Source organism: Alloalcanivorax xenomutans, assembly GCF_900217905.1.
Classification (GTDB): Bacteria; Pseudomonadota; Gammaproteobacteria; order Pseudomonadales; family Alcanivoracaceae; genus Alloalcanivorax; species Alloalcanivorax xenomutans.
Genome location: NZ_OBMO01000018.1, coordinates 1 through 56085 on the forward strand (window position 1 = coordinate 1; position 56085 = coordinate 56085).

The 56085-nt window shown below is 60.9% G+C and carries 56 protein-coding genes (1 of these 56 only partly in view); 18 read left to right on the plus strand and 38 right to left on the minus strand.

The window, feature by feature from the left end:
• Positions 1-399: 399 nt before the first annotated feature.
• Positions 400-1188: a CDP-diacylglycerol--serine O-phosphatidyltransferase gene (gene pssA / locus CRO06_RS14455; RefSeq protein ID WP_014996012.1), complete on the minus strand. Its 789-nt coding sequence runs from the start codon at positions 1186-1188 to the stop codon at positions 400-402.
• Positions 1189-1363: 175 nt separating this feature from the next.
• Positions 1364-2389, minus strand: a complete 1026-nt coding sequence (gene ilvC, locus CRO06_RS14460) for a ketol-acid reductoisomerase (RefSeq protein ID WP_342352132.1) — start codon at positions 2387-2389, stop codon at positions 1364-1366.
• A 154-nt stretch (positions 2390-2543) separates the two neighbouring features.
• On the opposite strand from ilvC, the gene ilvY reads away from it, so the two are divergent.
• Positions 2544-3431: an HTH-type transcriptional activator IlvY gene (gene ilvY, locus CRO06_RS14465; protein ID WP_022996644.1), complete on the plus strand. Its 888-nt coding sequence runs from the start codon at positions 2544-2546 to the stop codon at positions 3429-3431.
• Between the two features lie 17 nt (positions 3432-3448).
• On the opposite strand, the gene CRO06_RS14470 is transcribed toward ilvY, so the two are convergent.
• From CRO06_RS14470 to CRO06_RS14495, 6 genes are all read right to left on the minus strand, one after another.
• On the minus strand, positions 3449-4591 hold the full coding sequence (locus tag CRO06_RS14470) for a C4-dicarboxylate TRAP transporter substrate-binding protein (protein ID WP_244902838.1): 1143 nt from the start codon (positions 4589-4591) through the stop codon (positions 3449-3451).
• 34 nt (positions 4592-4625) lie between these two features.
• On the minus strand, positions 4626-6263 hold the full coding sequence (locus CRO06_RS14475; RefSeq protein ID WP_097058752.1) for a long-chain-fatty-acid--CoA ligase: 1638 nt from the start codon (positions 6261-6263) through the stop codon (positions 4626-4628).
• Positions 6264-6421: 158 nt separating this feature from the next.
• The gene (locus CRO06_RS14480; RefSeq protein ID WP_097058753.1) at positions 6422-6952 is read right to left on the minus strand and encodes a M23 family metallopeptidase; all 531 of its coding nucleotides are present in this window, start codon (positions 6950-6952) and stop codon (positions 6422-6424) included.
• 58 nt (positions 6953-7010) lie between these two features.
• Complete coding sequence (locus tag CRO06_RS14485; protein ID WP_097058754.1) at positions 7011-7625, minus strand: LysE family translocator; 615 nt, start codon at positions 7623-7625, stop codon at positions 7011-7013.
• 166 nt (positions 7626-7791) lie between these two features.
• A complete protein-coding gene (gene ilvN, locus CRO06_RS14490) occupies positions 7792-8283 on the minus strand; it encodes an acetolactate synthase small subunit (protein ID WP_014996018.1) in 492 nt (163 codons plus the stop codon).
• Positions 8283-10004, minus strand: a complete 1722-nt coding sequence (locus CRO06_RS14495) for an acetolactate synthase 3 large subunit (protein ID WP_097058755.1) — start codon at positions 10002-10004, stop codon at positions 8283-8285. The genes ilvN and CRO06_RS14495 overlap by 1 nt, the downstream gene beginning before the upstream one ends.
• A 449-nt stretch (positions 10005-10453) precedes the next feature.
• Between CRO06_RS14495 and CRO06_RS14500 the strand changes: the two genes are divergently transcribed.
• Together CRO06_RS14500 and CRO06_RS14505 are read left to right on the plus strand one after the other, a co-directional pair.
• Positions 10454-10900, plus strand: a complete 447-nt coding sequence (locus tag CRO06_RS14500; RefSeq protein WP_063139871.1) for a DUF4124 domain-containing protein — start codon at positions 10454-10456, stop codon at positions 10898-10900.
• A 179-nt stretch (positions 10901-11079) separates the two neighbouring features.
• The gene (locus tag CRO06_RS14505) at positions 11080-12201 is read left to right on the plus strand and encodes a sterol desaturase family protein (protein WP_022996653.1); all 1122 of its coding nucleotides are present in this window, start codon (positions 11080-11082) and stop codon (positions 12199-12201) included.
• A 328-nt stretch (positions 12202-12529) separates the two neighbouring features.
• Here the strand turns inward: CRO06_RS14505 and clpB are convergent, their stop codons facing one another.
• From clpB to rluD, 3 genes are all read right to left on the minus strand, one after another.
• Entirely contained in the window at positions 12530-15115 is a 2586-nt protein-coding gene (gene clpB, locus CRO06_RS14510) for an ATP-dependent chaperone ClpB (protein ID WP_097058756.1), read from the minus strand.
• Between the two features lie 193 nt (positions 15116-15308).
• Positions 15309-16055, minus strand: coding sequence for a peptidoglycan editing factor PgeF (gene pgeF, locus CRO06_RS14515; protein ID WP_097058757.1), 747 nt, complete (start codon positions 16053-16055; stop codon positions 15309-15311).
• Positions 16052-17023, minus strand: coding sequence for a 23S rRNA pseudouridine(1911/1915/1917) synthase RluD (rluD, locus tag CRO06_RS14520; protein WP_022996656.1), 972 nt, complete (start codon positions 17021-17023; stop codon positions 16052-16054). The genes pgeF and rluD overlap by 4 nt, the downstream gene beginning before the upstream one ends.
• 55 nt (positions 17024-17078) lie before the next feature.
• On the opposite strand from rluD, the gene CRO06_RS14525 reads away from it, so the two are divergent.
• On the plus strand, positions 17079-17894 hold the full coding sequence (locus CRO06_RS14525) for an outer membrane protein assembly factor BamD (RefSeq protein WP_022996657.1): 816 nt from the start codon (positions 17079-17081) through the stop codon (positions 17892-17894).
• Positions 17895-17946: 52 nt separating this feature from the next.
• Here CRO06_RS14525 and CRO06_RS14530 read toward each other — a convergent pair whose 3' ends face one another.
• Positions 17947-19572 carry an NAD+ synthase gene (locus CRO06_RS14530; RefSeq protein WP_026949554.1) on the minus strand — a complete coding sequence of 542 codons (1626 nt, stop codon included), beginning with the start codon at positions 19570-19572 and terminating at the stop codon, positions 17947-17949.
• Between the two features lie 365 nt (positions 19573-19937).
• On the opposite strand from CRO06_RS14530, the gene CRO06_RS14535 reads away from it, so the two are divergent.
• From CRO06_RS14535 to CRO06_RS14545, 3 genes are read left to right on the plus strand one after another with little or no spacing between them, the layout of a single operon-like run.
• Positions 19938-20198 (plus strand): PP0621 family protein, encoded by a 261-nt coding sequence (locus CRO06_RS14535; RefSeq protein ID WP_097058758.1) that lies wholly within the window; start codon positions 19938-19940, stop codon positions 20196-20198.
• Between the two features lie 19 nt (positions 20199-20217).
• Positions 20218-21801 carry an ATP-binding protein gene (locus CRO06_RS14540; protein ID WP_097058759.1) on the plus strand — a complete coding sequence of 528 codons (1584 nt, stop codon included), beginning with the start codon at positions 20218-20220 and terminating at the stop codon, positions 21799-21801.
• Between the two features lie 2 nt (positions 21802-21803).
• Entirely contained in the window at positions 21804-23174 is a 1371-nt protein-coding gene (locus tag CRO06_RS14545; protein WP_097058760.1) for a sigma-54-dependent transcriptional regulator, read from the plus strand.
• Here the strand turns inward: CRO06_RS14545 and CRO06_RS14550 are convergent.
• Positions 23147-24232 (minus strand): NAD(P)/FAD-dependent oxidoreductase, encoded by a 1086-nt coding sequence (locus tag CRO06_RS14550; protein ID WP_097058761.1) that lies wholly within the window; start codon positions 24230-24232, stop codon positions 23147-23149. The genes CRO06_RS14545 and CRO06_RS14550 overlap by 28 nt on opposite strands.
• A 128-nt stretch (positions 24233-24360) precedes the next feature.
• Between CRO06_RS14550 and CRO06_RS14555 the strand changes: the two genes are divergently transcribed.
• Positions 24361-24849 carry a GspH/FimT family protein gene (locus tag CRO06_RS14555; RefSeq protein ID WP_022996663.1) on the plus strand — a complete coding sequence of 163 codons (489 nt, stop codon included), beginning with the start codon at positions 24361-24363 and terminating at the stop codon, positions 24847-24849.
• Positions 24850-24878: 29 nt separating this feature from the next.
• On the opposite strand, the gene CRO06_RS20295 is transcribed toward CRO06_RS14555, so the two are convergent.
• The 12 genes from CRO06_RS20295 to murJ form a co-directional block, all read right to left on the minus strand.
• Entirely contained in the window at positions 24879-25298 is a 420-nt protein-coding gene (locus CRO06_RS20295; RefSeq protein WP_026949552.1) for a type IV pilin protein, read from the minus strand.
• On the minus strand, positions 25295-28261 hold the full coding sequence (locus CRO06_RS14565) for a PilC/PilY family type IV pilus protein (protein ID WP_179746614.1): 2967 nt from the start codon (positions 28259-28261) through the stop codon (positions 25295-25297). The genes CRO06_RS20295 and CRO06_RS14565 overlap by 4 nt, the downstream gene beginning before the upstream one ends.
• A 19-nt stretch (positions 28262-28280) precedes the next feature.
• The gene (locus CRO06_RS14570) at positions 28281-28832 is read right to left on the minus strand and encodes a pilus assembly PilX family protein (protein ID WP_022996666.1); all 552 of its coding nucleotides are present in this window, start codon (positions 28830-28832) and stop codon (positions 28281-28283) included.
• On the minus strand, positions 28832-29620 hold the full coding sequence (locus CRO06_RS14575; protein ID WP_097058763.1) for a PilW family protein: 789 nt from the start codon (positions 29618-29620) through the stop codon (positions 28832-28834). The genes CRO06_RS14570 and CRO06_RS14575 overlap by 1 nt, the downstream gene beginning before the upstream one ends.
• A complete protein-coding gene (gene pilV / locus CRO06_RS14580; RefSeq protein ID WP_026949550.1) occupies positions 29617-30138 on the minus strand; it encodes a type IV pilus modification protein PilV in 522 nt (173 codons plus the stop codon). The genes CRO06_RS14575 and pilV overlap by 4 nt, the downstream gene beginning before the upstream one ends.
• Positions 30139-30146: 8 nt before the next feature.
• Positions 30147-30626, minus strand: coding sequence for a GspH/FimT family pseudopilin (locus tag CRO06_RS14585; protein WP_080531527.1), 480 nt, complete (start codon positions 30624-30626; stop codon positions 30147-30149).
• Positions 30627-30853: 227 nt separating this feature from the next.
• Complete coding sequence (ispH, locus tag CRO06_RS14590; RefSeq protein ID WP_022996670.1) at positions 30854-31789, minus strand: 4-hydroxy-3-methylbut-2-enyl diphosphate reductase; 936 nt, start codon at positions 31787-31789, stop codon at positions 30854-30856.
• Between the two features lie 181 nt (positions 31790-31970).
• Complete coding sequence (gene fkpB, locus CRO06_RS14595) at positions 31971-32441, minus strand: FKBP-type peptidyl-prolyl cis-trans isomerase (protein WP_022996671.1); 471 nt, start codon at positions 32439-32441, stop codon at positions 31971-31973.
• A complete protein-coding gene (gene lspA / locus CRO06_RS14600) occupies positions 32431-32976 on the minus strand; it encodes a signal peptidase II (RefSeq protein ID WP_022996672.1) in 546 nt (181 codons plus the stop codon). Before lspA ends, fkpB begins: the two co-directional genes overlap by 11 nt.
• Positions 32969-35785 carry an isoleucine--tRNA ligase gene (ileS, locus tag CRO06_RS14605; RefSeq protein ID WP_097058764.1) on the minus strand — a complete coding sequence of 939 codons (2817 nt, stop codon included), beginning with the start codon at positions 35783-35785 and terminating at the stop codon, positions 32969-32971. Before ileS ends, lspA begins: the two co-directional genes overlap by 8 nt.
• On the minus strand, positions 35782-36714 hold the full coding sequence (ribF, locus tag CRO06_RS14610) for a bifunctional riboflavin kinase/FAD synthetase (RefSeq protein WP_097058765.1): 933 nt from the start codon (positions 36712-36714) through the stop codon (positions 35782-35784). Before ribF ends, ileS begins: the two co-directional genes overlap by 4 nt.
• 75 nt (positions 36715-36789) lie before the next feature.
• Positions 36790-38376 (minus strand): murein biosynthesis integral membrane protein MurJ, encoded by a 1587-nt coding sequence (gene murJ / locus CRO06_RS14615; protein WP_097058766.1) that lies wholly within the window; start codon positions 38374-38376, stop codon positions 36790-36792.
• Between the two features lie 295 nt (positions 38377-38671).
• On the opposite strand from murJ, the gene rpsT reads away from it, so the two are divergent.
• Positions 38672-38941, plus strand: coding sequence for a 30S ribosomal protein S20 (gene rpsT, locus CRO06_RS14620; protein WP_026949548.1), 270 nt, complete (start codon positions 38672-38674; stop codon positions 38939-38941).
• 123 nt (positions 38942-39064) lie between these two features.
• Here rpsT and proB read toward each other — a convergent pair whose 3' ends face one another.
• The 4 genes from proB to rplU form a co-directional block, all read right to left on the minus strand.
• On the minus strand, positions 39065-40174 hold the full coding sequence (gene proB / locus CRO06_RS14625; RefSeq protein WP_097058767.1) for a glutamate 5-kinase: 1110 nt from the start codon (positions 40172-40174) through the stop codon (positions 39065-39067).
• 34 nt (positions 40175-40208) lie between these two features.
• Positions 40209-41393 carry an Obg family GTPase CgtA gene (gene cgtA / locus CRO06_RS14630; RefSeq protein WP_097058768.1) on the minus strand — a complete coding sequence of 395 codons (1185 nt, stop codon included), beginning with the start codon at positions 41391-41393 and terminating at the stop codon, positions 40209-40211.
• A 156-nt stretch (positions 41394-41549) separates the two neighbouring features.
• Complete coding sequence (rpmA, locus tag CRO06_RS14635) at positions 41550-41810, minus strand: 50S ribosomal protein L27 (RefSeq protein WP_014996047.1); 261 nt, start codon at positions 41808-41810, stop codon at positions 41550-41552.
• 27 nt (positions 41811-41837) lie between these two features.
• Positions 41838-42149 (minus strand): 50S ribosomal protein L21, encoded by a 312-nt coding sequence (gene rplU, locus CRO06_RS14640; protein ID WP_014996048.1) that lies wholly within the window; start codon positions 42147-42149, stop codon positions 41838-41840.
• Between the two features lie 250 nt (positions 42150-42399).
• Here rplU and CRO06_RS14645 point away from each other — a divergent pair, with 250 nt between their 5' ends.
• From CRO06_RS14645 to CRO06_RS14655, 3 genes are read left to right on the plus strand one after another with little or no spacing between them, the layout of a single operon-like run.
• Positions 42400-43371: a polyprenyl synthetase family protein gene (locus tag CRO06_RS14645; protein WP_097058769.1), complete on the plus strand. Its 972-nt coding sequence runs from the start codon at positions 42400-42402 to the stop codon at positions 43369-43371.
• Positions 43372-43416: 45 nt separating this feature from the next.
• Positions 43417-44010, plus strand: a complete 594-nt coding sequence (locus tag CRO06_RS14650) for a YajG family lipoprotein (protein WP_055099451.1) — start codon at positions 43417-43419, stop codon at positions 44008-44010.
• 8 nt (positions 44011-44018) lie between these two features.
• Positions 44019-44291: an Rdx family protein gene (locus CRO06_RS14655; protein ID WP_022996680.1), complete on the plus strand. Its 273-nt coding sequence runs from the start codon at positions 44019-44021 to the stop codon at positions 44289-44291.
• A gap of 455 nt (positions 44292-44746) precedes the next feature.
• On the opposite strand, the gene CRO06_RS14660 is transcribed toward CRO06_RS14655, so the two are convergent.
• Together CRO06_RS14660 and CRO06_RS14665 are read right to left on the minus strand one after the other, a co-directional pair.
• Positions 44747-44938 carry a CPXCG motif-containing cysteine-rich protein gene (locus tag CRO06_RS14660; RefSeq protein ID WP_014996052.1) on the minus strand — a complete coding sequence of 64 codons (192 nt, stop codon included), beginning with the start codon at positions 44936-44938 and terminating at the stop codon, positions 44747-44749.
• A complete protein-coding gene (locus CRO06_RS14665; protein ID WP_055099452.1) occupies positions 44926-45339 on the minus strand; it encodes an HIT family protein in 414 nt (137 codons plus the stop codon). The genes CRO06_RS14660 and CRO06_RS14665 overlap by 13 nt, the downstream gene beginning before the upstream one ends.
• Before the next feature lie 137 nt (positions 45340-45476).
• On the opposite strand from CRO06_RS14665, the gene CRO06_RS14670 reads away from it, so the two are divergent.
• On the plus strand, positions 45477-45866 hold the full coding sequence (locus CRO06_RS14670) for an MAPEG family protein (RefSeq protein ID WP_022996682.1): 390 nt from the start codon (positions 45477-45479) through the stop codon (positions 45864-45866).
• 40 nt (positions 45867-45906) lie between these two features.
• Here CRO06_RS14670 and CRO06_RS14675 read toward each other — a convergent pair whose 3' ends face one another.
• Entirely contained in the window at positions 45907-46923 is a 1017-nt protein-coding gene (locus CRO06_RS14675) for an AraC family transcriptional regulator (protein ID WP_026949547.1), read from the minus strand.
• 200 nt (positions 46924-47123) lie between these two features.
• On the opposite strand from CRO06_RS14675, the gene CRO06_RS14680 reads away from it, so the two are divergent.
• Positions 47124-47954 carry an SDR family oxidoreductase gene (locus CRO06_RS14680; protein WP_097058770.1) on the plus strand — a complete coding sequence of 277 codons (831 nt, stop codon included), beginning with the start codon at positions 47124-47126 and terminating at the stop codon, positions 47952-47954.
• A 191-nt stretch (positions 47955-48145) separates the two neighbouring features.
• Positions 48146-48331 (plus strand): hypothetical protein, encoded by a 186-nt coding sequence (locus CRO06_RS14685; protein WP_014996057.1) that lies wholly within the window; start codon positions 48146-48148, stop codon positions 48329-48331.
• On the opposite strand, the gene CRO06_RS14690 is transcribed toward CRO06_RS14685, so the two are convergent.
• A complete protein-coding gene (locus CRO06_RS14690) occupies positions 48328-48708 on the minus strand; it encodes a hypothetical protein (RefSeq protein ID WP_014996058.1) in 381 nt (126 codons plus the stop codon). The genes CRO06_RS14685 and CRO06_RS14690 overlap by 4 nt on opposite strands.
• Positions 48709-48975: 267 nt before the next feature.
• Here CRO06_RS14690 and CRO06_RS14695 point away from each other — a divergent pair, with 267 nt between their 5' ends.
• Positions 48976-49407: a hypothetical protein gene (locus tag CRO06_RS14695; protein WP_022996686.1), complete on the plus strand. Its 432-nt coding sequence runs from the start codon at positions 48976-48978 to the stop codon at positions 49405-49407.
• A gap of 161 nt (positions 49408-49568) precedes the next feature.
• The gene (locus CRO06_RS14700; protein WP_097058782.1) at positions 49569-50894 is read left to right on the plus strand and encodes an ABC1 kinase family protein; all 1326 of its coding nucleotides are present in this window, start codon (positions 49569-49571) and stop codon (positions 50892-50894) included.
• A gap of 39 nt (positions 50895-50933) precedes the next feature.
• Here CRO06_RS14700 and CRO06_RS14705 read toward each other — a convergent pair whose 3' ends face one another.
• The 5 genes from CRO06_RS14705 to CRO06_RS14725 form a co-directional block, all read right to left on the minus strand.
• Positions 50934-51485 (minus strand): porin family protein, encoded by a 552-nt coding sequence (locus tag CRO06_RS14705; RefSeq protein WP_022995764.1) that lies wholly within the window; start codon positions 51483-51485, stop codon positions 50934-50936.
• A 135-nt stretch (positions 51486-51620) separates the two neighbouring features.
• Positions 51621-52976: a VWA domain-containing protein gene (locus CRO06_RS14710; RefSeq protein ID WP_022995765.1), complete on the minus strand. Its 1356-nt coding sequence runs from the start codon at positions 52974-52976 to the stop codon at positions 51621-51623.
• Positions 52977-52985: 9 nt separating this feature from the next.
• A complete protein-coding gene (locus CRO06_RS14715; RefSeq protein ID WP_014996063.1) occupies positions 52986-53915 on the minus strand; it encodes an AAA family ATPase in 930 nt (309 codons plus the stop codon).
• 107 nt (positions 53916-54022) lie between these two features.
• The gene (locus CRO06_RS14720; RefSeq protein ID WP_022995766.1) at positions 54023-54382 is read right to left on the minus strand and encodes a putative quinol monooxygenase; all 360 of its coding nucleotides are present in this window, start codon (positions 54380-54382) and stop codon (positions 54023-54025) included.
• A 115-nt stretch (positions 54383-54497) separates the two neighbouring features.
• Positions 54498-55130 (minus strand): TetR family transcriptional regulator, encoded by a 633-nt coding sequence (locus CRO06_RS14725; RefSeq protein ID WP_026949544.1) that lies wholly within the window; start codon positions 55128-55130, stop codon positions 54498-54500.
• Positions 55131-55382: 252 nt separating this feature from the next.
• Here CRO06_RS14725 and CRO06_RS14730 point away from each other — a divergent pair, with 252 nt between their 5' ends.
• A protein-coding gene (locus tag CRO06_RS14730) for an SDR family oxidoreductase (RefSeq protein WP_022995768.1) crosses the window boundary here: on the plus strand, positions 55383-56085 show its beginning. It continues 1304 nt past the right edge of the window; only the first 703 of its 2007 coding nucleotides appear in the window; it begins with the start codon at positions 55383-55385; its stop codon lies off the right edge, out of view.

Sequence of the window (56085 nt, forward strand, 5' to 3'; positions counted from 1 at the left end):
AATCATGCTCAACTCATTACAACTCAACTGGGTTGACTTGTTCAGAGTCGATATCTAGTCAAGAACTCGACCCCAAACAGGTCCCACACGTTTGCTTGCCTGATTGTTAAAGAGCGTTGGAAGCCTTGCTTCCCGACGACTTCCTGGCGTTGCCTGGTTTGGCGTTGCGCCGTGTCCGCCGTCGTTGTGGGGGCGCATTCTAGGGATTTCCGTCAGGGCGTCAACACCTTTTTCATCTCTTTTTTATCAAACGGTCACCTTTTAAGCGAACACCCTCTCAAACGTCTATTTTTTACTCCATGGCGCTGGTTTTTCAACCATTTTCGCCCTCCCCAGCTCATCCTGGGAAGAACAAGGGGCGCCCATGGCGCCCCTGCGGAAATCCGGATTCGAGCCCGATCAGCTATCCGATCGCTTACGCAGTTGCCAGAGATTGAGCAGCAGCCCCACCACCACATAGATCACTGCCACGCTCAACAGCACCAGTGGCGGATCCAGGAAGACAATGGCAAAAGCAACAATGACCCCCAGCAGGACCTTGAATGGCACCCTTCCGATATGAAACTCCTTGAAAGAGTGGTAGCGCACGGAAGACACCATCAGCAGACCAGCGCCCGCCACGGCCAGCGCGACGATCCAGGAGATGTCATTACCGTCCACGCCACGGCTGGCCCCGAGCCACACCAGGGTCGCCACCAGCCCGGCGCCCGTGGGGCTAGGCAGGCCGATAAAGAAACGTTTGTCGGTGGTCTCCGCTTGCACATTGAAGCGCGCCAGACGCAACGCCGCACAGGCCACATAGATGAACGCCGCCATCCAGCCGAACTTGCCCAGCTCCGACAGACCCCAGGAGTACGCCACCAGCCCCGGCGCCACGCCAAAGGCCACACAGTCGGACAGAGAGTCGTATTCCGCCCCGAACTTGCTCTGGGTATTGGTCAGCCGCGCCACGCCGCCATCCATGCCATCCAGGATGCCGGCGACGATAATGCCGATGGCCGCGTTCTCGAACAGACCGTTCATGGCGGCGACGATGGCGTAGAAGCCGGCGAACAGGGCCCCGGTGGTAAACAGGTTAGGGAGCAGGTACACCCCCTTGTAGCGCGCCCCGGTGCGCTGCTCCGCCTCCACTACCTCGAAGGTTTCCGGTGTCCCGCTTTGCGGGGCTTCCTCTTGCTGCTTGGTCATGATGTATCGCCGACTGAAAAGGTGCGCCTAGTCTAACGCAGCCAACCCCAACAAAAAATTTCCTGGCGCCACCTCGCCCCGGCGCCCGGGATGACCAGGATGCCCGCGACGGACGGCGGCCAAAAAAAACGCGCCCGGAGGCGCGTTTTGGTCGATCACGGACACAGAGCCGCTATCAGTTCTTGCTCTTGTCGACGATCTGGTTGGCCTGGATCCACGGCATCATGCTGCGCAGCTTCTCACCCACCTGCTCGATGGGGTGCTCCGCATTCAGACGACGACGAGCGGTCATGCTCGGATAGTTCAGATCGCCTTCCGAAATAAACATTTTTGCGTATTCGCCATTCTGGATGCGCTTCAGGGCATTGCGCATGGCTTCACGGGACTGGTCGTTGATCACTTCCTGACCGGTGGTGTACTCACCAAACTCCGCATTGTTGGAGATGGAGTAGTTCATGTTGGCGATGCCGCCTTCGTACATCAGATCGACGATCAGCTTCAGTTCGTGCAGACACTCGAAGTACGCCATTTCCGGCGCGTACCCGGCTTCCACCAGGGTCTCGAAGCCCGCTTTCACCAGCTCCACGCAGCCACCGCAGAGTACCGCCTGCTCGCCGAACAAGTCGGTTTCGGTTTCGTCCTTGAAGGTGGTCTCGATGATACCGGTGCGGCCGCCGCCGATACCGCAAGCGTAGGACAGTGCCAGGTCCTTGGCCTGACCGGACGCGTCCTGGAAGATCGCGATCAGATCAGGGATACCACCGCCTTTGGTGAACTCGGTGCGCACCGTGTGGCCCGGGGCTTTCGGCGCGATCATGATCACGTCCAGATCCTTACGCGGCACGATCTGGTTGTAATGGATGCAGAAACCGTGGGCGAAAGCCAGGGTCGCGCCCTGCTTCAGGTTCGGTTCGATTTCGTTCTGGTAGATCGCCGCCTGGTACTCGTCCGGCGCCAGTACCATTACTACATCCGCCTGCTTCACCGCTTCCGGAACGCTGGTGACCTTGAGGCCGGCTGCTTCCGCTTTGGCGGCGGAGGCCGAACCTGGACGCAGCGCCACGGTTACGTCCACACCGGAGTCCTTCAGGTTGTTGGCATGGGCATGGCCCTGGGAGCCGTAACCAACGATGGCCACTTTCTTGCCCTGGACCAGAGAGAGGTCACAGTCTTTGTCGTAATAGACTTGCATGGTCGTAATCCTGTTATGCAGTGAATGTGTGGAGTGAATGCGAAGCGGCCCGGCAGGCCAGCACTGGCTGGTCACGATAGGCTATCAAGGGCATTGCGTAAAATGATATATTTGCAATGCTGCATGCCGAAATTCGCAACAAACCCTGCCTATGGACCCCGCGATGGATATCCGCGCTCTGGAACATTTCCTGACCCTGGCCGAAACCCTGCACTTCGGCCGCACCAGCCGTTTATGCCACATCAGCCCCTCCGCGCTGAGCCGCAGCATCCGGCAGTTGGAGCAGGAGGTCGGCACCACTTTGCTGTATCGGGACAATCGCCGGGTCAGCCTCACCCGCGAAGGGGAGCGCTTCCGCGACTATGCGCGCCAGGCGGTGAGCGACTGGAATACGGTACGCCTGGCACTGCAGGATGACCAGCGGGTGCTCCGCGGCGAACTAAGCCTGTATTGTTCGGTCACCGCCAGCTACAGCTTTCTCCACGACATGCTCAGCAGCTTCCGCGCCAACTTCCCTCGCATCGAGATCAAGTTACACACCGGCGATCCGGCCCAGGCCGAGGAACGGGTTCTGTCCGGCACCGAGGACATCGCCGTCGGCGCCCGTCCGGTGCAAATGCCCAATGGTATCGCCTTTCACCCGGTAACCCGCTCGGCCCTGCTGTTCATCGCCCCCGCCAGTCAACCGCAGCTGGCCGAACGGCTGTCCGGCAAGGCCGCCGGCAACGCCTGGCGGGACGTCCCCATGATTCTGTCCGAGGAGGGGCTGGCCCGGGAGCGTACCGACCGCTGGTTTCGGGATCTGGGCCTGCGCCCGCAGATCTACGCCCAGGTCAGCGGCAACGAGGCCATCGTCAGCATGGTCAGTCTGGGGTTTGGCGTCGGCGTGGTGCCGCAGATCGTGCTCGATAACAGCCCGCTTGCCAGCCGCATCCGCATTCTCGATGTGCAGCCACGGCTGGAAGCTTACGAGGTAGGATTGTTTGCTCTGGAGAAGAGACTGGGGGAACCGCTGATCGACGCCTTCTGGAACCAGCAGAATCCAGGCTGACGGCTCTTCCCATCCGATCACATTCCGTAACGGGCCGGATCGACTTTCGAGAACACCTCGCGCCAATACAGCTGTGCCAACTGCTCCGGACTCTCAACGCCGCCCACCAGATCTTGCCAGCGCTGCAACAAAGGCCGGAAGGCATCGATCAGCTCAGCGGCGTTCTCCACGCCGTAGCGCTTGCGGTAGTTTTCCGCGATGGTTTTCACATCCTTATCGATGAAGGCCTGGGTAGCGGCCCGGAAAGCGTCACCAGCCCGATGCACATTGATGCCATTTTCTTTCGCGGCGGCCAGATTCTCCGCACCCAGCGCGTCATAGCCCCAGGAGGCCTCCGCTGAAAACACCGCCGAGGCTTTCAATACCGCGCGACGCTCGGCCTCACTCAACCCCCGCCAGGTATCACGGTTCATATTGTTCACACCGGAACCACCGAACACGCCACCAGGAACGCCCAGAGTGATATCCGTCACCACCTCATCCAGTTTGAAGATCGACAGCTCCGTGGTGGTCTGCACGGTGCAATCCACCACCCCTTGATTCAGCCCTTCGTAGATCTCGTTCACCGACATGGTGATCGGCGTGGCGCCCATTTCCTCCACCCAGCGGGCCCACTGGGCACCGGAGGTGCGCACCCGCTTGCCCGTCAGATCCTTTGCTTCCCGGATCGGCGTGGTACACAGCAGCGGCAGCGTCGGAGTGGAGCCGGATCCGAGAAAGACCTGATTTTGCGCGGCCAGCTCTTTCTGACAACCCGGGCAGGACTGGAACAGAAACTCGGAGAAAGCACCAGTGAAAATCAGCCCCGCGTGGGCAGGATCTTCACCACCGGCGTTGAGCAACATGGAGATCTCCGCCAGCATGTTGATACGCGGATACTCCCCCGGGAAGTACGGGAACAATATCACGGCCGCGTCCGCCATACCGTCACGCACACCGGCGGAGCTTTCCAGCAGATTAAGCAGCGTCAGCGAAAAGACCCGGGCGGAAAGCGCGCCATCCGTCTCATCCTTCAATACTTGCGTATACTTCTGAGCGGCCTGTTCCGCCACCGAGTTGGGCGGGTAACCGGAAGCGAAACGCAGGGACTTGGCGTACCCCGGCCCCGACATGAAAACAGCGGCAAACGCCAGCAACGCCAGGCATCTTCGTAGCTTCATCATTATTCTCCTGATTCAGGATCACGTGACATCTTCACAATGAGAAAGACGCCGTCTCGTCATAGAGTTCTTTCTTAGACAGCTTGCCCACCGGTGTCTTCGGTAATTCGTCGCGCAACGCCAATGCACGCACCATCTCGTGCTTGCCAAGACGATCAGCGAGAAAGTCCTGCAGACTTTCCAATGTCAAAGAGGCGCCGGATTGGCGCAAACGAACGAAAGCCATCGGAGACTGCCCGCGGTAACTGTCCTTTACGCCGATCACCGACACTTCCTCCACGTCCGGGTGCTCGTAGATGGCTTCCTCGATCACTCTCGGATAAACGTTGTAGCCGCTGCACAGGATCATGTCCTTGGTACGATCGACGATGTACACATAGCCGCGCTGGTCCATGTAACCCACATCGCCGGTGCGGAAGTAACCGTCCTCGGTGAACGAGGCCGTGGTGGCATCAGGGTTGTTCCAGTAACGCGGCATGACATTGGGGCCGGCAACACAAATCTCACCACGCTCACCGGCGGCCAGCGAGCCTTCCGCGTCCATGGGGGCGATCTTCATCGACACACCGGGCACCAGACAGCCACAGGAACCTTGCGGCGGGCGTTCTCCGGTGAGCGGCGTGTAGGTACCCACCGCGGTGGTCTCCGTCATGCCCCAGCCTTCACCGAGACGGCACCCGGTCAGCTCCTGAAAGCGCTGCTGCACTTCCACCGGTAAAGGGGCGCCACCGGAATTACACAGCCGCAGAGAAGTAAGATCGTACTCCCCCACCTGAGGGTGATGGATCAGCGCGATGAACATGGTGGGTACCGCCGGCAATACCGACAGGCGGTGTTCATGCACCGCTTTCAGCACCGCATCGGGATCAAAACGGCTGTGCAAATAGAGTTCGGCCGCCAGCCGGATACCGAACAGCAGGTTCACCGTCATCGAGTAAATATGGAACGGCGGCAGCACCGCCAGCACCCGTTCCTGACCGGTTTGCAAATCACCGGCCAAAGCCGCCATCAGTTGCTGGCAGCCACAGGTGAGATTGCCGTGGGTCAGCTCCGCCCCTTTCGGCACGCCGGTGGTGCCACCGGTGTATTGCAGCACCGCCAGCGTGTTTTCCGGGTCCGCCACCGGGTAGGGCTGAAAGTCCCCGTCATTATTGAGCAGGTCAGCGAAGCTGAGAATTACCGCCTCCATTGTGTCACTGGTAGCGCCAGCGCCGGCGAAGTCCGTGGGCGAGCCTACCACCAGAGTCCGCAGACGGGAGGTCTCCAGAAACCCCCGGATCCGTGGCAACAGTTCCGGCACATCCAGCGTCACCATGATGTCGCTGTGGCTGTCTTCAATCTTGTGCGCCAGAGTGCGTTCCGCATCCAGAGGGGAATAGTTGACGACGGTGCCACCGGCTCTCAGCACACCAAGAAAAGCGATGGCGTAGTGAGGTGTGTTGCCGAGAAACAGACCGACATGAACGCCAGGCTTCACTCCCAGGTCCTGAAACCCCCGGGCTGCCCGGTTCACCAAACGATGAAAATCGGCATAGGAAAGCCGTACACCTTCAAAATACAGAGCGGGATGTTGCGGAAAACGGGCCGCGGTTTCTTCCAGTGCCTGATACACCGGCTCCGCCGCGAACGCCGCCGCGTCCCTGACCTGGCCCGGGGCCTGGCTTGCAGTCATGGCAGCTCCTTGTTGTTGTCATGGGCTGAACAGAGTCGACCCTAGCCTAGGTGGGGCTGGCCCGACATGACCAATGAATGGTTTTCATGGAGCGCTATAAACAAGGAGAGGGGAGGCGCGGGCGGCGCCAGGACGGCCACAGCGGAACATGGGGGTTTTCAGTGTCCCCGCGGGGTAAATACATCGACAGGGTCGAGAAAGAACATCTTCTTCCAGCCCTGCGTCTCCGTTGTCATCCGCCAGGGCAACGGAATCAGGGACAGTACCGAATAATGCAAATGAGGAGGCTTCCCCCTGGCATTGCCGGAATCTCCGACCCCGCCTATTTGGCGCCCTTTCGCCACCCATAGGGGCATCGGAGTGGCCGGCTCATTCAGATGCGCGTAGTAGTGAAGGCGCCATTTCGGCCCCAGTACGATCACCACTTTCCCGCCCAGGCTGAGTTCCCCCTGATACAATCGGATACCAGGAACGGCGGAAACCACCGGCGTCCCCCGGACGGCAAAGATATCGATGCCTTTATGCACGCCGGAAGCGCCCCAGGGTTCAAACCAGAAGGATTTCGGGTGCCAATCACTGGCCGTGGCGCCTTGCACTGGAATGCGAGCATGTTCCGGGAGCAGTAAACCGGCCGCCACAACAACAAGCAAAGCCCATAGCCCCCTTTTGAGGCGAAATCCTTTCACCATGCCCTCTCGCACCTCCGCAGTATCGCCCTGGCACTCTACCTATCGGCAACCACCCGCTTCAACGTCCACTGATCGCCAGCTGCACGCCCAAACCGGCAAAGGCGGCGGCGAACCCTCTGCGCAAACCGTTCCGCACTCGCGGCGACGCCATGATCATCCGCCGGAAACCATGGGCCAGTTGCCCATAGCAGACAAACACGGCGAACGTCATCGCCATCAAAACACCGCTTAACAATAACAGCTGCGCAAAGGGAGACGGGCTGCCCGGCGGAATAAACTGAGGCAGGAACGCCAGGAAGAACAGACTGAGTTTCGGGTTAAGAACATTGACCAGAAAGGCACGGCCGATAACCGCCAGAGGACGAATTCCGGCGGCGTCTCCGGACACCTGGAGCTGTAGCCCGTTTTTCCAGGTCATCCAGGCCAGATAGAGCAGATAAGCCACCCCGGCGAACTTCACCAGTTGAAACACCACCGCACTGGTGTGCATGATCGCCGCCAGCCCCAGCACTGTCGCCAGTAGATGAGGAATAATACCCAACGTGCAACCCAGCGCGGCGTAAAAGCCGGCCGCTCGGCCCTGGGCCAGCGCCGCCGCCACCGTGCACAGCACCCCAGCCCCGGGCATCAGCACCACGATCAGCGTGGTCAGCAAGAATTCGACGGTGATCATCAGGGTTACCTTTCTCGGGTTGCACTCAGACAGGTTCGTATTCCGCTGTTTACCACAGGGACGTTCCTTTTACCCGGAACTTGATACACCGTTCCAGGGTCCCGCGCAAAAACAACAAACCCCGCACCAGGCGGGGTTCGTTGTTTCCGGTCGATAGCGCGAACCGTCACAGGCTCAACACTTTCTCCCCACGGGCAATGCCGGACACGCCGGAGCGCACCACTTCCAGCACCTGGGTTTCACCGATGGCGTTGATGAACGCCTCCAGCTTATCGGTGGTCCCGGTGAGCTGAACGGTGTAAACGGTAGCGGTCACATCCACGATCTGGCCACGGAAGATGTCCACGGTGCGCTTCACTTCCGCGCGCTGGGCACCGGTGGCCTTGATCTTCATGAGCATGATCTCACGTTCGATGTGAGCCCCTTCGGTGAGATCCACCAGCTTGACCACCTCGATCAGCTTGTTGAGGTGCTTGGTGATCTGCTCGATCTTGTACTCGTCACCGGTGGTGGTCATGGTCAGGCGCGACAGAGTCGGATCTTCCGTGGGCGCCACGGTGAGCGTCTCGATGTTGTAGCCTCGCTGGGAGAACAGAGCCACCACCCGGGACAGGGCGCCGGGTTCGTTTTCCATCAGAATCGAAATGATACGTCTCATCAGGTGCGCTCCGTCTTGCTCAGCCACATATCACGCATGGCGCCATCGGCGATGTGCATCGGGTACACGTGCTCGGTGGGATCCACGTAGATGTCCATGAAGACCAGCCGGTCCTTGAGCGCGAACGCTTCGTTCATGGCGCCCTCCAGGTCCTCGAATTTCTCCACCTTGATGCCCACATGACCGTAAGACTCGGCCAGTTTGACGAAGTCCGGCAGGGATTCCATATAGGACTGGCTGTGGCGGCCGCCATACTGCATGTCCTGCCACTGGCGCACCATGCCGAGGGCCTGGTTGTTGATGTTGATGATCTTCACCGGCAGACCATACTGCAGACAGGTGGACAGCTCCTGGATGTTCATCTGGATCGAGCCTTCACCAGTGACACAGGCAACCACCGCGTCCGGGAAGGCGAACTGCACGCCCATGGCCGCTGGCAGTCCGAAGCCCATGGTGCCGAGGCCGCCGGAGTTGATCCATTGGCGCGGGCTGTCGAACTTGTAGAACTGGGCGGCGAACATCTGATGTTGCCCCACGTCGGAGGTGACATAGGCCTTGCCTTCAGTCGCCTTGTACAGTGCCTCGACCACCTGCTGCGGCTTCATCGGGCCGCTTTCATTGGTCTCGTAGCGCAGGCCGTGGAACTCCCGCCAGCCGTCGATTTCCTGCCACCAGCGCTCCAGCGCCTTGTGGTCCGGCTCGTTGTCCTGCTCATCGAGCATGGACAGCATTTCATCCAGTACCTGCTGTACCGGACCGACGATGGGAATGTGCGCCGCCACGTTCTTGGAGATGCTGGCCGGATCGATATCGATGTGGATCAGCTTGGCCCCGGGGCAGAACTTCTTGGTGTTGTTGGTGACCCGGTCATCCAGCCGCGCACCGGCGGCCAGGATCACGTCGGCGCTGTGCATCGCCATGTTGGCTTCGTAGGTCCCGTGCATGCCGAGCATGCCGAGGAACTGACGATCGGTCCCCGGATAAGCACCCAACCCCATCAAAGTGTTGGTCACCGGGAAGTTGAGCTTACGGGCCAGTTTGGTCAGCGCTTCGCTGGCCTCGCCCTGAACCACGCCGCCACCGGAATAGATAACCGGACGTTTGGCCTTGAGCAGCTCTTCCACCGCCTTGCGGATCTGGCCGGAATGACCACGGGTCACCGGCGCGTAGGAGCGCAACTTGACCTTCTTCGGGTATTCGTACGGGAAGGTCTTGTTGGGGGCGGTGTGATCCTTGGGAATATCGATCAGTACCGGGCCGGGACGGCCGGTGGTGGCGATGTAGAACGCCTTTTTAAAGATCTCCGGGATATCCTTGGGATCGCGAACCATGAAGCTGTGCTTCACCACCGGGCGGGAGACGCCGATCATGTCGGTCTCCTGGAAGGCGTCATCACCGATCCAGTCGGAGCGAACCTGGCCGGACAACACGATCATCGGAATCGAATCCATGAAGGCGGTGGCCAGGCCGGTAATGGCATTGGTGGCGCCGGGGCCGGAAGTCACCATCACCACGCCGGGCTTGCCGGTGGCGCGAGCGTAGCCGTCAGCGGCGTGAGTCGCCGCCTGCTCATGGCGCACCAGAATATGACTGACTTTGTCCTGCTTGAATAACGCGTCGTAGATGTGCAGAACGGAACCTCCGGGATACCCGAAGATGTACTCCACACCCTCTTCTTGCAGTGCACGGACAACCATATCCGCGCCGGATAACATTTCCACGGTTGCTACCTCTAAGTTCAGAACAATAGCGATCACTCCGCCGAGAGCGGAGGACAACGTTTACCTGTGGAATAGGGCGCCCTATTTAAGCACCCTGGGGTCGGTCGCGGCGGTTGGCCGGCAACAGACACAGGCAGAGGGACCTGGAGGAATCGCGCCCGCGACGGGGTGAGAAACCTCCGGAGGTTCCCACAGCGGGACGAGAATGCAGTCATACTGCTGACACCGGACGCCGCGGTAACGACGCCCCGAATCCCGGCCACACAGCCACCGGTAAGTGGTTGCGGGTCCCGATCTCCGGAAAGGTCTTAATATTGTCAGAAATGCGGGCGATTTCAAAGCCCTAATGGCCACAGTACCTTGCCTGGCCGGCGGCTTCATTGGCATGCTTGGGTGGCTAATACTTTTTTCGGAGGGAATCCCGGATCACGCTTCCGGGCCGGATCACTATGAAACCATTACTCATTGCCGCCGCCTTGCTGATCGCCAGCCCGTATCTTCCGGCCGCCACCTACTACAAATGGGTGGACGACCAGGGTGTCACCCACTATGACGCGCAGCCCCCGGAGGGCCAGGAAGCCCAATCAGTACGCACCCGCCGCTCCGCCAGCTCCGACCAGGCCGACGCCTTGGAAAGGCTGGAACAGGACCGCGCCCGGCGCGCCCGTCCCGACGAGGAAAACGCCTCCACCGGAGCTGACGGCGCCGTAAGCGAGGAAACCCGGGCCGCCTGCGACCAGCATCGGCGTAATCTGGCGGCCCTGACGGAAAAGCCCCTGGTGCGACGCGAGAACCCGGAGACTGGCGAAATGGAGGTTCTGGACCAGGAAAAACGGGCCGAGATTCTGGAACAGACCCGCGCCGCGGTATCATTCTGCGATAGCCGGGGGGCCTGACGCGGTTTGTTACCACTGGAAGCGGGTTCCTTTGCCGGCTTTCAGGCTTAAAATGCTCCCAATTCCTGTTACTGGACGCCCTATATCGGACTCCTTATATCGAACAAGAGCTCCGGCGTTCCGGATGCTATGATCCCTATCACGCCCCCAGCCCGGTGATTACCCAAGGACAGCCCAACATGACGGATTATTTGAGAGAACGCTTCGAGGATGTGGATCTGACCCCCGGCCAGGGCAAGATCAGCGCTACCGTCGCCGTCGGCCTCGGCCTGCTTTCCCTGCTCGGTGGTTTCTGTTTTCTGTTCCCGAATCTGCTCACCACACCGGAATTTCGTGCTTTCTATAGCGCCGACGTGCTGCGCATGGTGCTCTTCGCCGGTATCGCCATCGCCTTCTGTGCCGGCTTTATCAGTGTCTGGCGCCATCAGGATCCACGCTACGGCCTGGCCGGCATGATCATGGCCTGCATGGCCGCCCTGCTCGGCTCCGGCAGGATCGATGTGCCGCCGGTGGACGGCCGCAGCCTCTATGCCGGGCTGGACTATTTCATCCTCACCCTGCTGGTGTTGGCCCTGGTGTTCATCCCGATGGAACGGATCTATCCGAAGGACCCCGAGCAAAGAGTGCTGCGCCGGGGCTGGATCACGGACATGAAGTACTTCCTGTTCAGCCATGTCGGCCTGCAGTTAATTAGCTTCTTCACCGTGATCCCGATTCAGGTGTTCCTGCACGACAAAGTCGATATTGGCTTCCAACAGGCCATCGCCAGCCAGCCGCTGTGGCTGCAGTTCATCGAGATTCTGATCGTGGTGGATCTGGGCAGCTACTGGATTCACCGGGCATTCCATGAAGTGCCCTGGTTGTGGAAGTTTCACGCCGTGCACCATTCGACCCAGCAAATGGACTGGCTTGCCTCATCACGACTGCATCTGGTGGAAATCGTCGCCAACCGCTTCGTCGGTTATTTGCCGATCTTCATCCTCGGCTTTTCGCCATCGGCGGTGTATGCCTATCTGGTGTTCATTTCCTTCCATGCGATTTTCATCCACGCCAATGTGCGTTTCCGTTTTCCGCTGCTGCGCTGGGTCATCGCCACCCCGGAATTCCACCACTGGCACCACTCCTCGGAGGACGAGGCGGTGGACAAAAATTACGCCGCCTTCCTGCCGCTCTACGACAAACTGTTCGGCACGCTGCACATGCCCGACAAACTGGCGGCACGGTACGGCACCCGCGCCAGCACCCAGGTACCGGAAGGCGTGGTGCAACAGTTCACCTTCCCGTTCCGACGTTCCTCCTGAACGCACAACGCCGGCTCTAAGAGCCTGTTTACGATCTATTCGCCACCGCGTTGCTGCTTGAAAAGCCGCCAGAGGGCGTCGCGGACTGCAGGCTTTGGTGGGGCCAAAGGCAAAGGCCGGGGCGTCCTCTGGCGGCTTTTCAAGCGCAACCCGAAGGGCCGGGCCCCTTTTTCCGCCAGGCCGTGATTACGCTTGTTCATGTAGACCGACTACATAGCACAATCGAAATCACGGCCTGACGAAAAAATGAACTCCGGCGCGGCGGTGAATAGATCGTAAACAGGCTCTAAGGCCGGCGTTGTGGTACTTGCCGGAACAGCGCGGACAATCACCCCTTGGTGAAGGTGAACCTGCCGTCCGCCACATCCACACTGATGGCATCACCCTGGACAAACTCGCCTTTGAGCAGCGCCTGTGCCAGCGGATTCTCCAACTGGTTCTGGATCGCCCGCTTCAGCGGCCGCGCGCCATATACCGGGTCGAAGCCCGCTTCCACCAGCTTGTCCAACGCCGCGTCGGACAGCGTCAGGGACATTTCCCGCTCCACCAGCCGCTTGCGCAGATAGTCGAGCTGAATGCCGGCGATTCCTTTCAACTGCGCCTGCCCCAACGGGTGGAATACCACCGTCTCGTCCACCCGGTTGATGAACTCCGGACGGAAATGCTGGCCGACCACCTCCATTACCGCGGCTTTCATTGCTTCATAATCGCCTTCGCCGGCCATGCGTTGGATCAGGTCCGACCCCAGGTTCGAGGTCATCACCACCACCGTGTTACGGAAGTCCACGGTGCGGCCCTGGCCATCGGTAAGGCGGCCGTCTTCCAGCACTTGCAGCAGCACGTTGAAGACATCCGGGTGCGCTTTTTCCACTTCATCCAGCAACACCACGGAATACGGTTTACGGCGTACCGCCTCGGTGAGATAACCGCCTTCCTCATAACCGACATAGCCCGGAGGCGCGCCGATCAGCCTGGCCACGGAATGCTTCTCCATGAACTCGGACATGTCGATGCGCACCATGGCTTCCTCGGTATCGAACAGGAAACCGGCCAGCGCCTTGCACAGCTCCGTCTTACCCACCCCGGTGGGGCCGAGGAACAGGAAGCTGCCATTCGGACGGTTCGGATCCGACAGCCCGGCGCGGGAACGCCGCACCGCGTTGGAGACCGCTTCCACCGCCTCTTCCTGGCCAACCACGCGATGATGCAGCGCCTCTTCCATGCGCAACAGCTTCTCGCGCTCGCCCTCCAGCATCTTGGACACCGGAATCCCGGTCCATTTGGAAACCACTTCCGCCACTTCCTCATCGGTAACCTTGTTGCGTAGCAACTGGGTTTCCACCTGAGCGGCTTCCTCGCGCTCCTGGGCCTGCTGAACCTTCTTCTCCAGCTCCGGGATCACCCCGTACTGCAACTCGGACATGCGGTTCAGGTCGCCGGCGCGGCGTGCCTGCTCCATATCCACACGGGCCTGTTCCAGTTCCGCCTTGTACTGTTGAGCGCCCTGCAACGCGGCTTTCTCCGCGTTCCAGATCTCTTCCAGATCGGCGTATTCCTTCTCCAGGGCCGCGATGTCCGCCTCCAGTTTTTCCAGCCGTTTCCTGCTTGCCTCGTCCTCTTCCTTGCGCAGCGCTTCCCGCTCCATCTTCAGTTGGATCAGGCGCCGATCGAGGCGGTCCATTTCTTCCGGCATGGAATCGATTTCCATACGGATACGGCTGGCCGCTTCATCGATCAGATCGATGGCCTTGTCCGGCAACTGGCGGTCGGTGATATAACGATGGCTCAGTTTGGCGGCGGCGATGATGGCGCCGTCAGTGATGTCGACACCATGGTGAACCTCATAGCGTTCCTTCAGGCCACGCAGGATGGCGATGGTGTCTTCCACCGACGGTTCGTCCACCAGTACTTTCTGGAAACGACGTTCCAGAGCGGCGTCTTTTTCAATGTACTGACGATACTCGTTCAGCGTGGTGGCACCGACGCAATGCAGCTCACCGCGCGCCAACGCTGGCTTGAGCATGTTGCCCGCGTCCATGGCGCCATCGGCCTTGCCGGCGCCGACCATGGTGTGCAGCTCATCGATGAACAGGATCACCCGCCCTTCCTGCTTGGACAGTTCGTTGAGCACGGCTTTCAGGCGTTCCTCGAACTCGCCACGGTATTTGGCGCCGGCGATCAGCGCCGCCATATCCAGGGACAGAACCCGCTTCTCCTTGAGCCCTTCCGGCACTTCACCGTTGACGATACGTTGCGCCAGCCCCTCGACGATGGCGGTTTTACCGACCCCCGGCTCACCGATCAGCACCGGGTTGTTCTTGGTCCGGCGCTGTAGCACCTGAATAGTGCGGCGGATTTCATCATCCCGGCCGATCACCGGATCCAGCTTGCCGCTCTCGGCGCGGGCAGTGAGGTCCGTGGTGTACTTCTTGAGGGACTCCATACGATCTTCGGCGTTGGGGTCGTCCACCGATTCACCACCACGAACTTCCTGGATTTTCTCCGCCAGCACCGCCTTGCGCACACCGGCGTTCTTCATCAGTTTGCCGACATCACCGTTGTCGTCACAGGCCGCCAGCAACACCGCTTCGGTGGAAATATACTGATCACCGCGTTGTTGAGCTTCCCGGTCCGCCAGGTTCAACAAGCGCCCCAGATTCTGGGAAAGCTGAACGTCTCCGGTGAACTGGCCTACGGTGGGCAGCTTGTCCATCGCCATCTTCAGAGCGGTGATCACATCGGCCGGATTGGCGCCGGCCTTTTCCAGCAACGGCGTGGCGACGCCGCCGCGTTGTTGTAGCAGAGCCAGCATCAGATGCACCGGCTCGATGGCATTGTGGCTCTGTCCCACCGCCAGCGATTGGGCTTCGCCCAAAGCTTCCTGCAGACGAGCGGTCAGTTTGTCCATTCGCATGAATGACTTCTCCTGGTTGCGCGTAAGAACCAGCCCTCCACCCTTTTGGTTTCAACGGCACTGGCTATTACCGACTGTTCAAAATCTGATCTATAAATGCGGGCGGCGCCCTGGAATTCAAGCAGCCCATCCCGGAAAAACCGCCGATATTGATCCAGATTAAGAAAAACGGAGATGGCGGGCCCGGCCCCGATCAGGGCTCAAGCCAAACCAGAGAAGCGAAACGGCCGGTCTGGCCTTCCTTGCGGTAGGAATAGAAGTGGGTGAGATCGCCGGCGGTGCAATGCTCCCCTCCGGACACGTCTTCCACACCGGCCTGATGCAACACCAGGGTGGCGGCGTGGGTCAGCGAGAAACGCCAATGGCCGGGGGTGGCGTCACGCGTGAAAGCGGGCTCGAACAGTTCCGAGGATTCCATGAAGGCGCGGCGCACCTCCTCCCCCACCTGATAGACGCGCCCGGAAATCGCCGGCCCCATCCAGGCGGAGAGCGCCTCCCCTTCCGGCGCCAGGATCGACACCGCTCTTTGTACAATCCCGGCATGCAGCCCGCGCCAGCCAGCGTGCACCGCGGCCACCGCGCTGCCGTCCTGGCGCGCCAGTAATACCGGCAGGCAATCCGCGGTGAGCACCACACAAGGCCAGCCGCTCTCGTTGGTCCAGACCCCGTCGGCGCGGTTGCCCCGTTCGCCGGCGCGAATGACCCGGTCACTGTGGATCTGTTGCAGCCAGGCTGGAGGATGATCCACTTGCAGCAGCCGGTGTACATGGCGGCGGGCGGTTTCCACCCGGGCGGGCTCGTCACCGCAGTTGGCGCCGAGATTGAATCCGGCCCAAGGAGGGGGCGAATGACGCCCCAGGCGGGTGGTGACCACCGACCGCACCCGCGGGTGCGGGTGCCATTCCGGCCAGAGCCACTGACTGACATCCGGCAGCGTCATTGCGCCTCCCGGTCCTCCTCGAGGACCCGAATCAGAGTCTGCAGGTCTTCCGGCAGCGGCGTTTCGAATTCCAGATACTCGCCGCTGACCGGGTGCACCAGGCCGAGGCGGCGGGCGTGCAGGGCCTGCCGGGGGAACCGGCGCAACGCCTCGCGTAAGGCCTCGGTGGCGCCAGCGGGAAACTTCAGGCGACCACCGTACAACGGATCCCCCACCAACGGATAGTGGCGGTGAGCCATGTGAACGCGAATCTGATGAGTCCGTCCGGTTTCCAAACGGACCTGGATCCGGGTGTGAGCCCGGTAGCGGTCCATCACACGGAAGTGCGTCACCGCCGGCTTGCCCCCCTGAGCCACCACCGCCTGGCGTTTACGGTCCACCGGATGACGGCCTATGGGCGCATCCACGGTGCCGCCGCCGGTCATCACCCCGACAGCGATGGCTTCGTACTCACGATGCAGACTCTTGTCCTGCAGTTGCGCCACCAGCCCGCTATGCGCCTCCAGGGATCGGGCCACCACCATCAGACCGGTGGTATCCCGATCCAGGCGGTGGACAATGCCGGCCCGGGGCAGACTTGAGAGACGTTCATCCAAATGGAGCAGCCCATTGAGCAAGGTTCCGTCGGCATGCCCCGCCGCCGGATGCACCACCAGTCCCGCCGGCTTGTTGATGACGATCAGATCCTCATCCTCGTACACCACCGGCAAACTGATTGCCTCGGGCTGATCCTCCAGCTCCGGCGCCAGCTCCGCCTCCAGGGTCAGGCTCTCGCCGCCCACCAGTTTGTCCTTGGGGCGCGCCTTGCGGCCGTTGACGGTCAGAGCGCCTTGCTTGATCCAGGTTTGCAGCCGCGAGCGCGAGAATCCCTCGAACAGCTCCGCCGCCACCTGATCCAAGCGGGCGCCGGCGTGATCCACGCTCACCTGCTCGGTGCGTTGAATTTTCTCCCCGCCGAGATGTCCCATATCGCAACCTGTGATTAAATAGCGCTCCATTGTAGCGCGTCGAACCGAGGAAAAAATGCCACGTCTGTTTTGGCCACTGATTATCGCCGTGATGGTGAGCGCCTGTTCCAGCAAGCCCGTCGAGAGCCCGGAGCGCACCGAGGTCGAGCAATATAAGCAGGCGCGGGAGTCGCTGGAAGCGAAAAATTACCTGACCGCCATCGACAGCCTGAAGGAACTGGAAGCCCGCTTCCCTTATGGCACCTATGCCGAACAGGCGCAGCTGGACCTGATCTACGCCCAGTTCATGTCCCAGGATTACCCGGCCGCGGTGGTCGCCGCCCAGCGCTTCATCCGCTCCTACCCGGCTCACCCGAGCCTGGACTACGCCCTCTATATGCACGGGCTTTCCAACTATTACCTGGAGCGCGGCCTGTTCGATAACATCATGAGCACCGACAAGTCATCCCGTGACCTGAGCGCGGCCCGTAATGCCTTCGAGGACTTCGAGCGTCTGGTGAACCGCTTCCCGGACAGTGACTATGCCCCCGACGCGCGTTCACGCATGGTGTTCATCCGCAACCAGTTCGCCGCTCAGGAACTGCATGCCGCCCGCTATTATGCCCGGCGCGGCGCCTATATCGCCGCCATCAACCGGGCTCAATACGTGGTGCGTCACTATCAGGGCACGCCTTCGGTACCGGAAGCGCTGGCGATCATGGCCAAGGGCTACGAGCGCATCAATCAGCCGGAACTGGCCGACAAGAGCCGCCGGGTACTGGCGCAGAACTGGCCGGATTCCGACTATATGGACGACGACCGGGTCACCCTGTCCTGGTGGCCGGACAAGGACAACGGCATCCTCAGCCTGCTGACCTTCGATTTGCTGTAAGCGGACCACGAGGCCGCTGCAGGAGAACCCCGCGGCGGCTTTGATACCCTTCTCAGTCCCCCGGCCGCCAGCCATTGGTAATCGGATAGCGCCGGTCCTTGCCAAACGCCCTGCGGCTGACTCTCGGCCCCACCGCCGACTGGCGGCGCTTGTATTCATTGCGGTCGGTCAGGCGCACCACCCGATACACCACATCCCGGTCGAAACCGGCGCGGATCACCGCTTCGGCGCTCATATCCTGTTCCACATAGCGCTCCAGAATGGCATCCAGCTCGTCATAGTCGGGCAGCGAATCCGAATCCACCTGATCCGGGGCCAATTCCGCGGACGGCGGCCGGTCGATCACCCGCTGCGGAATGATCTCGGTGCCGGCCTTCTGGTTACGCCAGCGGGCGACGCGGAACACCCAGGTCTTGAAGACGTCCTTGAGCACCGAGAAGCCACCGGCCATATCGCCATAGAGCGTGGCATAGCCCACCGCCATTTCGCTCTTGTTACCGGTGGTGAGCACGACCGAGCCACCCTTGTTGGAGAGCGCCATCAGCAGCACGCCGCGACAGCGGGCCTGGAGATTTTCCTCGGTAGTGTCGGTATCGAGCCCGGCGAACGGCTCCGCCAGGATGTCCATGAAGCCATTGAAGGCCGGCTCGATCGGCAGTACCCGGTATTTCACCCGCAACGCCCGGGCCTGTTTCTCGGCGTCCTCGATGCTCATGGCGGAGGTATAGCGGAACGGCATCATCACCGCTTCCACCCGCTCCGGGCCCAGGGCATCCACCGCCACCGCCAGCGTCAGAGCGGAGTCGATGCCGCCGGACAGCCCCAACAGGGCTCCTTTGAAACCGTTCTTGTTGACGTAATCGCGCACCGCCAGCACCAGCGCCCGATACATGCTCTCCTCACCCACCGGCACCGGCAGTACTTCGCCCCTGACCGCCAGCACGGCGCCTTCACCACTCAGGTCCACCGGCACCAGGCCTTCCTCGAAACTGGCGCCCTGCAGACACAGATGGCCGGCTCCGTCCACGGCAAAGGACGCGCCGTCGAAGACCAGCTCATCCTGCCCGCCCACCATGTTGCAATAGAGCACCGGCAGTCCGGTTTCCCGGGCACGGGAGGCCACCTGCTCGAAGCGTTCCTCCGGTTTGCTGGCGCGGAACGGCGAGGCATTCAGATTGATGATGGCATCGGCACCGGCTTCCGCCGCGGCGGCGGCCGGTGCCGCGTACCAGATGTCCTCGCATATGGTGATGCCCAGCTGCAGGCCCTGAAACTCGAACACCATGGCGCTGTTACCGGGCTGAAAGTAGCGCTTCTCGTCAAACACGCGGTAATTGGGCAAGCATTGCTTGAAGTATTCGTGGCGCGGCCCCTCGTCACCGGGATAAAGCACGCCGGCGGCGTTGCGGCGCACACCGTTGCGTACCGCCGGATAGCCGACGATCACGGGCACTTCCACGGCGGCGCCGATAGAGGCCAGGGCGTCGTCGATACGCCGGTTGAGGCTGGGCCTCAGTAACAGATCCTCCGGCGGGTAACCGGTCAGCATCAGTTCCGGAAAGACCACCAGTTCCGCCCCCAACAGGGTGCGGGCCTCACGGGCGGCATCGATCACCGCCCGCGCATTACCTTCGATATCGCCCACCAGCGGATTGCGCTGGGCCATCACTATTCGCATAGGAAGTGTGCCTTCATCATGTCCGGGCCCCGGCGGCCACCCTGCCCGCCGCCTTGGGCCGATCTCTTTCCTCTCGGCTGCGCTGATTGTACTCTGTAGCCGGCCGGGTTACATAAGAGCCTGCTCAAGGCCTGTTTAAAGTTTCCACGCCACCGCACCGGAGTTCTTTTCCTTACTGTATCCGGCCCTCTCCGGGTATCCAGGGTAGCGGCTTTCAGCGCCTGGTCACGTGTTCGGCGACACTCAAGGGTATGGAAACGCGAAACAAGTTCCAACACATGCCCGAAAGCACGGGGGTTCGGGCCAGAGTCAGGCAAAAGTTCACCGGGACAACGAGCCGGTGAGTGATTTATGGGGAGGCAGGAATGGGGCTGATCAAGCTGGTGATACTGGCCGCGCTGATTTACGTGATCTGGCGGCTGGTCAAAGGGGTCTCCGCCAATCATGCCGCCCGGGGACGCGATCCGCGTCGCTCTTCCCGCACCATCGACAGCGAACGCATGGTCAAATGCCATCTGTGCGGGGTGCATGTACCGGAAACCGAAGCCTTCCGTCACCAATCGCTGGACTTCTGCTCCCGCGAACACCGCCGCGAATACCTGGAACACCAGGAAAGCGACGACTGACCCGGAAACCGCGCCCATCATGACCACGCCTCACGATCAGGCCGGCCTTCCCTGGCCCCCGCCCGGACAGCGCTGGACCCCGGTACGCATTTACAATGTCTACCGCATTGCCATCGCCTCGGTGTTGTTGATTCTCCATTACACCCACCAGCAGCCTTCCCTGGGACAGCACCTCCCACTGCTGTTCGAATTCACCATGATGGCCTATCTGGCCCTGATTGTGATCTCCACGGTGCTTGAATACAGCGAGCGCCTGCCACGCCCCAATTGGGCGCAGTCCTTCGCCTTGATCGTCGACGTGATCGCCCTGGGGCTGGTGGTGCACGCCAACGGCGGCCTCGAAGGAGGACTGGCGGTGCTGCTGCTGATCACCGTGGCGGCGGGCAATATTCTGCTGCGTGGCCGCATGGGTTTTCTGATCGCCGCCCTGGCGACCCTGACGGTCATGTACGAGCAATTCTATTTCGCCACTCAATCCGGCGAGCGGGATCCGTTTTCGCTGACCGAGTCCGGCCTGCTCGGCATTGCCTTCTTCATGGTCTCGGTGATCATCCAGCAGATCGCCTCGCGGCTGGAGCGCAGTGAGACCATCGCCGCTGATCAACAGGTGGCATTGGATCGGCTGGAAGCCCTGAATGAGCAAATCGTCCGGCGTATGCGCACCGGGATTCTGGTATTCGACCGCCACGGGCGCATTCTGCAGTCCAACCCTTCGGCGGATAATGCGTTCGCCATGGCCATGAGCGGCCAGCCGCTACCGGAGCCGTTGCGGCAACGTCACCAGGCCTGGCGCCAGGCGCCCCACATTCTGCCGCCGCCCCTGCGCGCCTCGAAGCAGTCGCCGGAGCTGTCCGCACGCTTCGCGCCTCTGGATACCAGCCACGAGCAGTTGACCCTGGTGTTTCTCGAGGACACCGCGCGCATCGCTCAGGAGGCGCAACAGCTGAACCTGGCTTCCCTGGGACGCCTGTCCGCCACCCTGGCCCATGAGATTCGCAATCCGTTGAGCGCGATCAATCACGCCACCGAGTTGCTGCGCGAGGATGCTGGCGACGACAGCGACCGCCGTCTGCTCGATATGGTGCGTACCCACGTACAACGGGTGGACGGCATCATCTCCGATGTGTTGGACTTGTCACGGCGACCACGGGGCCAGGCACAGAGACTGGTCCTCAAGGACGTTCTCGCGGAGATTGCCGCGACTTGCCATGAAAACCGCAAGACGCGCCTGCAAATGGACTTGGCCACCGATACCGAGCTGCGTTTTGATCGCGGCCAGCTGATTCAGATACTCGATAACCTGATCGGCAATGCTTTTCGACATGGGGGGGAACAGGTCCGGGTACGCGTGACCCACGGAGTGCACTCAAAAACCCGCTTGCCCTGGATCGCGGTCAGCGATGACGGCCCGGGTATCGGCGAGGAACAGGCACGGCATTTGTTCGAGCCGTTCTTCACCACGCACGCCAAAGGAAACGGTCTCGGTCTGTTCGTGTGCCAGCAACTGTGCCAGGCCAATCAAGCCAGCCTCAGCCATGAACCGGCTGATCGGGGCGCTTGTTTCATGATTACCTGCGCACATCCGGATAGACAGTTCCAATAGCGATGAATGACATAATTCCGCGTGTTTTGGTTGTGGACGACGAAGCGGACCTGAGAGAACTTCTGGTCATCACCCTCGGGCGGATGAAATTGGAAGCAACGGCCGCGGACTCCCTGGCCGCCGCCCAGCGGCTGCTGGACCGCGACACCTTTCATCTTTGCCTGACCGATATGAACCTGGGCGATGGCTCCGGTTTACAGCTGATCCGCTACGCGGCGGAGAAGGCGCCAGACATGCCCATCGCGGTACTCACCGCATTCGGCAACATGGAGACCGCCACCGAAGCGATGAAACTGGGGGCCTACGATTTCATCGCCAAACCCGTCTCGCTGGACCGGCTGCGGCAGTTAATTCAGGACGGCCTCGGCATCAGCCGCCATGGCGCCGCCAACGGCGGCGAGGACGATGGTCTGATTGGCCAGTCGCCGGCCATGCAGCATTTGCGACGGCAAATCCGCAAACTGGCACGCAGCCAGGCGCCGATCTACATCAGCGGCGAATCCGGCAGCGGCAAGGAAAAAGTGGCGCGCCTGATTCACACGCTGGGGCCGCGCGGTGACCACCCTTTCGTTGCGGTGAACTGCGGCGCCATCCCTTCCGAACTGATGGAAAGTGAATTTTTCGGTCACCGCAAAGGCAGTTTCACCGGCGCCGTGGAAGACCGCAAAGGCCTGTTCCGGGAAGCGGACGGAGGCACCCTGTTTCTTGATGAAGTAGCGGATCTGCCTCTGCACATGCAGGTCAAGCTGCTGCGTGCGATTCAGGAGAAAACCGTGCGGCCGGTGGGCGAGTCACGGGAGTTCAGCGTCAACCTGCGTATTCTTTGCGCCACCCACAAGGATCTCAGCGAGGAAATGCAGGCGGGCCGCTTTCGTCAGGACCTTTACTACCGGCTGAATGTCATCGAGGCACACGTACCGCCGCTGCGCGAGCGCCTGGAGGACGTTCCGGCGCTGGTTGAGCATATCCTCTCCCGGCTCGGCATCGCCTGGGATACCACGCCGCCCACGCTCAGTAACGGTACTCTGGCGGCGCTGCGCGACTATCCGTTTCCTGGCAACGTGCGAGAGCTGGAAAACGTCCTGGAGCGGGCCATGACCCTGTGTGATGGCAACGTTATCGAACCGGCGCATCTGCGGCTACCCAGCCAGACCAGCAGCGAAGCCCCCAGCCAGGGCGGCAGCCGGGATCCGGCTTTGCCATTGGAGGATTATCTACAGGACATCGAGCGGCAGGAAATTCTCAAAGCGCTGGATGCCACCCACTGGAATCGCACCGCCGCCGCCAAGAAGCTGGGTATGACGTTTCGCTCACTGCGCTACCGCTTGAAAAAACTGGCCCTGGATCAGGAAGAAGAGGAAGGCAGCGCGTAAAGCGCCGGATCCAGATGGGGCTGCTCGCCACTCATCAGCGCCGCCAGCAGCGCGGCGCTGGCCGGCGCTGATACCAGACCGTTGCGGTAGTGCCCCAGTGCGGCGTAGACGCCGGGCACGCCGGGCACCTCCCCCATATATGGCCAGTCCCGGGCACAGCCGGGGCGCACGCCCGCCCAGTGACTTACCGGCCGTTCTCCGGCCAGAGCCGGCAGCAGCGAGGCCGCCATTTTTTCCAGCGCCCAGCGCCCCGGCACCGTGGGATACTGGCTGTCATCACCGTCCTTCAGTGTTGAACCCGCCAGCACGGCGCCGTCGGCACGGGGAATCAGATACCCCTGCTCGGTCAACAATACGGTCGGCACCCGCCCCGGCGCCAACTGATAGAGCAGCATCTCTCCCTTGGAAGGAAACAGCGGCAGGTCCAATCCGAGCGGACTCAGCAATCGCGGACTCCACATGCCGGCGCTGATCAACACCCGGCTGGCTTGGCATTTCCGCCCATCAGCCAGCGCCACCGCGGCGCCGCCTCCGGCACGCGGCAGCACCGATACCGCCGGTATTGCTTCGAATCCCACGCCACGGGCCGACAGCCAGGCACGTAACGCCTTGAGGATACGGGGGTTACGCAAATTACCCAGGGATGGAAACCATACTCCATCCCGGTCAGTGGCTTCCGGCATCCGCTGGGACAAGCGCTCCGCCGAGCAGGGAAGCCGCCAGCGGCGCGCCCAGGCCATGGCGTCGGCACGTTCCTGCTCCGCTTCCACCGCTACCCACAGACCGCTTTCGTTGAGGTCCTCGTCCACCAGCCCGGCCTGTCCGCGTAGCCGTGCGATCAGATTGCGATAACGCTCCGGCGCGTCCACCGTCAGCAGATTCATGGCGTCGGGATACCGCCAGGCGTACAACGGCGACAGGATCCCGCCGCCGGCCCAGGAAGCCGGCGGAAAGCGGGCCGGCGCGTCAATGACGGTGACCCGGAAGCCCCGGTCGGTGAATTCCAAAGCGCTTAACAATCCGACGATACCGCCGCCGACGACGAGCAAATCAGCCATAGCAATCAGGGAATATGGACTACAGAAAGAAGAGCAACAGTAGCACAAAGACCACCTTGCCGGGACGGTAAACTGGCCTCTTGTTGCCACACATCAAAGGCCAGGATGGCCATGGGAGGGACAAGGACGTGCGCGGATTCACACTGGTGGAACTACTGATCACGCTGACACTCATGATACTGCTGCTGAGCGCCGGCGTTCACTGGCAAAAAGAGGGGTTACCCCGGCACCGGGTGGTATCGGCCAGCAACCAGGTTTTGGGTCTGATCCACTATGCCCGAGCCGAAGCGCTGACACGGGGACCGATCTTTTTATGTGACGGCAGCAGTCACTGTGACCGCTTCCAGACAACCTCTTCACTGCTTTTGGCGCGGAGCGGGGATGGCATCGCCACCATCACCGATGACGACGTATTCCATCGCCTGGATCTGCCCGAAGGCACCACCCTTACCTGGCGCCGCTTCCGCGGCACCGCGTTACGTTATGAACGGCGCGGCAACCTGTATTACCAGAACGGCAGTTTCCTCATCTGCAACCAGGGGCAGGGGCGACGTATCGTCATGTCGGTGATGGGCACTGCTCGCATTGAACCGATCAGCGGAGGTGATTGCCTTTAGAATACGATCTCAACCCCGCTGCTTTCCCCTTACCGCTCCCAACTGGACGTGGCACTGGGAGTGCAGTCCCCGCCTTTCACCCAACAGGTCTGCCCTTCGCTGTTGAGTTTGAGATTACCGTCCCCCGCCATCCCCGCCCCGGAGCGGGGCGTGGCGGTGATCAGATAGCTCTGATGATCATTGCTGGTGGCCACCTGAACGTTGTAATAGGCATCCCCGACCAAACCGCCAGCCGTCGCGCCCTCATAGGAAAAATGGCGGGCCCGATAGGTTTCCAGCGATGCCGCCAGGTCCATCAGCTTACCCTGGTATTCGGCCCGGCGTGTACTGCGCACCTGCTCGGTGTAGCTCGGGTAGGCGATGGCGGCGAGGATCGCCACCACCACCACCACGATCATCAGTTCGATCAGCGTGAAGCCGGCCATGGAATTCCGAGTCATTCGGTTCATGGTGTCGTTCCCCCTTGCTCAGGCGGGAAATAGGCATTGGCGTCGTTCTTTTCCATGGGGTACCAGCGGCGCTTGCGGAACAGGTTGTAGTTCATGCCGTCATCGCCAATAAACTCCAAGCCCACGTTGAAGGACACCCCGCCGCTATCCTCCTCATCATCGCCGCCGCCCCCGTCACCATCACCGCCGCCCCCGTCGGTAATTACCGGCACCACGCCCGGCGGGATCGCGGAGGTAATCAGTTTGGTGCCGTCCCAGGAAGCCTCTCCATCGTTGGTGAAGGGCTCCGGCTCCCCGGTGATCATGTTGGCCCGATAGGCATAAGCCTCACCGTAACGCACCACACAGGGATCATCGTCCTGGTCCGCATTGGTGGGCACGTAGGTGGTGAACATCACCGAGTTCTGATAAATGCTCGGAGAGGACATTACCTTTTCACCCGAATTCAGGAAGGTCACGTACCATCCCTTAGAGGACGCGGACGGATCGCTGCTACGGGCATTGCGCAGCTCACTCATGGTAATCACATCGGGCTGATTGGTATTTTTGAAGGTACTGTCCGCGAACATGAAGAAGCCTTCGTCGGTGTCCTCGTCCAGAGGATGGGCCCGATAGCCGGATCCCACCGCCACGTACAGTGTCTCCTGCAAGCCGTCACGCACATAACCAATGGCCGGTGCCTCATAGAACCTGCGGTGCTCGCTGTCACCAAAATTGGTCAGCCGCACCACGCCCTTCACCAGGGAACCGGCACCGTCGTTGTTATTGTCAAGATTGACGCGAAACACCTGCCCGCCAAGGTCGGCGAAGTACAGGTGATCCGCCAGACCATCCAACCGGCCATTCTTCAGGTCCACCACGGCGATGCCTCCCGGCACCGACCATTTCATGCTGTCCACCGTTGTATGGGCGACGCCGGCATTGGTGTCGGCACCGGCGGACCAGATCAAGTCCCCGGTTTCCGCGTCGACCATATAAATGACATTACCAACACTGTCCTTCGCCGCCCGCTGACCGGCGGTATCATGATGTTCGGCGTCGTAGCCACCGCCGAATACCAGCACCGTTTTCACCTCACCGTCGATACGTACCCGGGTGATGGTCGGCGTGGACCAGGTCTGCCCCAGCCGATCGAACCCGCTGCTGGCATTGGCTCCGCTCTCGTCCTTGCCCTGGATCCGCCACATCAGCTCCGGACTGTCCATGGACGACACATCCAAACCATAGTAGGCGTTTCCGCCCCTGCGCATGCCCCCGAAGATCCACACCTTGTCGGCATCGCCATCTTCCTTGGCGGTACGATAAGCCACCCAGGAACCATCCATGCCATAGGGGTCACGAATATTGTCTTCCCGCAAATCAGGAGAGCGGACAAAGTCGTATGCTTTTCTAAGCATTCGATCCGGCATGAAAGTGAATTTTTCACGACCATCAGCGGTATCGATGGCGTGCAACATGCCGCCATTGGTGGATACGAAGAGATAGTTTTTCTGGCCGTCCACGTCATTGGCGTCGGCTCCCAGCTCATAGTTCACCAGCAACGGCACACTATGCATCGGGTCGGCCCAGAGGCGCTTCAACGCCTCGTAGACTTTCAACTTGGTGTCGAATTCCGCTACCGGATCGTTGTCCGGAATCCCCATCTGGGCGGGCTGAAGAATGTTTTCCACACGATTTTCGGTAAGCCATTCACCGCCACCGTTATCACTGTTATTGCCCACATAGATCTTGCGGTCCTGATATTGATCGTTTCTGCCGCGAGCACCACCTTTGGTGACATCCGGGCCATCAGCTTCCGTGGGCGTCCAATAACTCCAGGCCGAGTCGCGGAAATAGCCGGTGCTGGCATCCACCGCGGAGGCACCATTCTTATCCACGACTTCACTGCCGTCCTTGCGATAACGTTTCAAATTGCCGGGCCAGACCGAACTTTTAGATGGCTTGAAAACGGCATAGTAAAGCTGGTTCAGGTGTTCCAGCCGGTTGTTCTGGTTTACCGCCACCCCCGGCGATGTAATGGTCTGGGAGTCTTCCGCGATGAGGTTAAGAATGTCATTGAATTCGGCGGCCAGTTCTTCTGCATCGTTGGCAAGACGCACCCTTTCCGTGCCTCCGGCAACAGCCACTGACGTCATGTTTCTTACCTGGGATGAAGTCTCGCTGACACCAAAGGCCACCTGCCAGGTCTTTACCGCGCGCTCCTGACTATTGCTGTTGCTCGCCAGCCACCCGGCCAGTTGTTCCTGACAACTGTACGAACCGTTGCAATACCCTCCCGCGATATTCCTCACCGAATCGTAGTCGGTATCCTGAGTCGGATCGCCGTCGGTCATGACAATGATGTGGTTGCTTTCGCACTGGTTATTTATATTCATCGGTGACTGATAGCTATCATCGCTAACCCAGTCCCAGTCGCGGCAACTGCCGTTGGAGAAGTAGCGCACACACTGGTAATGCATGTTCACTGCCACCTGAGGTTTGTCCTGGGAAGCCTCTCCATATACGGCATATGTGGTGGGGCTCAGTCCCATCATGTAGCGGGCCATCTCTGAGTAGGCTTCCATAGTGGGGGTATTCGATGTACCAGAAAGACCATTGACCAGGGACTTGACCTCGCCGCGAGCAGTGCTGTCCATATCGCTGACCGGATAGAACACATAGCCGCCGTAGCCATTGCGGTCATAACCACCATTGAACTTGCCAACGCCCACTCGAACCCCTTCACCCAGCCCATCAATAACCTGGGTAAAAGCCTCTTTCAATTGCGACATTTTGGTCGGACTGCCCTGTTCCATACTCCCGGAGGTGTCGATCAGGAACAATACGTTGGCAATCTGTTCGTTCTCGTCGTTGCCGACACCGGCGCGGGAGAAATAGATTTCCGTGTCGTCCGCGTAAAGCGGCGTCGGTGCCAACAACAAGGCAACCAGTAACAAGCCTGACTTGACAATATTCTCGAGCATGACTCCCCCCCGCTCGTGCTTAGTTTTCCGTGTCCACATTAAAGTCGGACGACGACACCATCCCGCGTTTCAGCGCTTCCAGCATGTGATGATTGTTTACTGAAAAGTCATCGATCTCCGCCTCCCCCAGAATTTCAAAGGTGAAATCGACCACCAGCGTATTATTGCCGGACATACTCAACTGTCCTCCGGAAACCGCCCTCATGCCCTCCTGACGAATCCGGGACCCGGCGCGCACCAGTCCTCTTGAATCCATACGGTCCGTACTGGTGCAGGCCCGCACGGCCGCGGTCGCCGCTCCACCCACCAAACAGCGCTGCCCCACCGAGCCGGTCAAGAACGGCTGTAATTGCGCGCTGCTCATGCCATACAAACTGGTAAAGGCTTCGTTCACCGCCGATTCCGCCCCTTCAAACGCCATTGCGTCCACTTGGGTTCCGGTGGCGATTTTGCTGCTGAACATGCTGGTTTTCATGGCGGTGATGCCCAGGATCGAGACGATCACCAGAATCATCAGAGCGACCAGAAGAGCGGCGCCACGCTGCGAATTGTAGTGTGTTATCGACATCATCAGATCACATCCCAGGGATAGTTCCGGATAGCGACGGTGGAAAAGAACTGGCGCCGCAGCGTTCTGCCCGCACTGACATCCACTTGCCGGTCCAGTATGTAAAAGGTCTGATCCTGATCCTCGCCGCCAAGCACTGGCAGATCGGCTTCCATCAGCAAACCGATCTTCACCGCCACGATTCGGCTTTGATCCACATCGGCGCTGGCCAGCACCTCGTCGGCCCGCAAATACTGAGAAGCGAAGGGAATACCGTCGGTGCTTTGATCCACGCCGTAGAGCACTTGAAAGCTTTTTATTCCGCGCAACAACACCACGCCGTTGGAGCTGCCACTCTGGTTACCACGGCAGTAGAGCTCGTCACCGTCATCACCTCCCACCCAGTAGGTGTTGACGATCTCCTTCATGCCAGTCCCACCATTCCCCTGACAGTCCTTTTCGCCATGGTAGGCAAGAGTGAGGCGGTCGCTGTCGCTACCCCCATCATCGCCGGGAGGAATGGCGGAACCGCCGGTCACCGCACTACTGGCATCCAGAATGATGCCCGGCATAAAGGTGGCGGCGACGTCGTCGCTCATATTTCCCGCCAGGCGCACGTCCTGATTGATAAAACGCATGGCCAGGTCACCCTGCTCCTGTATACGGGCCATGTTCTGTTGCAACGAGAACGTCCGCTGGTTAGTGGAGAACAGAGAAATCGCAGCGCCGGTAATGATCAGTCCCAGCACCATGGCCACCATGAGTTCCACCAGGCTGAAGCCGGTCTGCCGATGTGCGCCGAACCGCCTCATCGTGTCACCTCCATTACCACGCATTTGGCGCTGTCATCGGTGTTGATGTCGCCGCCATCAATACAGCCATCCAGCGCCTGATCCCCCCAGGCCACCACCACGCAACTGGTCAGCGTGGAACCGCTGTCGCAAGGCTGCACACGGATTTTGCCGGCAGGCAGCAGATTACCGGCCTGCCAACGCAAGGTATTGCGGTCCCAGACAGACATCTGATCGCTGTCACAACTGCTGGCCATGCAGTCCGGGTTGGAAGGCGGAGCCTCGCCCAGGGCGCCGGCGCCTGTATTCCAGCTGTTTTCCTGAAGATAGGTGGAGCGGGCTTGCGGATTGGCGATGATGCGTTCCAGAGCGTCCCGGGCCAGTGCCGTGGCCTGGGAACGAATATTGGCGTCCTCGGTGCTCTTCAGGGCGTTGAGCTGTAAGCCGGCATAACCGAGCACACCGATGGCCAGTACCAGCAGCGCCACCAGAATCTCCACCATGCCGACGCCGCCTTGTCGTTTTCGGGAAGTGCGCATGGTGCCCCCTAGCTGCAGGTCAGCGGTTTGTTTTGAAGATCGCCGAAGCGGCCCAGGGAGATTTTCCGGCCAGTCTCGCCGGTACGGTCGTCACACACTTCAAACACGGCATCGTTGTCCACCCGGCCGGAGCGATCGAACAGCAATTCGGTCAAACCATTGTTTTCCATGACGCTGACGCCTGCTCCAGCGGAAAAGGTCTGGTTCTGCTCCACCGCGCCGGAGCCGTAATCCAACTCCCAGCCGTTGCTCCAGTCCGCCGGGGATCCCAGCGGCTTAAGCTTCACGTCACGACGGGAACTCACCGCCTGGGAACGGGCGGTATTAAGCGCGGTGATCAGATCCGAAGTGGTGGAGCGCAGCGCGTTGCTGGCGATGACGTTCTGAAATGACGGCACGGCGATAGCCAGCAGAATGCCCGCCACCACGATCCCCAGCATCAATTCGATGATGGTGAAACCGCCGTTTTCCCCACGAGTGCCGATCACGTCTTCCCCCAAATAAGCGAACTCGGTGCCGACACTCTAGCGATTGTAAAACGGGCGACAAGCACGCTCGGACAAGCGGTCGTCTGCCTGTACCGAACGGCTCAGAGACTTGAGAAAATCAGGGGTTCATATGTGATGAAATTCACACAAAAAAGGCGCAACCCTTTCTTCAGGCACACCTCCGGCAAGCGCCTTTTCAAAGCAGGATCGCCGAGGTTAAAAAGGAATCAGGCGCGTAATGCCTTGGGCATGGAGAAGCTGATGTTCTCCTCGCGGCCAGGGATTTCCTCCGCGCTTTCGCCGCCCAGTTCGCGCAACCGGCTGACCACCTGATGCACCAGTTCCTCAGGGGCGCTGGCGCCCGCGGTGACGCCAACGGCTTTCTTGCCCTGCAGCCAGGCGGCATCGATCATGGCCGGATCATCCAGCAGATAGGCCTCGGTACCGCAGCGTTCCGCCAGCTCCTTGAGGCGATTGGAATTGGAACTGTTCACTGAGCCCACCACCAGGACCAGGTCACACTCCAACGCCAGTTGACGCACCGCGTCCTGGCGATTGGTGGTGGCGTAACAGATATCCTCGCGCTTGGGACCGAGGATGTTGGGGAAACGCGCCCGCAAGGCATCGATGATACGGGCGGTGTCGTCCACGCTGAGCGTGGTCTGGGTGACGAACGCCAGATAGTCCGGGTTGGTGACTTCCAGCGTGGCCACGTCGTCTTCGCTTTCCACCAGGTACATACGCCCTCCCTTGGAGGTGTCGTACTGTCCCATGGTGCCTTCCACCTCGGGGTGGCCGGCGTGGCCGATCAGCACCGCTTCCCGCCCTTCACGGGCATAACGGATCACTTCCATATGCACTTTGGTGACCAGTGGACAGGTGGCGTCGAACACCTTCAGAGCGCGCTGCTCGGCCTCTTCCTGCACCACCCGGGAGACACCGTGGGCACTGAAAATAACGATGGCGTCGTCGGGCACCTCGTGCAGTTCCTCGACGAAAACCGCGCCCCGGTCGCGCAATCCATCCACCACGAAGCGGTTGTGCACCACCTCATGACGCACATAAACAGGCGGCCCGAACACGTCCAGGGCACGGTTGACGATAGCGATGGCGCGATCGACGCCGGCACAGAAACCACGGGGATTGGCGAGACGGATATCCATAGAGATCAGTTTATAGTGAACAGTGAACAGTGAACAGTGAACAGCGTGGGTGGTCTTTAGCCGCCGTGGGAGCTTGCCTGCAAGCGAATATTGCCAAACCTGAGCGGCCCCATTCGCTTGCAGGCAAGCTCCTACAGAAAATATCGGCCTTTTTTCGCTGTTAACCAATCACTATTAACTATTAATTCAATTTCACCGTTTGCTCCGGGGCATCGTGTTCGACACGCACGATCTCCACTTCAAAGGTCAGTTCGCGACCGGCCAGGGGGTGATTGAAATCCACCGTCACCCATTGCTCATCCAGGGCGGAGACCACGCCGGGCAGTTCGGCTCCGGCGGCATCGGCGAAGTTCATCACCGTGCCTACTTCCATGCCATCGGGAGCGGCAAAAGTGTCACGGCGGAAATGCTGCACATTCTGCTCGTTGTACTCGCCAAACCCCGACTGGGCATCGATGAAGACACTGCGCCGGTCTCCGGCTTTGAGGCCGAGAATGGCACGCTCGAAACCAGGCAACAAGGAGCCATCACCCCAGACAAAAGTAGCCGGCTCACCACCGAAAGTGCTGTCCATCTCCGTGCCGTCCATCAAGCGCACGGCGAAATGCAGGGTGATGCGGGTTTGCGGCCCGACGCGCAACTCATCGTTCATGGCGGCCACGCCCTCCCAGGATCATGTCGAGAATGATCAGGCCGGCACCGATGGTGATGGCGGTATCGGCCAGATTGAACGCAGGAAAGTGCCAGCCAGCCCAATGGAAATCGAGGAAATCCACCACATGGCCCAGCACGATCCGGTCATACAGGTTCCCCAGGGCGCCGGCCAGAATCAGTGCCAGCCCCGCGCCTTGCAAACGCTCATCGCGAAGCCGCGCCAGCCACACCAGAATCAGCGCGGACGCCCCCAGCGCCACCAGCGTGAAGAACCAACGCTGCCACCCCCCCGCCTCGGCCAGGAAACTGAACGCGGCACCGGTGTTATAGGCCAGAGTGAGGTTAAAGAACGGCAGCACTTCCAACCGCTCGAACAAGTCGAAGCGAGCCACCACCATATGCTTGGTGATCTGGTCCAGGGCAATGGCCAACGCGGTCAGCCAGAGCCAGCCGAGTTGGCCCGGCAGCCACCTGGCGCCGCTCTTCGTCATACTCACGTTGTCCGCATCGCGCCCGCCGCCGACGTCATGCATAAGAGCGCTCCTCGCCGGGGCCATCCACATTGCTGATGCAACGGCCACACAGTTCCGGGTGTTCGGCATGGCTGCCCACATCTTCGCGGTGATGCCAGCAGCGGGCGCATTTGCCGTGGGCGGACGCCACCACCTGCACCTTGAGCCCTTCCACGGCACTGGCCTCGAGCCCCTCCGGCGCTTCCGACAGCGGCTTGAGAGTGGCGGTGGAAGTGATGGTGACGAAGCGCAACTCTTCGCCCAGTTGCTCCAGCAATGCCTGCAGTTCCGGAGTCACGAACAATGTGGCTTCGGCGGCCAGATTGGCGCGCAGCTCCTTGCGGTTGCGCGCTTCCTCGATGGCTTTGTTCACCGCCTGCTTGACCGCCTGGACCTGCTCCCAGAACGCCATGCCCATGGCCTCGTCACCGGCCAGCGGGAACAGGCCGTCGAACCAGGTGGTAAGGAACACGGATTCGGGACGATCTTCACCGGGCAGGTGCTCGAAGATTTCCTCGGCGGTGAAGCTGAGGATCGGCGCCATCCAGCGCACCAGCGCCTGGGCGATCAGATAAAGCGCGCTCTGGCAGGAGCGGCGCGCCACCGAGTCTTCCCGGGTGGTGTACTGGCGGTCCTTGATAATATCCAGATAAAAGCCGCCCAACTCCAGCGCACAAAAATGGTGCAGGCGCTGATAGACCAGATGGAACTGGTAGCTTTCATACAGCTCGCGCAGCTCCTCTTGCAACTGCGCGGTGCGGGCCACCGCCCAACGGTCCAGCGCCAGCATGTCCTGTGGCGCCACCTGGTGTCGGGCCGGATCGAAGCCGTTCAGGTTGGACAGCAGGAAACGGGCGGTATTGCGAATACGGCGATAGCTGTCCGCCACCTGCTTGAAGATGGTTTTGGAGACCGTCATCTCACCGCGGTAGTCGGTGGAGGCGATCCACAGACGCAGGATATCGGCACCAAGATCATTCCATACTTCCTGCGGCGCGATCACGTTGCCCAGGGACTTGGACATCTTCCGGCCCTGCTCATCCACGGTGAAGCCGTGAGTCAGCACTCCCTTGTAAGGAGCCTTGCCACGCATGGCGACGCTGGTGAGCAGCGAGGATTGGAACCAGCCGCGATGCTGGTCCGAGCCTTCCAGATACAGATCCGCCGGCACCGTCAGTTCCGGGCGCTGCTCCAGCACGGAGAAATGCGTGGTACCGGAGTCGAACCAGACGTCAAGCACGTCGGTGACCTTGGTATAACGTTCAGCGTCCTCGCCGAGCAGTTCCGCCGGGTCCAGCTCGAACCACGCCTCGATACCGTTCTGCTCCACCCGTTTCGCCACCTCCTCGATCAGACGCGGGGTTTCCGGATGCGGCTCCGAGGTATTGCGGTCAACGAACAAGGCGATCGGCACCCCCCAGGTCCGTTGCCGGGAAATGCACCAATCCGGGCGGTCACGCAGCATGCCCTCGATGCGGGCCTTGCCCCAGTCCGGGATCCACTGCACCTGATCCACCTCGGCACGGGCCTGCTCCAGCAGATCGCCTTTTTCCATGGCGATGAACCATTGGGCGGTGCTGCGGAAAATAATCGGCGTCTTGTGGCGCCAGCAATGCGGGTAGCTGTGCGTGATGGTCCGCAACGCCATTAAGGCGTCGGCGGCTTCCAGCGCCTCGATAACCGGGCCGTTGGCCTTGTTCACATGCAAGCCGCCGACCACCGGCAGATCGGCGCGGAATACGCCGTTGTCCTGCACCGGGGAATCCACTTCCAGGCCATAACGCTGCCCCACCAGGAAATCGTCCTCACCGTGTCCCGGCGCGGTATGCACACAGCCGGTACCGGCGTCGGTGGTGACGTGCTCGCCGAGCACCACCGGTACCTGGCGGTCCAGGAACGGATGCGCCAGCACCAGGTTTTCCAGCACTTGTCCCTGGAACACCGCGGAGCGGGTCACATCCTGCAAATCAAAGCGTTCGATCACCGTGTCGGCCAGAGCCTCGGCCACCACCAGCTGACGGTGTTTGCCATTCTGGGTGCCACCCAGCAACACGTATTCCAGCTCCGGATGCACCGCCACCGCCTGGTTGGCGGGCAGCGTCCAGGGCGTGGTGGTCCAGATCACCAGAGCCGGTTGCTCCGCCGGTACACCAGAGCGGGCGGTGAAGTCCGCCGGGTCCACCACGGCGAAGGCGACGTCGATGGCCGGAGACTTTTTGTCCTGGTATTCCACTTCCGCTTCCGCCAACGCGGAAGCGCAGTCCAGACACCAGTGCACCGGCTTGAAGCCCTTGGTAAGCAGTCCCTTGTCGACGATCTTGCCGAGCGCGCGAATGATGTTCGCCTCGGTGTCGTAGTTCATGGTCAGATAGGGATGTTCCCAGTCCCCGAACACACCAAGACGGATAAAATCCGCTTTCTGCAGTTCCAGTTGCTCGGCGGCGTAGGCCCGGCATTCCTCGCGGAAGGTGCGCGCGTCCACTTTGTGACCCGCCTTGCCCACCTTTTGCTCCACCTTGTGCTCGATGGGCAGCCCATGACAATCCCAGCCAGGCACATAGGGCGCATCGAAGCCCTCGAAGCCGCGGGCTTTGACAATGATGTCCTTGAGCACTTTGTTGATGGAGTGGCCAATGTGAATCACGCCATTGGCGTAGGGAGGACCATCATGCAGCACGAACTTGGGCCGGCCCTCGGCGGCGGCCCGCATCTTGCGATACAGGTTAATTCGACCCCACTGCTCCAGCCGCTGAGGTTCGCGCTGGGCCAGACCCGCCTTCATCGGGAAGTCGGTGTGGGGAAGATTCAGTGTCGCCTTGTAGTCGGTCATGATGTCCCTTGGAAATAGGTTTCGACTTGTTGCACATCCCGCTGAATCGCGGCTTTCAGTTCATCCAGGCTGGCGAATTTCTCCTCCGGGCGCACAAAATGGTGAAAGTGCACCGTCAGGTGGGCGCCATACAGGTCCCCCTGGAAATCCAGCAGATGGACCTCCAGGCGGTTTTCCACGCCATTGACCGTGGGCCGGGTGCCCACATTGGCCGCTCCGGGCTGGTCTTCGAGGCCCGCCCCGTCCACCGTCACCGCGTAAATGCCCTGCACCGGCGGAACCTGCCGCTTGAGCGCCAGATTCACCGTCGGCAGTTGCAAGGTCCGGCCGATCTTGTCGCCGTGACGGACCCGGCCGCTGATGTCGTAGGGACGGCCCAGCAGTTGCTCCACCAAGGCGAAGTCACCAGCCGCCAGCGCCGAGCGCACCCGGGTACTGGATACTCGCTCACCAGTCATCTGGCAGGTGGCGGTATCACAAACCTGAAACCCGAACCGCTCGCCGGCCTGTTCCAGATAGGCGAAATCCCCCACCCGGCCGCGGCCGAAGCGAAAATCGTCTCCCACCACCAGATATTCGACGGCGAGACCATCGACCAGAATGTCACGGACGAATTGTTCGGCTTCCAGGTTACGGAAGGCGTCGTTGAAACGCACGCACAGCACCTGATCGACACCGTAACGGGCCAGGGTGATCAGCTTGTCGCGCAGGTTCATCAAACGGGCCGGCGCCTGGTCACCGAGGAAGAACTCCTGCGGCTGCGGCTCGAACAACATCACCGTGGCCAGAGCACCTCGGGCACGGGCTTCGGCCACCACCTTGTCCAGGATGCGCTGATGCCCACGGTGCACACCATCGAAATTGCCGATAGTGGCCACACAGCCACGGTGCGCCGGCCTTAAATTGTGCACGCCACGAATCAGTCGCATTCGGTCCTCACTGCCCGCCTCCGTCGGCGGCCCATTGGCCATGCCCCAGAGGTAAAAGAGGGCAGATTATAGGAATCATCGGCGCAAGTGGCGAGGCCTGAGGCCAAGAACCAGCAGCACCAGGCCATAAACCGCCAGCCCGGCCACCACTACCAGGGCGAGCCAGCCCACTCTTTCACTCACCCCGCCGACCAGCCAGACACCAGCACGCTCCGCCAGCAGCCAGGTGGCCGCCGCCATGGCAAGCCCCGCCACCAGCATCCGCCCCCAGTGCCAACCCCAACCACCACCGGGACGGTATACGCCGGAACGGCGCAGCCCGAGATACAGCAGACCGGCGTTCAGCCAGGCGGACAGCGCCGTGGCCAGGGCCAGCCCGGCATGCTGCAGATGCCAGACCAGCGCCAGATTAAAGACCATGTTGGCGATCATGGCGATGATGCCGATCTTGACCGGGGTGCGGGTATCCTGCCGGGCGAAGTAGCCCGGCGCCAGGATTTTGATCAACATGAAGGCCGCCAGCCCCAGGCTGTAGGCGCGCAGCGACTGCGCCGCCATCTCCACGTCCCGAACGCCGAATTCACCGTGCCGGAACAAGGTCGACAACAGCGGCTCGGCCAATACCGCCAACGCCAGAGCCGCCGGAATCCCCACCAGCAGCACCAGGCGCAACGCCCAGTCCAGGGTTCGCGAGAAAGCCTCGGTGGAGGCGGAGGCGTGCTTGGCGGACAGGCTGGGCAGGATTACCGTGCCGATGGCAATGGCCAGCACCCCCAATGGCAGTTCCACCAGGCGGTCGGAGTAATACAGCCAGGTCACCGAACCGGTTTGCAGCAACGACGCCAGCACCGTATCCAGCAACAGGTTGATCTGGCTGACCGACACCCCGAACAGGGCGGGCGCCATCAGCGCCAGGATGCGTCGCACTCCGGGATCACGCCAACCCATGCGCGGCACCGGCAGCAAGTGCAGCCGGGCCAGGAAAGGCAGTTGGAATAACAGTTGGACGACCCCGGCGGCCAGCACGCCCCAGGCCAGCGCCACCGCCATCCGCCCCTCGGCGAAATGAGGCGCCAGGAACAGGGCACTGCCGATCAGACACAGATTCAACAATACCGGAGTAAAGGCCGGCACCGCGAAACGGCTCCAGGTGTTCAGCAAGGCCCCGGCAAAGGCGGTAAGCGCGATAAAGAACAAATACGGGAAGGTCAGCCGCAGCATTTCCACCGCCAACGCCCGTTTGTGCGGGTCGTCACCAAAACCGGGGGCAAACAGCCAGATCAGCAATGGCGCGCCCACCACCCCGATCAGCGTCACTACCGCCAGGGTGCCGCCGAGAGTGCCGGCCACCCGATCAATCAGGGCCTTGGTGGCGGCGGCGCTGCCCCGCTCCTTATACTCGCTGAGCACGGGCACGAAAGCCTGATTGAAGGCCCCCTCGGCGAACAGCCGGCGCAGGAAATTGGGTATCCGGAAGGCCACGAAGAATGCGTCGGTGCCGGCGGAAGAGCCCAGCAGACGGGCCAGCACCACGTCCCGGACCAGCCCCAGCACCCGGGAGAGCATGGTCATGGCGCTGACCACCACGGTGGACGCCAGCAAACCGCCCCTTTTGCCCGGTTCAGGCGCGCCGGTTTTGCCTTGATCCGCCCGTTGCTCCATTCATGGTCTCCCCATTCGCTGGCACGCTCACACGCCGATTCACTGCCAAGGCAGCTTCCCACAGCCTCTTCGTAGCTCCCGCCGCGGGAAGATGTCCAGGGAAGCGGTCAGGACATCCCGGCCTCTCAAAGCCGGGCAAGCGTAGCGAATGCACCGCCGGGGCGCCAGTTCCCATTGACAAGCGCGTTTCGGATAGGCATAGTTGCGCGTCTTTAAAACCCATGGCCGCTTGCAGCCACGGGCAGTACCGAATACTGAACTGAATACAGACTACCGATTTTATAGGAGCAGGACCTTGGCTAACTCACCGCAAGCACGCAAGCGTGCGCGTCAGGCGGAAAAGCGTCGTCAGCATAACGCAGCGATGCGTTCCATGGTGCGCACCTACCTGAAAAAGGTGAACGCGGCCATTGCGTCTGGCGACCAAGGCGCCGCTCAGGAAGCTTACAAAACGGCGACCTCCGTGCTGGACAAGGCCACCCGCAAGGGTAAGTTTCACGCCAACAAGGCAGCTCGCCACAAGAGCCGCCTGAACGCCAAGATCAAGGCCATGTCCGCCGCCTGAATCTAGCGTTCCATAAAAAAACCGGCTTCGGCCGGTTTTTTTATGCCCGCCGTCCCTGGCGGCCACCCTTCGGGCTATTTTTCATTGGCCGCCAAACTCTGCTGGCAACCCCTCATATCCACACTATCCGAACACTACCATGTTATCCCGGTGCACCAGCTCTTCCTCGTTCATATAGCCGAGCACCCCGGCGATCTCCGAGCTTTTCTTGCGGCAAATCCGGCGCGCGTCGGCGGCGTCGTAGTTGACCAGCCCGCAGGCCACCCTCTCCCCTTGCTCGCTTTCGCAGACCACCATCTCGCCCCGGGAGAACTGCCCGAACACATCCACAACACCCACCGGCAACAAGCTGGAACCGGCCTGCCGCAGGCGGCGCACGGCACCGTCGTCGAGTACCAACCGGCCACGCATGCGCAAATGCCCGGCCAGCCACTGTTTGCGGGCATTCAGCGGTGAGGTGTCCGGCATCAGCGTGGTACCGGGCGCCCGCCCGGCTCCCAGCTCCCCAATCACATCGGGGCTCCGTCCGGAAGCGATGGTGGTGATAGTGCCGGAGCGGGCCGCCAGCCGCGCCGCCCGCACCTTGGTGGCCATGCCGCCCCGTCCCAACCCGGAACCGCCACCGCCCGCCATACCCACAATGGCTGGATCCGAAGCGCGGGCCTCCCGAATCAGCTTGGCATCCGGCTTTTGCCTGGGGTCGGCGTCATAGAGCCCTTCCTGGTCGGTGAGGATCACCAGGCGCTCCGCCTCCACCAGATTGGCCACCAGCGCCGCCAGGGTGTCATTGTCACCAAAGCGGAACTCGTCAGTGACCACGGTATCGTTCTCATTCACCACCGGCACCACCGACAGCCCCAGCAGGGTCAACAGGGTGGCACGGGCATTGAGATAACGCTTGCGGTCGGATAAATCATCGTGGGTCAGCAGCACCTGGGCGGTGTGCCGGTCATGCCGGCGGAAACAGGCTTCCCAGGCCCGCACCAGCCCCATCTGACCCACCGCGGCGGCAGCCTGCAGTTCATGAATGGACTCCGGGCGGCGACGCCAGCCCAGCCGGGTCATCCCCTCGGCGACGGCGCCGGAGGACACCACCACCAGGTCAACCTCCTGGTCCATGAGCCGGACCAGGCGATCCACCCACTGCTGCATCAGTTGCCGGTCCAGGCCCTTGCCATCATTGGTCAGCAGGGCGCTGCCGATTTTCACTACCCAACGTGCGCGTCGCGCCATGGTGCACCGTCGTCCTTAAGAGCCTGTTTACGATCTATTGTTCGTAGACGATCTCCACATCGTGATCATCGTCATCGTCGTCATCATCATTATCGTCGCGGCGGCGCCGGTTTTCCTGCTTGATCTCCTGAACCCGCTCGCGCGCTTCCTGCTCCAGGCGAGAGCGCAGTTCCCGCTGCCCGGCCGCGTATTCCGGATCCTCTTCCTCAAGCCGCCGGCGATCCTCCAGGGCATTCATCAGCGCGTACACCAATTCCTCGCAGCCAACTCCGGCGGCGGCGGAAATCAAATGCACCGGCCCTTCCCAACCCAGCTCTTCGACGATGGCATCAGCCCGCTCACGAGCCTCATCGTCGGCCATCAGATCGATCTTGTTGAATACCAGCCAGCGCTCCTGCTCGGCCAGCGCCGGAGAGAAGCGGTCCAGCTCATCGGCGATGGCATCGACATGATCGGCCGGATCACCATCCATCGGGGCAATATCCACCACATGCAACAACAACCGGGTACGCGCCAGATGCTTGAGGAAACGGATACCGAGACCCGCCCCCTCCGCCGCGCCCTCGATCAGACCGGGAATATCCGCCACCACGAAGCTGCGATAGCGATCCACCTTCACCACCCCCAGATTGGGCACCAGGGTGGTGAACGGATAATCCGCCACCTTGGGCTTGGCCGCGGAAATGGAGCGAATCAGGGTGCTCTTGCCGGCATTCGGCATGCCCAACAGCCCCACATCCGCCAGCACCTTCAGCTCCAGCCGCAGACGCCGGGACTCCCCCGGGGTGCCTTTGGTGGTCTTGCGCGGCGCCTGGTTGGTGCTGCTCTTGAAGTGCACGTTGCCAAGGCCGCCACGGCCGCCCCGCACCACCATCGCCTGATCACCATCTCCGGTCAGGTCCGCCAGCACCTCGTCGGTATCCACATCAATGATGGTGGTCCCCACCGGCACGGTGAGAACCACGTGATCGGCGGATTTACCGGTCATCTGGCGCCCCTTGCCGGGCTCGCCATTACGCGCCTTGAAAATGCGTTCGTAGCGGTAATCCACCAGAGTGTTGAGATTGCTGTCGGCCCGCACGAACACATGTCCGCCGGCCCCGCCATCGCCGCCGTCGGGGCCGCCGAATTCCACATATTTTTCACGACGGAAACTCAGACAGCCATCACCGCCCTTGCCCGCATGGACATCAATGGTGGCTTCGTCGACGAATTGCATGGTGAAGGACTCTTGGAAATCGTAAGGGATAGTTTAGCGCGAGGCGCTGGGTGAGTTCACCGCCGCGACAGCACGCTGGCTGGCCGCCCGTATGGCGGCCACAAAAAACCCCGCGGGAGTGAACCTCGCGGGGTTTTTCAGGCCGATCCGCGGGGATCAGGCGACCGGTTCGATCACCACATATTTGCGGTTGTTCGGGCCTTTCACCTGAAACTTAACGCGGCCTTCGGCCTTGGCGAAGATGGTATGGTCTTTACCGATACCGGTATTCACACCAGCGTGGAAGCGGGTGCCACGCTGACGAACGATGATCTCGCCCGCTTGAACCAGCTGGCCACCATAGCGCTTCACGCCAAGGCGTTTACTTTCGGAATCGCGACCGTTACGAGTACTACCACCGGCTTTTTTATGTGCCATGTCTCAATCCTCCTGCCTTGACCAGAATCAGCCCTGGATCCCGGTAATTTTCACCGCCGTGTACCACTGACGATGGCCTTGTTGCTTGCGGTGATGCTTGCGGCGGCGGAACTTGACCACATGGATCTTCTTGTGGCGGCCCTGCTCGACCACTTCGGCGCTGACCTTGGCACCTTCCACCAGCGGCTGACCTACTTTGATGTCGTCGCCATCGGCAACCAGCAGAACCTGGTCGAAATCGATGGTATCACCGGTGCCTACTTCAATTTTCTCCACGCGGAGGATATCACCTTCCTCCACACGGTACTGTTTGCCACCGGTTTTGATGACTGCGTACATCCGTCTTACTCCAGATGATCCTCGCGGGCGGACTTGCCTATCTTGTCCATACAAGACAGACGTCACTTTGGGGGCCCGTTGGACGATGACTAAAAAGGGCCGCGAAGTGTACGCCAAAGCAGGCCGCGACTCAAGCCCGGCAGCGCCGAACGGCGGCCATCGGTGGCCCGCGTCCGGCTTTTCTTGACTGCCCGCCGCCCCCTGCTAGCATTGCCCGCTGTTCGCGCTCATTCTGCTGGATTGCTGCCCCATGGATTTTAAGGCCATCAGTTCCAACGTCGCCGACGATTTCGAGGCGGTCAACCGCTTCATCCAACACCATCTGGATACGGATGTGCCTCTGATCCGCGAGGTCGGCGAGTACATCATCCAATCCGGCGGCAAGCGCCTGCGCCCCTTGGTGTGTCTGCTCTGTGCCCGTGCCGCCGGTTATTCCGGCGACAAGCATGTCAATGTTGCCGCGGTCATCGAATTATTGCATACCGCCACCCTGCTCCATGACGACGTGGTGGACGAATCCGGCCTGCGCCGCGGCCGCCCCACCGTCAACGCGGTATGGGGCAACGCCGCCAGCGTGCTGGTGGGCGACTTCCTGATCTCACGCTCATTCCAGCTCATGGTGGCGCTGGAAGACCAGCGGCTGCTGGAAATCCTGTCCCTCAGCACCAATACCATCTCCGAGGGCGAGGTCCTGCAGCTCATCAACTGCCGCGACCCGGACACCAGTGAAGACAGCTACATGCGGGTGATCCACCACAAAACCGCGAAAATGTTCGAGTCCGCGGCGGAAACCGGAGCCGTGCTGGGCGCCACCGAAGGGTGGGATCAGGCGGAGGCCTTCGCCACCTTCGGCCGCCACCTGGGTATTGCTTTTCAGTTGGTGGATGACGTGCTCGACTATCAGGGCGATGTGGAAGAACTGGGCAAGAACGTGGGCGACGATCTGGCCGAAGGCAAGCCCACCCTGCCGCTGATCCACACCATTCGCAACGGCTCTCCGGAGCAGGCCAAACTGATCAAGGACGCCATCCGCACCGGCGGCCTGGACCGTCTGCAGGACATCATCCACATCGTTCGTGACTCCGGCGGTCTCAGTCACACCGTGGCGGTGGCCGAGCAACAGACCCGGCTCGCCCTGGCGGCACTGGAGACGGTGCCCGAGTCCCGTTATAAAGAGGCTCTGCAAACCCTGGCATTGGAATCCCTGAAACGGACCCATTAGAGCCTGTTCATAGAGCCCTGAACCGAGACAGATGAGGAAAGACTCATGCGTTCCCTACTGACCGTTCTGATTGCCGCCCTGGTTGTAAGCGGCTGTGCCCTAAGCCCGCAGCGCATTGAGGTCGACCCGCAAGTGCAGGTCAAAGCCTCCAACGTCGGCCATAACCGTTCAATACAGGTTCTTGGCGTCGATTCCCGTGGCAAGAATGAGTTCGGCAGCCGCGGCGGCGTTTACGACGAGACCGCCTTGTTGATCCCCAGCAACGACATCAAGGCGGTGATCGCCGACACCGTCCGCAATGGCCTGCAGAGTCTGGGCTTCAACGCCTTCAATCCCGGCGGAGACGCCACCACTCTGGAAGTCCGCCTGGAGCAGCTGGACTATATTCCGGAGCCGGGCTCGGTGGTGAATCGGGTCGACCTGAACCTGGTACTGCAGGCGGAAGCCCGCCGCGGCCCGACCACCCATACCGGCACTTACAAGAGCAGCGTCGAGCACAAGACGCCGTTCACGCCGTCCCTGGCGCAAAACCGGCAGATGATCAACGACATCCTGGCCAAAGCCATCGAGCGCCTGCTGCAGGATCCGGAAATGCTGGCCTTTCTGGCTGGCGCCGACTTCCCCGGCGATAGCGAGTAAACGGTTTCATGGCTGGCCAAGTGAGCATTCACTATTGCCGCCAATGCAACTGGCTGCTGCGCTCCGCCTGGTACGCCCAGGAACTGCTCGCCACCTTTTCGGAAGAACTGGAGGAAGTCACTCTGCGGCCAGGCACTGGCGGGGTGTTTCGGATTAGCGTGGATGGCACGCTGATCTGGGATCGGGCCGAGGATGGCGGCTTTCCGGAGATCACCGAACTGAAACGCCGGGTGCGCGATATCGCCTGCCCGGATCGTTCTCTGGGGCATATTGACCGCTAGCTGACCGGCACACAGATAAAGGTTCTTTTCGAAAGGGTGTTGTTCTGGCAAGGAGAGCTCTTCTCTGGAGCTTCGTAGCCCGGGCCTTGTGCGCTCCCCCGGGTTCCATGACCCGCCGTGAACCCATCCCTGGGGGCTTGCGTTCGGCGTCCTGCCTCACACAGTCATGGAACCCGGGGGAGCGCACAAGACCCTCAGTCATAGCCAACCGAAGGGTTCCTTTTTCTTCTCACTGTCGTCAATTTGCAGCTGAGTATTGCAGCACTCGCGAAGTGTTGCTGGTCAGGGCGTTCCAGGACCGTGTTTGGCCAGGGATGGCCAAACCCGAGCTTACAGGGATGTACTTGTAGCGTGTCCTGGAATGCCCTGACCAGCAACGCTCCTCCGCTAGAAAGGCAAAATCCCTGATTGAAGAGAAACCCTTCCCGCCAATCCGTGATGAACCATAAAACGGATCACTCATTCTCCGGCCGCACCGAAACCTCGGGCGTCTCCGGGTTCGGCAGGAAGACTGTCAGCACCAGGGGTTGGCAGCAAACGTGACAGTCCTCCACGTATTCCTGATCCCCCTGGGACACATCGACCAGGGCATCGAAATACTGCCAGCAATGGGGACACTGCACCGGCACCGGGATCAGCGCGTCCATGCCCCCTCCGGCAACACCAATCCGGACAGCCAGCCCGGTGGATGTTTCAATGGTCGCGGAGTGCCCTGCCCCCATACGGGCCCCGGCCAGCAAGGGTCATCACGGAAGCGAGCGATCACATGCACGTGCAGTTGGGGCACCAGATTCCCCAACGCCCCGATATTGATCTTGTCGGCACCGGTGACCCGCTCCAGTTCCGCCGCCAAACCATTGACCACGCTCAGCAGACGGTGCTGTTCCTCCTCCGCCAGTTGGTGCCACTCCCGGATATCGAGCCGGCGCGGAACCACCACCAGCCAAGGGAAGCGGCCGTCACGCAGCCAGCGAATCCAGCAAAACTCATCCTCCGCCACGGCGCCGGTATCCGCCGCCAGACGTTCGTGCAATATCACCGCTGTCATAACCTCTCCACTTGGTATGGGCACGGCTCGCTATACCACGCCATCCAGGCTAGCATGATACGCCAAAATTATTAGAGCCTATCAAGGCTGTGCCGCCACGGGCGGCGACACATGTTTTTCTGTCTGGGGGGACGGTTATGGAATGGGTGGCCATCGTCACGGTGCTTGCCTTGCTGCAATGCGCCCTGTTCAGTTTTCTGGTGGGGCGGGCCCGGGTCAAATATCAGATCCGTGCGCCGGCCGTGGCCGGACACGAGCTGTTTGAGCGCAGTCACCGGATCCATGCCAACACGGTGGAACAACTGGTGCTGTTCCTGCCCGCGTTATGGTTATGTGGCTGGTACCTGGAGCCGCGCGCGGCGGCGGTGGTGGGTAGCCTGTTCCTGATCGGCCGCCAGCTCTACTTTAATCATTATCTGGAACAGCCCCGGGATCGTGGCACTGGTTTCCTGCTTGGTTTCCTGGCGACCCTGACACTGCTACTGGGCGCTCTCGGCGGGGCCATCAGCTCATTGATCCTTCATTGAGCGCGGCCGTTTACCGGCCACACCCCACGGCCCTGACACCCTAGCCGCGATAGTCCGACGGGCTCTTGCCGGTCCAGCGGCGGAACGCACGGGCGAAATTGGAAGCATCGGAATAGCCCAGCGCGGCGGCGATATCGTCCACCGAACGGCGGCTTTGTGACAGGTATTCCACCGCCAACCCCTTGCGCAGATCATCCAGCAGCTTCTGGTAGCTGGTCCCCAATTGCTGCAGCTTGCGCTTGAGCGTGCGGGAGGACATGTGCAACTCACTGGCCACTTCCTCGACGCCGGGAAACCGGCCCGAGCGCGCCAGAATAATTCTGCGCACCTGCCCCAATAACGGCGGCGGTGCCTTTATATGGGCCAGTTCCTGCTCGCACTGCACTTCCGCCAGACGCGACAGGCGCGGATCCGCGAAGCGCAACCGGTATTGCAAACGCTCCGCGGGAAAGCGCATTTGGCTGTAGGCACAATCGAAATACACCGGCACCGGAATCAGCGGCCGCAGCCGCTGAAAGTAATCCGGCTCCGGATAGGAAAAGCGCAGCTCACCGAACAGCTCCACTTCCGGCAGCATTTGCATCCCCATGAAATGGAAGCTGGAGAACAGGCTCTCCGTAAGCAACGGCGCCAGATCACCGAGAGACAGCATTTCATTGACCTGCAGCACCGCCCAGTCGCCTTCGACGAAGGACTCCAGTTGAATCAGGGTGCTGCGGATACGGAAGAATTTCACCGCCAGTTCAATGGCGTCCCCCAGGGTTTCGCTGCTCATCGCCGCGTAGCCGAGAAAACCGTGGGAAGACAGCGGCGTCGCCGCTCCCAGTTCCCAGCCGAGCCAGGGCTCGTTGGTGAGCATCACGGCACGCCGGGCCACCCGCCGCAACAGCGTCGCCGACACCCGTGATTTCGCCTCACGCCAGCATCCCTGGCGAACACCGGTTCCATCCAGCAATTGCTCTTCGCTGAACCCGCGTTTCTTCATCACTTCCATGAAGGGAATCAGGTACTCCGCGGACACCGCGTATTCCTCGGGATTCATTTTTAGAATTGTCATCTTGCCGTTCCCGTCTTGATCTCTTGCATTGGCCTGAAATGACAGACCTGCACACCATACCCAGCCCTCTCCCCGGCCGGCATTGCCCCTGAAGCCCGCCGGACGGGCACCTGCGGTCAACCGTGCCGCCCCCTCTTTCCACCTCTCCAGCAGCAGGCGTACTCTGTAAACCTCCCCTGGCACGCATAAAGGAGAACATCATGTCGACACTGAGCGGCAAAACCCTGTTCATCACCGGCGCCAGCCGTGGCATTGGCAAGGCCATAGGCCTGCGCGCAGCCCGCGACGGTGCCAACATCGTGCTGTTTTCGAAAACCGCCGAGCCCCACCCCAAGCTGCCCGGCACGCTTTATACCGCCGCCGAGGAAATGCAGGAGGCCGGCGGCAAGACCCTGGTGTGCGTGGGGGACATTCGCCATGAGGAAGATGTGGCGGACGCGGTACAGCAGGCGGAGGAGACCTTTGGCGGCCTGGACATTCTGATCAACAACGCCAGCGCCATTTCGCTCACTTCCACCGAAAGCACCAGCATGAAGTCCTATGACCTGATGCATCAGGTCAACGCCCGCGGCACCTTCCTCGCCAGCCGGCTGTGCCTGCCACTGCTGCGCCAGGCGGAGAACCCTCACATTCTGATGTTGTCACCGCCGCTGAATCTGAACCCGGCCTGGTTCGGTCGCCACCTGGCCTACACCATGGCCAAGTACGGCATGAGCATGTGCGTGCTGGGCCTGGCGGATGAGTACCGCAACCGGGTGGGCGTCAACGCGCTGTGGCCACGTACCGCCATCAACACCTCCGCGGTCCGTAATCTCCTTGGCGGCGAGCAGTCGGTGCAGGCCTCACGCCAGCCGGGCATCATGGCCGACGCCGCCCATGCCATCCTGATCCAGCCGGCGAACCAGTGCAGCGGCAACTTCTTTATTGATGACGAGGTCCTGGCGGCGGAAGGCGTGGACCTGGACCGTTACAAGGTAGACCCGTCGCTGAGCGATGATCAGCTGTTACCGGATTTTTTTCTGGATTCCTGATCGCCAGGCCGCTATCCACCAGCGCCGTGGTGGCTGGCAAAAACCGTCACATCCTGCCGCAGGGCGCGGCGCCGGATCATCGGGCTTCGGGGATAAAAAACATATCCCCCTGATTTAAAAAGAAATAATCAGGGAGAAGAGGCTGGCACGGTTCTCGCTATCCAATGGAGACCACGATCAGGTGAAACATCATGAGCAAGGTCATACGCCTCGAAGAGCGCGACCCCGAAACCGCCCTGGAAAACCTGAACCGGGTCACCGGTCTGGACTTCCACTGCTGGCCGGAGTCATTGCTGGAACAAGACCGCAAGACGCCCCGGCCCCAGCCGCGACCGGCCAGCACCAAACCCCGTCGTACCGCGGGCGGCACGGCTTAGTAGTTGGAAATCAGCTTGTCCTGGGGATCCAATGCCATGCCCCGGCGCTGCATGTACAGCTCTTCCACCACATAGCGCATGGACGGATCGGACAGGCCCAGGGTCACCTGGATCTGCTCCACGCTGTCACTGAGCCGGAGCTTGACCACCCCGGACAACAACGCACTGCCTTCTCCCTGGACCTCGGCGCAGTCGACCACCACCGCCTGCTCACCCTTTTCGTCCAGGCAACACACGCGCAGTTCCACCCGGCCCCGGGCTCCGGTCACCCGCACCCAGGAGGCCACGTTGAATTCCGCTTCCCATTGCCGGGCCCGAGCCGGCCTTCCCCCCGCCCAGATGCGCTCCGGCACCTTGGCAATAAACGCTTCACTCATGGAATCCATCTCGCCATTTTATTCTTCAGGCAGTGTACGGACGGTCTGGAATCTCTGCCACGGGCGACTTGGCGGGGGCAGGTTGATATGCATCACAAGGCCGGGCAACAAGCGCTGTTTTATTGTCTGACAATCAAAACCTTGCCATGCCGCGCTACCCCGTAATCTAACCCCATACTTTGGCGAATCGTTCTCGCCAAACCTTTTTCTCCGACAACGCCAAGGCGTTTGTCGCCCCCCAAAAGACCCGCTGACGAGAGGCGATCCATGGGCGAGCTGAAAGAACTGCGTGAAGAACGGGCCAACCTGGTCAACCGTGCCAAAAGCCTGGCCAACACTCTCTATCTGGCCGGCCTGGGTGCCTACAGCAAGGCCAATGAGAAATCCGAGGAGCTCTACGGACACTATCTGTCCACCGGTGCTCAAGCCTACGGCGACGAGGCCGACGGCAAATCAAAACTGGCTCTGGCCAGCCGTGGCTTGCTCCTGAGCGCCCGTCAACTGATCGACGAGGCACCGCGAAAACGCCAGGAGCTTTACGAAAACCTGGTTGCCGCCGGCAAGGAGCAACGCGGTGAGAAAGCGGAAAGCAGCAACGAGTTCGTATTGGCCGGTGTGGGCGCCGTTTCCACCGTGCGCGAACAAGGTCAGAAGCTGCTGGATGAGCTGATCAGCGCCGGCGAGAAAGAGCGCGCCTGATTCCAATTTTCTGTCACTTCTCTCCTTACCTGGGGCCGTTATCGGCCCCTTTTTTTCGCAAAGCATTCGCTGGCAAGCCATCGTGTTAACCCCATCGCCTTCCTCGCCGGATTAGAGCACCATAGGAACTCCAACACCGTAGTGATCGCATGGAGGGCACCGTGGCCAAACGAATCCGCAATCCGCTTGCCGGCGGCGGACGCCTGCTTAAACTGACGGGCATGACCACCTCCATCGCCACTCGCGTGGCCACCCATCAGGTCAAGAGCTGGTTTCAGGATGACGCTCTGCGAGAGACCAACCGCGAGGCCCTGATGCGCCATATTGGCCGGGAGGTCGCGGCCACGCTGGGAGAGATGAAAGGCGCGGTGATGAAAGTGGGGCAAATCGCCTCGCAGATGCAGGACATTCTGCCCAAGGAAATCAGTGAACAGCTGGCGGTACTGCAGAACGCTTCCGCGCCAATGCCATTCCACGTTATCCGACGGCAATTGGAAACCCATCTGGGCGGTAAACTCGGCGACCATTTCAGGGAGTTTTCCGAAACACCGTTCGCGGCCGCATCCATCGGCCAGGTCCATGACGCGGTTACCCGGGATGGAGAATCGGTGGTGGTCAAGGTGCAGTATCCAGCGGTGCGCAGCTCGATCGATTCGGATATGCGCCATCTGAAACGCATCCTCAGACTCGGCAGCCTGCTCAAGGTGAATGAAGCCGCATTGGACTCGGTATTTCAGGAGATCCGATCGCGACTCAACGAAGAACTGGATTACCATCAGGAAGCGCGCAATCTGAATCACCTGCGCGAGTTTCACCGTGACCAGCCCTGGCTGGTGATCCCCCGGGTCCACGCTTCTCTGTCCGCTGAGGCGGTACTCACCCTGAGCCGCGAAGACGGCGTCCCTCTACACCAGGTCAACGACGAGAATGGCTTCGACCAGCCGCTACGCAATCTGTTGGGTGAGCGCTTGTTTGACGCCCTGGCGGCGGAGATTTTCCAACTAGGAACGGTGCACTGCGATCCCCATCCCGGCAATTTCGCTTTCCGCCGGGACGGCAGTATTGTGATGTACGATTTCGGCGCGGTGAAGCAACTGAGCGAAGAAGATATCGAGTTGTTTGGCAAGGTCATCAACGCCGCCACCAGGGGCGACTGGGAACACCTCGATGCCGGCTTGATTGAACTGGGCGCGCGGCGGCCCGACAGCCATCCGCCACCGGGATTCTACGATCGCTGGGTGCCTTTGATACTGAGTGGATTTTCTCCCGAGCCGGTCAATTTCGCAGACGCCCGGGTTCATCTGGATATCGTGGAAACGGTACGCAAGACGCCACTGTCGGCGCTGCTGACATTTCAGCCTTCGTCCCGGACATTACTGGTGGAGAGAGTGGTGAGCGGGCACTACTGGACCATGAAAGCTCTGGGAGTTCATTCAGCGTTCTTGCCACGCCTTCAATCCAGCATGGCGATGTCGAAAGTGGGGTAATGCCTTAAACAGGCTCTTACCCCACCGCGCTCCGATACTTTAGAACGCCGACCGCAAACCAACGCTAACGCCGGAAATTTCCTCTTCGTCCTTGTCGAAGTAACGCATGTATTCCAGATTCATTCCCAGAGTATCGGTAAGATTCACATCAATGCCCGCGCCATAGGATTGATCCTCGAAACGGCGACTGTCATCCACCTGATAATTGACGCCCGCCAAGGTCCCCTCGGCCTTCACCGTCCCTTTCATTTTGGTATAGCCGCCGATGATGTAAGGATGTACCGATTCCGCCAGAGGCGCTGATAATTTCACATAAGCGCCATACATATTGTCCATTTCAAAATCGACGATACCCCGGGAGTCCTCATCGAATCCCATGCCACCGCGGATTTCCATTCCCAGATAATCGTTGAATTCATACCCAGCACGGAAAACGGCGGAGTCAATTTTCAGCGTATCGCTGTCGTACTCCTCATTATCGTATTGCATTTGAGTGTAGTTGCCGCCGATAAAGGGACCGGCCGCGTAGGCCCCACCTGCGGTGAGCGAGAAAGTAACGGCCACTGCTGTCGCGAATTTCCGGGTCAACATAAATCACTCCTTACTTGCGAGTCGAACCACTCGGGTTACAACGGTGTGACTTATGCTATCCGGGGGAGTTCGGGAGAGGGGTTAAATGGCGTTAAAAGCGAGCGAAGCAGTTCGCATTTTAAAATTTCACTTCAACTACTGTGCGTTGTTCAGCGCCCGCAAAAGATAATCCACGAAACGGCTGAGATCGTTCAGGCTGGAGCAGCGGCGGGCGGCCCGACAGTAGGGTTCGTATTTGGCCATGATGGCGTCACCGCTGTTCCAGCGTGACGGATGCTCCGGGTTCAACCAGAAGACCTGGCGGGCACGGCGCGAGATTTCCGCCAGATGCTCCTCACCCGCGGGCAAGTCATTGTTGCGTGCATCCCCCAGAATGATCACTGTGCTGCGCCGGTCGATCTCCCGGCCACAGGCCTCCTGGAAGGACTCGAACATGTAGCCATAATCGGTGCCGCTGCCGGAAACCCGGTCGAGAATACGCCCCACCGCCACCTCGGGATGGTACTGACGGAAGTCATCGGTGACCTCATCGAAGCGGGCGGCAAAAGCAAAGCTGCGCACCTGGGGCAGAACATCGTTCATGGCATAGAGGAACTGCAACAAAAACCGGGCCGCCTCACGCACCGACCCGGAGACATCGCAAATCACATACACTTTGCTCTTCAGCTTGCGCCGTTCACGCCAGTGCAACTGCACCGGTACGGCGTTATAGCGCAGGCTGGAGACCAAGGTACGGCGGGCGTCCATGGCGCCGCGTTTGGCGCGTTTTTGCCGGCGTTGATGCAAAGCGGCAAGGCGGCGCGCCATGCGTCGCACCAGATCCTGAATCTGGTGGTACTCACGGAGTTCACGGAACGGCGCCGCCCGCATGGTGTGTTCCCTGAGCGCACGGCCATGGGCCCGGCCGTGCAACTCGAACTGCCGCCGCACATACTGGCTGGCCCGCTCCCGCACCTGCTGGCGCCAATCCCGCAACTGCTCCGCCCGGTTCTGATCCCGGCGGCGCGGCGATGCCGCCAAACGCAGAATATCGTCGTCCACCGCCCCCATCCCCATGTTCATCACCAACTGCCGGGCGAACAGTCCCTGTTGGGTAATGACCTGCATAGCGGTGAAGTCCTGCTGGGCGGCGGCCTCGGCGAGACTCTGAGTCAGTTGCTCCGGCGACTGGGCAAGCAGATTGGCGGTGGTTTCCGACAGATCTCCGGTGTCCATATCGGTGGTGTCGGGCAAAGCCCCCACCTCGGCGTCTTCATCGCCATCCGCCGCAATGGACTCGAAGTGAAAAAAATCATCGAAGCACTGATCGAAGCGGGCCCGGTCCACCTGGGCCTTGACCAAGGTCTGCGCCAGCGTTTCCCGGAACTGTTCGCGCGGGTGGTAGCCGATCAGAGCCGCGGCCCGCAGCGCTTCTTCCGCTTCCACCGGAGAAATACGAATCTGTGCCCCACGCAAGGCACGCACGAACTCATGCAAACGACGATCAGCCATGGCTCGACCTCAGCCCGCGCGCTGCTTGCTGAACCAATGCGGTAACAGGCCACGCGCCAACGTCACGTCCTGTTCGTTCTTGAGGATCAGGGTCAGCGTCTGCTCAACCAGCTCCGGCTCGAGACTGTCGGCGTGCAACAGCACCAGAGCCCGGGCCCAGTCCAGGGTTTCGGAGATGGCGGGCAGTTTCTTCATGTCCTGCTCACGCAGATGCTGAATGAAACTCACCAGTTGCTCGCGCAACCGATCACCAAGCTCCGGCACCCGCTCGGCGACAATCCGCCGTTCCAGATCCGGTTCCGGATAGGGGATATAGAGATGCAGACAGCGACGCTTGAGAGCGTCGGACAGCTCACGCTGGTCGTTACTGGTGAGAAACACCAGGGGACGATGGCGGGCACGTACCGTACCCAGTTCCGGGATGGAAATCTGAAAATCAGAGAGCAGTTCCAGCAGGAAAGCCTCGAATTCCTGATCCGCTTTGTCGATCTCGTCGATCAACAGCACCACCGGCTCCTCCGCGCGCAGCGCCCGCAACAGGGGACGAGGCTCCAGAAAAGTATCGCTGTAGAAAGCGTCACCCAGGTCGCCGAGACGCGCCATGCCCTGTTCCAGGTTCTCCGTATCGGACAGCAGGGAACTGAGCTTGTCGCGCAGCAATTGCGTATAGAGCAACTGCTTACCGTATTTCCACTCGTACAGGGCGCGGCTCTCATCCAGCCCCTCGTAACATTGCAGGCGGATCAGTGGCGCTTCCAGAAAGGCGGCAGCGGATTTAGCCAGCTCGGTTTTGCCCACCCCCGGCGGGCCTTCCACCAGAATCGGCTTTTGCAGTTGAGCGGCCAGGTAGACCGCCAGCGCGGTGCGTTGATCGCATATGTAGCCCTGGCGGGCAAAACTGGCGATCACGTCATCCACGGAATCGATACGGGTCTTCATGAGCGTTTGTTCTCGGTTATCCACGTCCGGTTCCCCAGTGTAGGGGATTCACCGACAGGGTCTCAGGAAGGAATGGACGCCGCCATGGCCGAAACCGACATACGGCGTCAATGCAGGACGGTATCGTCTCCCAATACCATGTCGAGGCGTGGCGGGACGTCGTCGATTTCCTCTTCGTCCTCTCCAGTGACGTCGAAACGCAATGAATGCACTTCACCGTCGATCATGTCGGGGATACGATCGAGAAAATCATCCAAATGATCGGAATCGAAATGGCGTTCAAGGGCGTCCAGATCGCGCCACTGCTGCCATAACATGATGACCCGGGGGGAGTCAGCCTGTACGTAGACTTCGTATGAAACGCAGCCCTCCTCGAGGCGCGCTTCGCGGGCCAGAGTCTGAATCAGGGCCAAGGCGTCATCCCGCAGATCATCCCGCACCGGAATGAGCCCTTTGACGATTACCATTGTGCTCCAGGGGATAGATTGGGAAAGGACGGCATTGTAGCACAAATCGCGGCAGCCCGCTGATGGCGCCTCCGACGGCCGATTTCGCTGCCGTAACGAAGCCGCCGGAAGACGCCTAGAGGCGCTCGCCCTGAGCCCAGCGGCGCCCTCCCAGAGCCAGGATCGCCAGTTGCTCCACCGCATTGGCCGCCAACTCCTCACGCCGCGCCGGGGAGACATCGAGCATGGCCACGCCAAGCCCGAACATGAGCGATACCGCCGCTTCCGCTTCACGCTCGGCGGGCACCGCCGGGCGCCCCTGGGCCGCCACCACGGAACGAATGTCCTCGGCCAGCTCATCCACCAGCAGTTGCAGCTCACCGTGAATACGCGCCCGGTAGCGCCGGCTGCGCCCCAGCCTCTGCTGCAGCAACAGACGAAACTCGCCTTCATTGGACAGAATGAAGCGGCCAAAGCGGCCCACCAGTTCCTGGATCGCCTGGCGCGGCCCGATCTCGATCATGCTGCGACGCCCTTCCGACATGGCGACACGCAACCGAAAGCAGGCTTCGTCAATCAAGGCCAGCCCCAACGCTTCCATATCGGGAAAATGGTTGTACAGAGACGTGGCGGCGAGGCCGGCTTCACGGGCTACCTCGCGCAATCCCAGGCTGTCCAGGCCCCGCCCTCCGGCCATCAGTTGCCGGGCCGCGCCCAGAATCCGTTCGCGGGTTTCCTTTTTCTGCTTTTGTCGCAGGGTTTCCGTCATTTTCAACAAACAACTGTTAGTTATTGCTTATCCCTATATAGCCATAAAAGGCAGGCTTCTTGCAACAACCGTGGAAGGCTGTTGACATCCGGACATAACGATCACAAAATAACTAACACTTGTTAGTTGTAATGGCGAGACCGGCCCATGCTGGCATCGCCCGGACAAGGGGCGCATCATCGATCAGGTGCCCGGCAAGATCATAAACAGGCTCTACAACACACCGTGCGTGCTAACGAGGGATTGACCGCCATGAACTATTTCGTCACCGGGGCCACCGGTTTCATCGGCCGCTTTCTGGTTGCCCGGCTTCTGAAACGGGAAGACAGCCGGGTCTTCGCCCTGGTTCGCCCAGGCTCCGAATACAAGCTGGAGGCTCTGCGGAGGCGGCTGGGCGTCGAAGAGCAGCGCCTGGTACCGATTACCGGCGATCTGACGAGAAAAAGCCTGGGTCTGAGCAAGCGGGACCTGGATGACCTGGCCGGCCAGATCGACCACTTCTTCCATCTCGCGGCGATCTACGATCTCAATGCCGACGAGAACACCCAGCGTTACACCAATATCGAAGGCACCCGCCAAACCCTGAAACTGGCGGAACAGCTGCAGGCCGGCTGTTTCCATCATGTTTCCTCGGTGGCCGCCGGCGGACTCTATCCCGGCACCTTCACCGAGGACATGTTCGAAGAGGCCTCCGGCCTGGACAATCCCTACCTGCTGACCAAGCACGAATCGGAAGCCCTGGTACGCCAGGAGAGCCGGATCCCCTGGCGCATTTACCGGCCGTCTCTGGTAGTGGGCCATTCCCAGACTGGGGAAATGGACAAAATCGACGGCCCGTACTACTTCTTCAAACTGATCCAGAAGCTCAAGGATTATCTGCCCAACTGGTTCCCGCTGGTGGGCGTGGAAAGCGGCCATTTCAATATCGTGCCGGTGGACTTCGTCGCCAGTGCCC

What these genes read in the sequence shown, in the direction of transcription:
- CRO06_RS14565 (WP_179746614.1), bottom strand. Translation starts at nt 28,261, where the DNA reads ATGCTCGAGAATATTGTCAAGTCAGGCTTGTTACTGGTTGCCTTGTTG.
- lspA (WP_022996672.1), bottom strand. Translation starts at nt 32,976, where the DNA reads ATGCATGACGTCGGCGGCGGGCGCGATGCGGACAACGTGAGTATGACG.
- CRO06_RS14470 (WP_244902838.1), bottom strand. Translation starts at nt 4,591, where the DNA reads ATGAAGCTACGAAGATGCCTGGCGTTGCTGGCGTTTGCCGCTGTTTTC.
- CRO06_RS14690 (WP_014996058.1), bottom strand. Translation starts at nt 48,708, where the DNA reads ATGAGTGAAGCGTTTATTGCCAAGGTGCCGGAGCGCATCTGGGCGGGG.
- ribF (WP_097058765.1), bottom strand. Translation starts at nt 36,714, where the DNA reads ATGCGACTGATTCGTGGCGTGCACAATTTAAGGCCGGCGCACCGTGGC.
- CRO06_RS14685 (WP_014996057.1), top strand. Translation starts at nt 48,146, where the DNA reads ATGAGCAAGGTCATACGCCTCGAAGAGCGCGACCCCGAAACCGCCCTG.
- ispH (WP_022996670.1), bottom strand. Translation starts at nt 31,789, where the DNA reads ATGGATATCCGTCTCGCCAATCCCCGTGGTTTCTGTGCCGGCGTCGAT.
- CRO06_RS14525 (WP_022996657.1), top strand. Translation starts at nt 17,079, where the DNA reads ATGCCACGTCTGTTTTGGCCACTGATTATCGCCGTGATGGTGAGCGCC.
- cgtA (WP_097058768.1), bottom strand. Translation starts at nt 41,393, where the DNA reads ATGCAATTCGTCGACGAAGCCACCATTGATGTCCATGCGGGCAAGGGC.
- CRO06_RS14540 (WP_097058759.1), top strand. Translation starts at nt 20,218, where the DNA reads ATGACCACGCCTCACGATCAGGCCGGCCTTCCCTGGCCCCCGCCCGGA.
- proB (WP_097058767.1), bottom strand. Translation starts at nt 40,174, where the DNA reads ATGGCGCGACGCGCACGTTGGGTAGTGAAAATCGGCAGCGCCCTGCTG.
- CRO06_RS14715 (WP_014996063.1), bottom strand. Translation starts at nt 53,915, where the DNA reads ATGAAGACCCGTATCGATTCCGTGGATGACGTGATCGCCAGTTTTGCC.
- CRO06_RS14575 (WP_097058763.1), bottom strand. Translation starts at nt 29,620, where the DNA reads ATGAGGCGGTTCGGCGCACATCGGCAGACCGGCTTCAGCCTGGTGGAA.
- clpB (WP_097058756.1), bottom strand. Translation starts at nt 15,115, where the DNA reads ATGCGAATGGACAAACTGACCGCTCGTCTGCAGGAAGCTTTGGGCGAA.
- CRO06_RS14645 (WP_097058769.1), top strand. Translation starts at nt 42,400, where the DNA reads ATGGATTTTAAGGCCATCAGTTCCAACGTCGCCGACGATTTCGAGGCG.
- CRO06_RS14670 (WP_022996682.1), top strand. Translation starts at nt 45,477, where the DNA reads ATGGAATGGGTGGCCATCGTCACGGTGCTTGCCTTGCTGCAATGCGCC.
- CRO06_RS14695 (WP_022996686.1), top strand. Translation starts at nt 48,976, where the DNA reads ATGGGCGAGCTGAAAGAACTGCGTGAAGAACGGGCCAACCTGGTCAAC.
- CRO06_RS14505 (WP_022996653.1), top strand. Translation starts at nt 11,080, where the DNA reads ATGACGGATTATTTGAGAGAACGCTTCGAGGATGTGGATCTGACCCCC.
- ilvN (WP_014996018.1), bottom strand. Translation starts at nt 8,283, where the DNA reads ATGAGACGTATCATTTCGATTCTGATGGAAAACGAACCCGGCGCCCTG.
- fkpB (WP_022996671.1), bottom strand. Translation starts at nt 32,441, where the DNA reads ATGAACGATGAGTTGCGCGTCGGGCCGCAAACCCGCATCACCCTGCAT.
- CRO06_RS14530 (WP_026949554.1), bottom strand. Translation starts at nt 19,572, where the DNA reads ATGCGAATAGTGATGGCCCAGCGCAATCCGCTGGTGGGCGATATCGAA.
- CRO06_RS14710 (WP_022995765.1), bottom strand. Translation starts at nt 52,976, where the DNA reads ATGGCTGATCGTCGTTTGCATGAGTTCGTGCGTGCCTTGCGTGGGGCA.
- CRO06_RS14655 (WP_022996680.1), top strand. Translation starts at nt 44,019, where the DNA reads ATGGCTGGCCAAGTGAGCATTCACTATTGCCGCCAATGCAACTGGCTG.
- CRO06_RS14545 (WP_097058760.1), top strand. Translation starts at nt 21,804, where the DNA reads ATGAATGACATAATTCCGCGTGTTTTGGTTGTGGACGACGAAGCGGAC.
- CRO06_RS14550 (WP_097058761.1), bottom strand. Translation starts at nt 24,232, where the DNA reads ATGGCTGATTTGCTCGTCGTCGGCGGCGGTATCGTCGGATTGTTAAGC.
- CRO06_RS14650 (WP_055099451.1), top strand. Translation starts at nt 43,417, where the DNA reads ATGCGTTCCCTACTGACCGTTCTGATTGCCGCCCTGGTTGTAAGCGGC.
- pgeF (WP_097058757.1), bottom strand. Translation starts at nt 16,055, where the DNA reads ATGACGCTGCCGGATGTCAGTCAGTGGCTCTGGCCGGAATGGCACCCG.
- CRO06_RS14475 (WP_097058752.1), bottom strand. Translation starts at nt 6,263, where the DNA reads ATGACTGCAAGCCAGGCCCCGGGCCAGGTCAGGGACGCGGCGGCGTTC.
- rpmA (WP_014996047.1), bottom strand. Translation starts at nt 41,810, where the DNA reads ATGGCACATAAAAAAGCCGGTGGTAGTACTCGTAACGGTCGCGATTCC.
- CRO06_RS14680 (WP_097058770.1), top strand. Translation starts at nt 47,124, where the DNA reads ATGTCGACACTGAGCGGCAAAACCCTGTTCATCACCGGCGCCAGCCGT.
- murJ (WP_097058766.1), bottom strand. Translation starts at nt 38,376, where the DNA reads ATGGAGCAACGGGCGGATCAAGGCAAAACCGGCGCGCCTGAACCGGGC.
- CRO06_RS14570 (WP_022996666.1), bottom strand. Translation starts at nt 28,832, where the DNA reads ATGATGTCGATAACACACTACAATTCGCAGCGTGGCGCCGCTCTTCTG.
- CRO06_RS14705 (WP_022995764.1), bottom strand. Translation starts at nt 51,485, where the DNA reads ATGTTGACCCGGAAATTCGCGACAGCAGTGGCCGTTACTTTCTCGCTC.
- CRO06_RS14485 (WP_097058754.1), bottom strand. Translation starts at nt 7,625, where the DNA reads ATGATCACCGTCGAATTCTTGCTGACCACGCTGATCGTGGTGCTGATG.
- pssA (WP_014996012.1), bottom strand. Translation starts at nt 1,188, where the DNA reads ATGACCAAGCAGCAAGAGGAAGCCCCGCAAAGCGGGACACCGGAAACC.
- CRO06_RS14675 (WP_026949547.1), bottom strand. Translation starts at nt 46,923, where the DNA reads ATGACAATTCTAAAAATGAATCCCGAGGAATACGCGGTGTCCGCGGAG.
- ilvY (WP_022996644.1), top strand. Translation starts at nt 2,544, where the DNA reads ATGGATATCCGCGCTCTGGAACATTTCCTGACCCTGGCCGAAACCCTG.
- CRO06_RS14660 (WP_014996052.1), bottom strand. Translation starts at nt 44,938, where the DNA reads ATGGACGCGCTGATCCCGGTGCCGGTGCAGTGTCCCCATTGCTGGCAG.
- CRO06_RS14480 (WP_097058753.1), bottom strand. Translation starts at nt 6,952, where the DNA reads ATGGTGAAAGGATTTCGCCTCAAAAGGGGGCTATGGGCTTTGCTTGTT.
- rplU (WP_014996048.1), bottom strand. Translation starts at nt 42,149, where the DNA reads ATGTACGCAGTCATCAAAACCGGTGGCAAACAGTACCGTGTGGAGGAA.
- CRO06_RS14720 (WP_022995766.1), bottom strand. Translation starts at nt 54,382, where the DNA reads ATGGTAATCGTCAAAGGGCTCATTCCGGTGCGGGATGATCTGCGGGAT.
- CRO06_RS14535 (WP_097058758.1), top strand. Translation starts at nt 19,938, where the DNA reads ATGGGGCTGATCAAGCTGGTGATACTGGCCGCGCTGATTTACGTGATC.
- rluD (WP_022996656.1), bottom strand. Translation starts at nt 17,023, where the DNA reads ATGGGACATCTCGGCGGGGAGAAAATTCAACGCACCGAGCAGGTGAGC.
- CRO06_RS14725 (WP_026949544.1), bottom strand. Translation starts at nt 55,130, where the DNA reads ATGACGGAAACCCTGCGACAAAAGCAGAAAAAGGAAACCCGCGAACGG.
- CRO06_RS14500 (WP_063139871.1), top strand. Translation starts at nt 10,454, where the DNA reads ATGAAACCATTACTCATTGCCGCCGCCTTGCTGATCGCCAGCCCGTAT.
- pilV (WP_026949550.1), bottom strand. Translation starts at nt 30,138, where the DNA reads ATGCGCACTTCCCGAAAACGACAAGGCGGCGTCGGCATGGTGGAGATT.
- CRO06_RS20295 (WP_026949552.1), bottom strand. Translation starts at nt 25,298, where the DNA reads ATGAACCGAATGACTCGGAATTCCATGGCCGGCTTCACGCTGATCGAA.
- ileS (WP_097058764.1), bottom strand. Translation starts at nt 35,785, where the DNA reads ATGACCGACTACAAGGCGACACTGAATCTTCCCCACACCGACTTCCCG.
- CRO06_RS14665 (WP_055099452.1), bottom strand. Translation starts at nt 45,339, where the DNA reads ATGACAGCGGTGATATTGCACGAACGTCTGGCGGCGGATACCGGCGCC.